The sequence below is a fragment of the Pseudomonas sp. R15(2017) genome (genome assembly GCF_002112685.1).
In the GTDB taxonomy this organism is placed as follows: Bacteria; Pseudomonadota; Gammaproteobacteria; order Pseudomonadales; family Pseudomonadaceae; genus Aquipseudomonas; species Aquipseudomonas glycinae.
Genome location: NZ_NEII01000013.1, coordinates 1 through 55,374 on the forward strand (window position 1 = coordinate 1; position 55,374 = coordinate 55,374).

Genomic DNA, 55,374 nt, shown 5'->3' on the forward strand with positions numbered 1-55,374 from the left:
GACCACCGCAGCGCCCTCGACCTCCAGCCGATGCGCCAGCGAGTGACTCCAGCCAAACCCCAGCCCGACATCGATCTCGACCGCACTGGTGCGATACAAACGGCTGAACTCAAACGACAGCAGCCCGTCGAGCACGCCATCGGTCAGCGTCAGCAGCTCTTCGCCGGTGACCATCGACACCGGACACCCGTTGGTGCAGGTTCGGGGTGCACAATCGGCGCTGTCACCGTTGGGATTTTTCGCCTGATCCGGGGTGTCGTCGTGGTGCTCGTCTTTTTTCAGGGAGGCATTGCGCCGGGCATCCCAGCGCAATTGCATGCGGCCCTTTTTCACCCCGGCGGCGATGCCCCGTGCGGCGACGGATTTGTACTGGTTCACGTAGCCGATGAAGGTGCTGACGATGCCGAACATCGCCTTCACCAGGCGCGTCACCGCCGACAGCAACTGAGCGCCACGATCCGCCAGACGCAAGGTCAGATACGCAATCCCCGCCCCGGCACCAACGAAGGTCAACACAACGCCGATCAACACATCGATCAGCAGTTGCACCACTACCATCGATACCGCCTCGGCGGTTTTCCCGGCAATTTCACTGGGTGGCAGCATCTCCAGCCAGAGGCTGGCAGTTCGCAGCAACAAACACAGCGCTGCTTCGTCACTGACCAGTAACTGAAGCTTCTCCATCATTTCAGGCGCGGTTTCTGCCAGCGCGATCAGCTGTGCTGCGCCACTGCCCAACCGCTCGGCAAACTTTCCGGGATCCTTGAGAATCTCCGACAGCAACCCGATGCTGTCCCACACCCCCTCGATCGCCGCCCAACTCCCGGCCAGCATGCCGTTCCCGGCTGCCGTGGCCACCGACTGCGACCACTGCGGCTTGAAACCCTGCCACTCGCTGCGCAGCCAGCCATCCAGCTGCCGAGTCAGGCCATCGTAGGATTCGAAAAGCGCATCAACCTGCTGCTCGCTGGCCTCGCCGTGCACCACCACCCGATAAAACTTGCCCGCCTCACCGGTGAACACCCCTTTGCCCTGAACATCCAGGGTGACGGACTCGACTGCACCGCCCTCCACCGCCACCACATCGACAACGATGTCGCCCAACGGAATGTCGTACGCCGACTCGAACTTGCTCTCGATCTCCATTCGCCCGGAATACGGGCATTGCACGACCGCAGAGGAGAAGCGGTTGTCGTCAATCGCAACCGCCGTGCTGTGCTCGCCGAAACGGATGATCCGCTCCATCCCCATCAGCGAAGGCAGATCAGCCGCATGACTGACGCCGTCTGCCGAGCGAGGGAGCCAGTACTTGAGCTGCTCGCGATAGAGATCAAGGGTGCGGGGAAAGCTGTCGAGTTCTTGCTCGATGCGGGTGACGGCATCCATCAGCGCATTTCCATGCGCATGGCGAAACGAAAAACCGGGTCAAACATGTGCGTTCCCTCGCGCAAAAATCAGGCGAGGGACTTTGCGGGGGATCAATCAGAAAAGAAGTCAGGCGAGTAGGCAGAGGATGTAGGAGAAGTCTGTAACTGCTTTTTTATCGAACTGCAGACGCAAAAACGGGGCGGGAGGTTTCCCTCGCGCCCCGTTCACGGAACAGATGACTTGCTTATCGAGAAGCGTCCCGGCCGGCCAGCTCTTTCAACTTGAGCTCGGCCAACGGATGCCCGGCCTTCGCGGCCATCGTCCACCAGCGAGCGGCTTCCGAAGGATCCGGCGCTTTGCTCGGTGTACCTGCGAGACTGATGACACCCACCTGATACGCCGCCTTGCCATCCCCGGCCAGCGCCGCCAGTCGCAGCAACCGGATACCTTCTTCACGTGCGCCCAGGCCAACCCCGCGAAATGTCAGGATGTGTCCGTAAAAACTCTGCGCGCCGACATCGCCCAGATTGGCCATGCGCGCAAACTGCCCTTCGAGCCAGCGCCAGCCGCGGGGCTGACGAACAAACCACGACCAGTGAAACAGCCTACGGGCCAGCCAGTAACTTGCCCGCGCCTTGAGTCGTAAAAACACTCAAGCCTCCGCCGATTCCGGGTACTCGTACTCAAAGACCCGCACCACTTCCGAAGCATGCCAGGAGGCGGCGGCAACACCGTCGGACGGCCCGGAAAAACGCCCCAGACGCTCGACACATTCAAAGAATCCGGTGCGTGGCAGGCGACTGGCGCCCTGGCTGATCACCAGCGAGCTGCGCAATGGTTGTTCGGCTTTCGCGTCCAGTGCCGCGAGGTGCTCCAGTGCAGCGGTCAATGTCTGCATCGCCGGCGTCGGCAGTTGCAGGCGTTCAAGCAACGCTCGATAAGTCAAAAGATGGCGCTGCCTGCGCGCCTGATCCAGCTCCCCCAGCAATCCGTCCCAATGTTGACGACTGATGCGTACGCTCACGATTGTTCCCTCCACCCTGGCACCGTCAACTCCCAGGCCAGGCTGCGGCGAATCGCGGCGTCGGGCAGACGCTCGCCACTTTCGATCATGGCCAGGTAAGACGGGCTGATGCCTACCGTGCGGGCCAGCGCCTCAATGGCGATGCCCTTCCCTTCGCGCAAACTGCGTAACTGATCCAGACCTGGAAGAATCGGGTCCGGGGTTGCCGCAAGCGGCGCTGGAGCCGGTTGCGACGGTGCTTCGTTGATGCCTGCTGCTTTCAGTAGAGCCTGATACTGAGCCCATGGCAAAACCGCATATTCGGGTTCGCCATCGCGTGCAATTATCTGAATATCCATGACTACCCCGTAGGACAACAACACTTAGCGAGTCGGCACTTTTCCCTAGAAGTGTAATCCTAACAGCGGGCAAGGTCGTGGGGGGTATCTATCTGTGTACGAGGCTGTCGCGATTCAGGACTTTTTCGGCCCCTGAAGCTGAAGTTGCTCGGGCGTATCGGGCAGACGCTCGAGCACTCTGAGCTTTTCCGGCGCCTGGCGCTGACGCCACAGGCGGAAGGCATTCAGTTCATCGTCGAGAGTTTTCATCAGCCAGGCGAGGACGGCGATGTCATCGAGCATGCCGAACATGGGAATGAAATCCGGGATCGCATCCACCGGACTGAGGAAGTACATCAGACCGGCCACTACCGAAACGATCGCCTTGGCGCTGATAGCACGGTACTCGCCGCGCCAGTACGCCAGACACAGTGCCTGCAACAGACGCAAATCATCCTTCAGCTTGCCGAGACGATTGCCTTGGGCGGCGCCTTTGCTGGCCACGGCGAACAACAAGGTCGGCAAGCGGCCTCGAGCCAGCAAGCGGCCGGCCAAAGGCAGGAATCGGGCGAAATTCCATGGCGCTTTCATTTATTTCTCCCGTTGAAATGTTATCCACACAAATTGTGGATAACCTTGTGAACAGAGCTGCATTTCAGCGCTGAGAGCCCCGTTTCACAAGGGCTGCGCTTAAATCGGGCGTTTTTTACTCACATAAAAAATCCCAATATTTCATTGACTTGGCGGTTCCAGACGTCTAGCGCTGACAACCTTAAAGTCTAGGACTGCCCTGGCTGGCATCGGTTCGGTCTGTTTACGCCGACCATCGTCCAGATGCAACAACGCCCCGCATAAGCGAGGCGTTGTTGGGGAAACCGGTGCCGAAGTTTATTGCTTGGCGGCAGCGGCGTCTTCTTTGGCTGGATCCTTGATGGCCAGCAGTTCCAGGTCGAAGACCAGAACCGAGTTGGCCGGAATTGCCGGGCTTGGCGATTGTGCGCCGTAAGCCAGATCGCTAGGGATGTACAGCTTGTACTTCTCGCCAACGTGCATCAGTTGCAGGCCTTCGACCCAACCCGGGATCACACCGCTGACCGGCAGATCGATCGGGCTGCCGCGCTCGACGGAGCTGTCGAAGACGGTGCCGTTGGTCAGCTTGCCGGTGTAGTGAACGGTCACGACATCGGTAGGCTTGGGCTGCGGGCCGTCGGCTTTCTTGACCACTTCGTACTGCAGACCGGAAGCGGTGGTGGTAACGCCAGCCTTCTTGCCGTTTTCTTCGAGGAATTTCTTGCCGGCGGCTGCCGACTCTTCGCTCATCTTGGCCATACGCTCTTCGGCACGCTTTTGCAGCGCGGCGAAGGCTTCGACCAGTTCTTCATCTTTCAGCTTCTGTTCTTTCTTGCCGACGGCATCTTCGATGCCCTGGGCTACCGCTTTGGAGTCCAGATCATCCATGCCTTCCTGAGCAAGGCTCTTGCCCATGTTCAGGCCGATACCGTAGGAAGCTTTTTGCGCCGGGGTTTTCAGCTCTACGCTGGTCTGCGAATCACAACCCGCGAGTACCAGGCTAACCAGGGCAACCGCCGCCGCCAACCGATGCTGTTTCATGCTATTTCCTTGTTCATGCGCCGAAAGGGCAATCGAGTAAAGCCGCGAGCTTATCAGGCCGCCACGACCAATGGCTACCGGCATGAGAGCAGGAATCTTCCGATAAGTTCAGGGATTAAAAAGCATTTGGCGAAAGGCACGATGAAGCTTCTGTCATCTTTCGCCGACAGTGATTGATGCCGCTTCCCACAACACTTGGCGTAATGGCCACTTGCCGCACACGACCTGGCTCAGGCATAACAGCGCAACAACTCGACAAGGATGTTTATCTTGCGCCTCTTATACCGTGTGTTGACGCTGATCGTGGTGCTGCTGGGACTGGCTCTGGCGGTGGTTGTTTACTATGTCGCCAATCCGAGATTGCCCTTCCCCGCACCTGCAAAACAGGTGCATTACCTGAACCAGTGGACTGAGCAAGAGCGCCAGACCTACTACTTCACCCCGCAGGGGACGCAGGTCAAAGGCCTGCGCTATGAATGGTTCCAGGCGCTGGAGCTGCCGTTCTCGCAGCAACGCTTTGCCTCCCCGGAATACCTCGCGCGCTTCGGCTTTCTGATCGATCCGCAACAGAAAGCCACGCCGGACAACCCGGGGAATCTGCCGGTGGGTTTCGCCCGGCACCAGAATCCCGGCAGCTCCGAGCAATATCTCGACATCACTTGCGCGGCCTGCCACACCGGGGAACTGCACTTCAATGGCCAGGCAGTGCGCATCGACGGCGGTTCGGCCCAGCATGTGTTGCCCTCCAGCGTTCCTACATTGCGCGGCGGCAGTTTCGGACAGGCATTGGTCGCCAGTCTCGCCTCGACCTACTACAACCCATGGAAACTCGAGCGCTTCGCCCGCCACGTGCTGGGCAATGACTACGAAGCACGCCACGAACAACTGCGCAAAGACTTCAAAAGCTCACTGAACACCTTCATCAAAGTGGCCTGGAACGACACTCACCTTGGCCTCTACCCCACCGAAGAAGGCCCGGGCCGCACCGATGCCTTCGGGCGTATCGCCAACGCGACCTTCGGCGATGCGATCTCCCCAAACAATTACCGCGTGGCCAATGCCCCGGTGGATTACCCACAGCTGTGGGACATGTGGACATTCGACTGGGTGCAGTGGAACGGCTCGGCGCAACAACCGATGGCGCGCAATATCGGCGAGGCTTTGGGCGTCGGCGCCACTCTGAATTTCTTCAACGCTAACGGCCAGCCGCTGCAAGGCGATGAGCGCTATGCCTCCAGCGTACGTGTGCGTGATCTGCACAAGATCGAAGAAACCCTGCAAAGACTGCGACCGCCGGCATGGCCTGAAGAGTTGCTCGGCGTCGTCGACAGACCCTTGGCAGCCAAGGGGCGAGCCCTGTTCGTCGAGAATTGCGCCGGATGCCACGTTCCGCGTCAGACCCAGGAAGGCGAGCGTTGGGTGCAACACCTGCACATGCTCCCGGTGGACGTCATCGGCACCGACCCGAATGCGGCCAACAACATTGCCAATCACCGCTTCGACCTAACCGCCCTGCAATGGAACCCGGCGGAACTCGAACAAATGGACGTGAAGTTGCACCCCAAACCCAAGGAGCCGCTGGACCTCAGCCAGTTGTCAGTGGCCAAAGGACTGGCTTACGTCACCGCCTTCGTGGAAAACCGTGCGTACCGTGAAGCGGGTGTCACCGCCGCCGAGAAACCACAGCTCGATGGCTTCGGCCTGCCGATCGGCGTTCGCGAAAAAGTCGCCTACAAGGCGCGTCCGCTTGCCGGCGTATGGGCCACGGCCCCGTTCCTGCACAACGGCTCGGTGCCGAACCTTTATCAGTTGCTGTCGCCTCAGGACGAGCGCGCCACCACGTTCTATAAAGGCACCTTCGAATACGACCCGCGCCATCTGGGCTATCGCACCGAAGCCTTCACCAACGGCTTCCTGTTTGACACCCGCATTACCGGCAACCACAACAGCGGTCACGAATTTCGCGCCGGCGAACGCGGCAACGGCGTCATCGGCCGACTGCTGCTGCCAGAAGAGCGCTGGGCGCTGCTCGAATACCTGAAAGTGCTGGGCGGCCCGCTGGAGGCGCAACTGCCATGATCTTCAATTCCTTCAAAAGACTTTCGCTGCTGGCGCGTTTCTGGCTCTGGCTGGGACGGATACTGGGCAAAACCCTGTTGATCCTGCTGGTGATCGGACTGATCGGCTGGGCCCTGACCACCGCCTGGTTCGCCTGGCAGCACCGTGGCCCGGTGTCGGCACTGGAACAGATTCCAGATGGCGAAGCCGCCATGACCCAGGACGTGATTCAGACCGCGGTGCGCATCGTCGATCAGCACCGCGAAAGCACCCGCTACCTGCGCGACGCCCATGCCAAGGCCCATGGCTGCGTGAAAGCCGATGTGCAGGTGTTGCCGGATCTGGCTCAGGAACTCCGCCAGGGCGTCTTCAGCGAACCGGGCAAGCTGTGGAAAGCGACGATGCGCCTGTCCAACGGCAACGCCTATCCGCAATTCGACAGCATCCGCGATGCCCGGGGCATGGCGCTCAAATTGCTCGATGTGCCGGGTAAATCCTTGCTGGCCGATCGTCAGGGGCTGCACGAGCAGGATTTCGTGATGTTCAGCCATCCGAATTTCTTCGTCAGCGATGTCGCCGAGTATCGTCAGAATGTGTCCGCGCAGGCTGACGGCAAGAAGGTCATGGCGTTTTTTCCGGGGTGGGATCCTCGCACCTGGCAAATCCGGCATCTGTTCATTGCGCTGGCGACCCTTTCGCCACCACCGGAAAGCCCGACCCGCACGACATATTTCTCGGTATCGCCCTACAAGTTCGGCGAGGCCAACGCCAAGTTCCGAGTGATGCCGGATCCGGAGCGCTGCCCCGCTTACACCCTGCCGAAACAGAACCAGGATCTGCCGAACTTCCTGCGCAACGCGTTGAATCAACAGCTGTCGACCGATCGAATTCCGGCGTGTTTTGTGTTGCAGATCCAGCGGCAGGACGCGAACAAGTACATGCCGATCGAAGACACCAGCATCGAATGGCGCGAGCAGGACAGCCCATTCCAGACAGTGGCCCGGATTACCCTGCCCCCGCAGGACTTCGACACCCCGGCGCTGAACCTGCAATGCGATAACCTGTCGTTCAATCCCTGGTTCGGTATCGATGCTCATCGCCCGATTGGCGGGATCAACCGCCTGCGCAAAGCGGTGTATGAAGCGGTCAGCGATTACCGCCACAGCCGCAATTCGGCGCAATAGCAGCGCCAGAAACGAAAAAAGCGACCATCAAAGGTCGCTTTCTCATGTTCAGGCCCGGCAAAAGCCAAATCCCGGACAGCAAAAAGCCCGCACTAGGCGGGCTTTCTGTGGTGATCTGGCGTTCAGTGTTCCAGATTACCGAATATGGCGCAGCGGACGGGACTCGAACCCGCGACCCCCGGCGTGACAGGCCGGTATTCTAACCGACTGAACTACCGCTGCGCGAAACGCTTGAAACGAATGGTGGGTGATGACGGGATCGAACCGCCGACATTCTGCTTGTAAGGCAGACGCTCTCCCAGCTGAGCTAATCACCCTTCGCTTCGTTACGGGGCGCATTATGCCACAGATTTTCGTAATGTGTTGATTTAATTGAAGTTTTTTTCAAATAAATCCGAAAACCGGTGAAATGACACATCCCGCAGGTACAACTCGAGGCAGAAAAAAACCCGCCTTGGCGGGTTTTTCCGTGGTGACCTGGCGTTCAGTGTTCCAGGTTACCGAATATGGCGCAGCGGACGGGACTCGAACCCGCGACCCCCGGCGTGACAGGCCGGTATTCTAACCGACTGAACTACCGCTGCGCTAAACACTTGAAACGAATGGTGGGTGATGACGGGATCGAACCGCCGACATTCTGCTTGTAAGGCAGACGCTCTCCCAGCTGAGCTAATCACCCTTCGCTTCGGTGTGGCGCGCATTCTACGGAGCGACCTAACCTCTGGCAAGCACTTTTTTAAATAATTTTCTTAGCCCTTCCAAAGGCTTAGAGAAGGGTTGGCCTATGACCCGGCGAAGACAATAATGCCCCCCTTTGTATAAAGGAGAGACTCACCCCATGTGGTTCAAAAACCTGCTTATCTATCGCCTGACCCAAGACCTGCCTGTCGATGCCGAGGCGCTGGAAACTGCACTGGCCACCAAACTGGCGCGTCCATGTGCAAGCCAGGAGTTGACCACCTACGGTTTCGTCGCGCCATTCGGCAAAGGCGAAGATGCTCCACTGGTGCACGTCAGCGGTGACTTCCTGCTGATCTCCGCCCGTAAAGAAGAACGCATTCTGCCGGGCAGCGTCGTGCGTGACGCGGTCAAGGAAAAGGTCGAAGAGATCGAAGCCGAGCAGATGCGCAAGGTCTATAAGAAGGAACGCGATCAGATCAAGGATGAAATCATCCAGGCTTTCCTGCCGCGCGCCTTTATCCGCCGCTCGTCGACCTTCGCCGCCATCGCGCCGAAACAGGGTCTGATCCTGGTCAACTCGGCCAGCCCGAAACGCGCCGAAGACCTGCTCTCCACCCTGCGTGAAGTGATCGGCACCCTGCCGGTTCGTCCGCTGACCGTGAAAACCGCGCCGACCGCCGTGATGACCGAATGGGTCACCACCCAGCAAGCCGCCCCGGACTTCTTCGTCCTGGACGAGTGCGAACTGCGCGACACCCACGAAGACGGCGGCATCGTGCGTTGCAAGCGTCAGGATCTGACCAGCGAAGAAATCCAGCTGCACCTGAGCACCGGCAAGGTGGTGACTCAACTGTCGCTGGCCTGGCAGGACAAACTGTCGTTCATGCTTGACGACAAGATGACCGTCAAGCGCCTGAAGTTCGAAGATCTGTTGCAGGATCAGGCGGAACAGGACGGCGGCGACGAAGCCCTCGGCCAACTGGACGCCAGCTTCACCCTGATGATGCTGACGTTCGGCGACTTCCTGCCGGCGCTGCTTGAAGCACTGGGCGGCGAAGAGACTCCGCAGGGGATCTAAGCGTAAAGCGGTTGCAACGGAAGAAACCGAATCAACTGTGGGAGCTGGCTTGCCAGCGATAGCGGTGTTACAGATAGCTCAAATGGCGTCTGACATGCCGCCATCGCTGGCAAGCCAGCTCCCACAATGTTTTGTGGTGTCATTAATAACAAGGAACAGGCCATGCGCGCACTGGCTGCACTGAGTCGTTTTGTCGGCAATACCTTCGCTTACTGGGTTCTGATTTTCGCGGTGATCGCGTTCCTCCAGCCGGCCTGGTTCCTCGGCCTCAAAGGCGCCATCGTGCCGCTGCTCGGGCTGGTGATGTTCGGCATGGGCCTGACCCTCAAACTCGACGACTTCGCCGCCGTCGCTCGCCATCCGTGGCGTGTGGCGCTGGGGGTCGTCGCGCATTTCGTGATCATGCCGGGGATGGCGTGGTTGCTGTGCCAGATATTTCATCTGCCGCCGGAAATCGCCGTCGGCGTGATTCTGGTCGGCTGCTGCCCAAGCGGCACCTCATCAAACGTCATGACCTGGCTGGCCCGTGGCGACCTGGCGCTGTCGGTGGCCATCGCCGCCGTCACCACCCTCCTCGCCCCGCTGTTGACCCCGGCGCTGATCTGGCTGTTGGCCTCGGCGTGGTTGCCGGTTTCGTTCATGGAACTGTTCTGGTCGATCCTGCAAGTGGTGCTGCTGCCGATCGTCCTCGGCGTGGTCGCGCAACGCATGCTCGGTGACAAGGTACGCCATGCGGTGGAAGTGTTGCCGCTGGTGTCGGTGATCAGCATCGTGATCATCGTCGCTGCCGTGGTTGCCGCCAGCCAGGCGAAAATCGCCGAATCCGGCCTGCTGATCATGGCCGTGGTGATGCTGCACAACAGCTTCGGCTATTTGCTGGGTTATTTCACCGGGCGCCTGTTCGGCCTGCCGCTGCCACAGCGCAAGTCCCTGGCACTGGAAGTCGGCATGCAGAACTCGGGGCTGGGGGCTGCGCTGGCCAGTGCGCATTTCTCGCCCCTGGCGGCGGTGCCGAGTGCGCTGTTCAGTGTTTGGCACAACATTTCCGGGGCACTGCTTTCGACGTACTTCCGGCGGATGAGCGAAAAACAAGACCGTGAAACGCTGGCGCAACAGACGGCCGACTGATTCCGGATCGCGGTGCGGCGCACATTTTTAGGTAGTATGTGCGCCACGCGGGGACGACCCTGCGGCTCAATCGAGTTTTCAATCTGGGGACGGCCCCGTCAATCGATGGAGGCTTTTCATGTCCTGGATCATTCTGTTTTTCGCCGGCCTGTTCGAAGTCGGCTGGGCCGTCGGCCTGAAATACACCGATGGCTTCAGCCGTCCGCTTCCGACCGTTCTCACCGTTGCCGCCATGGCAGTCAGCTTGGGCTTGCTGGGTCTGGCGATGAAGGAACTACCGCTGGGCACGGCTTATGCGATCTGGACCGGGGTCGGTGCCGTGGGCACGGTGATTGCCGGGATCATTTTGTTTGGCGAATCGATGGCGTTGATTCGCCTGGCCAGTGTCGCGTTGATCGTCACCGGACTGATCGGGCTCAAGGTCAGCGCTTAAGCCACTGGCCTCATCGCGGGGAAGCCCGCTCCCACAGGTTTTCGGTTGTGCACAAAGCTCATGTTCTCTGGAGAGCCTGTGGGAGCCGGGCTTGCCCGCGATGAGGCCGGCACGGCCAATGATTATCTGACAGTCCCGCGCAATTCCCCGACCAACACCTGCAGCTCCGCCGGTTGCGCTGCTTCAACGGCGACCGGTGCACCCGCCACCAGCGTCACCCGCGACCACAAGCGCCGGAACAGTCCTTTATTGGGATCGCGGCTGAAGAAACTCCCCCACAACCCCTGCAACGCCAGCGGAATCACCGGCACCGGCGTTTCTTCGAGAATCCGCGTCAGCCCGCCCTTGAACTCGTTGATCTCGCCATCGGCGGTCAACTTGCCTTCCGGGAAGATGCAGACCAGCTCACCCTCCTTCAGGTACTGGGCAATCCGGGTGAAGGCTTTTTCGTAGATCTGGATGTCTTCCTGGCGTCCGGCGATAGGAATCGTCCCCGCCGTGCGGAAGATAAAGTTCAACACCGGCAGGTTGTAGATCTTGTAGTACATGACAAAGCGAATCGGCCGACGCACCGCGCCGCCAATCAGCAAGGCATCGACGAACGACACGTGGTTGCATACCAGCAACGCCGCGCCCTCATCCGGAATCGCTTCAAGGTTGCGATGCTCGACGCGGTACATGGAATGGCTGAGCAGCCAGATCATGAAACGCATGCTGAACTCGGGGACGATCTTGAAGATGTAGGCGTTAACACCGATGTTCAGCAGCGACACCACCAGGAACAGCTGCGGAATCGACAGTTTCACCACACTCAACAACACGATGGTGACAATTGCCGAGACCACCATGAACAGAGCGTTGAGAATGTTGTTGGCCGCGATCACTCGCGCCCGCTCGTTCTCGGCGGTGCGTGACTGGATCAATGCGTACAACGGCACGATGTAAAAACCGCCAAAAATTCCGAGGCCCAACACATCGATCAACACCGCCCACGCATGGCCAAAACCGAGCACTTCGGTCCAGCTGTGGCCGACGGCGCTTTCCGGGATTCCACCGGAATGCCACCACAGCAACAAACCGAAAACCGTCAGCCCGAACGAGCCAAACGGCACCAGGCCGATCTCGACTTTGCGCCCGGACAGCTTCTCGCACAGCATCGAGCCCAGTGCAATGCCGACCGAAAACACCGTCAGAATCAGGGTAACGACGGTTTCGTCGCCGTGCATCCACTCCTTGGCATAAGCCGGGATCTGCGTCAGATAAATCGCCCCGACGAACCAGAACCACGAGTTGCCGACAATCGAACGCGACACCGCAGGCGTCTGTCCCAGGCCCAGTTTCAGGGTTGCCCAGGACTGACTGAAGATGTTCCAGTTCAGGCGCATTTCCGGGGTCGCCGCTGCTGCGCGCGGGATGCTGCGACTGGCCAGATAACCCAGCACCGCGATGCCGACAATCGCGGCGGACACCACCGGCGCGTAATTGGCCGACGACATCATCACCCCGGCCCCAATGGTCCCGGCCAGAATGGCCAGAAACGTACCCATCTCCACCAGCCCGTTGCCGCCGACCAGTTCGTCGTCGCGCAAGGCCTGTGGCAGGATCGAATATTTCACCGGCCCGAACAGCGCCGAGTGCGTGCCCATGGCGAATAGCGCCACCAGCATCAATGACAGGTGATCGAACAGGAAGCCGACGGATCCCACGGCCATGATGGCGATTTCCGCCAGTTTGATCAGACGGATCAACGCATCCTTGGCGAATTTTTCCCCGAACTGCCCGGCCAGCGCCGAGAACAGAAAGAACGGCAGAATAAACAGCAACGCACACAGGTTGACCCAGATCGAGCGGTCACCCTCGATGGTCAGCCGATAGAGAATGGCGAGGATCAGCGACTGCTTGAACACGTTGTCGTTGAACGCGCCCAGCGACTGGGTGATAAAAAACGGCAGGAAGCGCCGGGTACGCAGCAGGTTGAACTGTGAGGGGTGACTCATCTTCCGTGTGACCCTGTTGTTTTTGGAAAGAGAAGGTAGTCAGTGGCCTGGCTACGCTTATAAGAATCTCGAACCGCGATCCAGGCCACACATTACCTAATCTTCGCAGGTTATTTCTTCAAACCTGCAATGCACGGTGAAACAAACAGCTCGCCGCGCCACGCACCTTGCAGCGTGCGCTTACCGACGATCAGCCACATCACCGCCAGCAACGCCACCAGCACACAACCGGCCACACTGAAGAACGTCAGGTGCAAGGTGCTGCCCAGTTTCAGGGTTGCCAGCGAATACACGCCCAACGGGAAGGTGAAGCCCCACCAGCCAAGGTTGAACGGAATGCCGTCACGCAGGTAACGCACGGTGATCAGCAGCGCCATCAGCATCCACCACAGACCGAAGCCCCACAGCGTGATCCCGGCGACCAGGCCCAGGCCCGACGCCATTTCGCCGATGCCCGGCAGACCGTTGGCCGCGAAGATCGCCGGTGCATCACCACCCAGCAGCAACATGCCCAGGGCGCCGGTGCCGATTGGCCCCAAGGCCAGCCAGCTTGAGGCCGCCATGTTTTCGTGGGGCAGTTTGTGCAAGGCCATGCGCAACAAAAGAATGGTCAGAATGCTGAACGCCACGGGTAAGGAAAAAGCCCACAGCACGTAACTGGTCACCAGCACCACCAGTTGCGAGTGCGCATCAGCGAGATGCGGCACCAGCAGTCCACCGCTGGCCGCGGCCACTTCTGCTGCCACCACCGGCAGCAGCCAGACGGCGGTCATCTGATCGATGCTGTGTTCCTGACGGGTAAACATCATGTAGGGGATCAGCACACCGCAGGCCAGCGACATCCCCACGTCCAGCCACCACAACACTTCGGCCAGTTGAATGACCCCATCGCCCCAGCGCGGCAGACCGAACAGCAGAAAGCCGTTGATGATGGTCGCCAGGCCCATGGGAATGGTGCCGAAGAACATCGAAACCGTGGAGTGGCCGAAGATCCGCCGCGCCTCGTCGAAGAACAGAATCCAGCGGGCGGCGTAGGCAGCGGTAAACAGCACGAACAACAGAATGTTGAACAGCCACAGCCCTTCGGCCACGGCGCGCAGGCCGGGAATGGACACCGGCAATTGCGCCAGCGCCAACGCCAGCACGCCGGTGCCCATGGTGGCGGCGAACCAGTTCGGGGTGAATTGGCGGATCACTTCACGCGGGTGCTGAAGCTGGCTGAATGGCTTGATGCCGGGTTTGACGCTATTGGGGCAAATCATCATGAACTCCTGTCCTCAGGTGAGGTTGAGTCCATGGTAGAACTGAATCGAATATCTATATAACGGGTAATATCTCTAACTGTTATCTGCTTTGTAGATATGCGGTCAGACACTACCTTCGGTTTCGATCACCAGAATCCGCGCTGCGCCCTGAGGATGAGCGACGTGTTCAGTACCAATGGACGCGTAAAAGATGTCGCCAACGTCGAGCAAGGCCTGCTTCTCCTCACCTGCTTCGCGATAGTGCATGAGCACCTGACCGTCGAGCACCACAAACACTTCTTCACCGTCATTGACGTGCCATTTGTAAGGCTGATCGGTCCAGTGCAGGCGGGTGGTGATGCCGTTCATGTTGGCGATGTCGAGCGCGCCCCAGGCGCGCTCGGCGGTAAAGGTTTTGCTGCGGATAATCTTCATGCGTCGATCCGTGAGAAGAAGTGGGGCTGGCCAAGGCTAACCGAATCCGACGGGCTTATGGAGCGCTGCAGGTCTTCGCCGCTTGCGCCCGGAAACTCATCAACAGCGCACCGACCGCCAACACGATCAGCACTGCACCATACACATCGGTGGTGGCCAGCAGACCCACACTGTGGGTGAAGTGCCCGGCCAGCAACGCCGGCAGGCAGAACGCCAGGTAACTCAGCACATAAAATGCCGACATCAAACCCGCACGCTCATGAGGCAATGCCAACGGCACCAGACTGCGCACCGCTCCGAGAAAACCGGAGCCAAAGCCACAACCGGCCACCAGCGTGCCGAAGAAGAACAGCGACAGGCTGGCGCTGTGCACGCCCAACAGAATCAGCACGATACCGGCCGGCAGCAGACTCGCCCCGAGTTGCAGCGCGCGGGAGGCAGGACGATTGCGCAACGTGAAGATCATCAATGCACCGGTCACGGTCAGCGCCGCCACGGTCGCGCCGCCGATCAGATTGGAGGTGGAGCCGGTGGCCGTGCGCACCAGCGACGGCGCCAGCGAGGCATAAAATCCGCCGAGCGCCCAGGTCGCGGTGTTCAGCGGCAACACTCGCCACAGCGTCGAGCGGGCCTGAACCGGCACGTGCAGGGTCGGCCGTAACGAGGCCCACGCTCCGGCCTGCGGCGAGACGCTTTCCGGCAGGCGCCAGACATAAATGCCTTGCAACACAAACAGCGCGAGCAGCAACCAATAGGTCAACTGCAACGGCGCCGGGGCGAATTCCGCCAGCAAACCGCAGCCCATGCCGCCCAACGCCATGCCCAGCAAAGGCGCAACGCTGTTGATCAACGGCCCTTGCTGACGATCAGTGTCCAGCAGTGTCGCGCTCAACACGGCGGTGGCCATGCCGGTGGCGAAACCTTGCAGCACTCGCGCGCCGATCAGCCAACCCACGCTGTCGGCATAGATGAACAACAACATCGCCAGCGCATTAAGCGTCACGGCGGTGAAGATCACCGGTTTGCGTCCCAGGTGATCCGACAGCGACCCGACCGTCAGCAACGCGGCCAGCAGACTGAGGGCGTAGACGCCGAAAATCAGGGTCAGCACCGCTGCCGAAAAATGCAGCTGATCCTGATACAGGTGATACAACGGCGTCGGCGCAGTGGAAGCGGCGAGAAAACTCAGTAAGGTGATCGCCAGAAACCACAGGCTGGAACGGTTGGAAGCAAGGCTGGTCATGGGCACACTCCGCAAAAGCTAATTTTTTGCTTTTGCGGAGTGTGCTCTCGGCTTGCGCTTAAAGCAAATTCTTTGTGTTAAGGTCTGCCGCATGGCTATTAAAGAAGGTTTACGCCCGGGTGGTCGCAGTGCCCGGGTGCAAGAGTCGATTCATTCGGCAGTCCGCGCGCTTCTGCAAGAACAGGAGCGCTCAACGATGACCGTCCCGCAAATCGCGGCGCGCGCCGGGGTGACGCCGTCGACGATTTATCGGCGCTGGGGCGATCTGGCGACCTTGCTGGCCGACGTCGCCCTCGCCCGCATGCGTCCCGACAGCGAGCCGGCGGAAACCGGCAGCCTGCGCAGCGATATCCGCGCGTGGGCCGAACAATACCTCGATGAAATGAGCTCGGAACCCGGGCGCAACATGATGCGCGACGTGCAGGCGAGTGCAACGCCGGGCTACTGCGTGGCGATCATCCGCGCGCAGTTGCAGACCATCATCGAGCGCCACTCCAAGGAACCGGCGCCGAGCGTGGATCGGCTGATCAATCTGGTGGTGTCCCCGGTGGTGTTCCGCATTCTGTTTTCGGCAGCGCCGCTGGAAGTCGAAGAACTGCACCGCTTGATCGACATCGCGCTGAAACCGGACTGATCGCAGAACTGCCCGGTTCTGTTCCTGCGACACCCCGCCGCGTCACGACCTTGGTCGACACTGACTAACCGCCGCGCCCGTGCGAGACTGTCTGACCGGGCGCGAGTCCGGTCGTTTTCTGTCGGGAGTGTTCCATGTCGTTGTCCACCGGGCTGATCGCCGCCGTCGCCCTGGCCTATATGGCCATCATGTTCGCCATCGCCTTCTACGGCGACCGTCGCAGCACGCCGCTGCCGCCACGGGTGCGTGCCTGGGTGTACAGCCTGTCGCTGGCGGTCTATTGCACCAGCTGGACGTTTTTCGGCGCGGTCGGCCAGGCTGCCGAACAACTCTGGTCATTTCTGCCGATTTACCTGGGGCCGATCCTGCTGTTGCTCGGCGCGCCGTGGGTGCTGCAGAAAATGGTGATGATCAGCAAGCAGGAGAACATCACCTCCATCGCCGACTTCATCGCCGCCCGCTACGGTAAATCCCAATCGCTGGCAGTGGTGGTCGCGCTGATCTGTCTGGTCGGCGTCCTCCCTTATATAGCCTTGCAACTCAAAGGCATCGTCCTCGGTGTGAACCTGCTGATCGGGGCCGGCGCCGACGCCATGGGCACCCGTGCCCAGGACACGGCGCTGATCGTGTCGCTGGTGCTGGCGCTGTTCACCATCGTTTTCGGTACGCGCAACCTCGACGCCACCGAGCACCACCGGGGCATGGTGCTGGCGATTGCCTTTGAATCGCTGGTCAAACTGTTTGCCTTCCTCGCCGTCGGCGCTTTCGTCACCTATGGGCTGTATGACGGTTTCGACGACCTGTTCAATCAGGCGATGCTCGCCCCGCGTCTTGAGGAATACTGGAAAGAAACCATCAACTGGCCGTCGATGGTGGTGCAGACCGGCGTGGCGATGATGGCGATCATCTGCCTGCCCCGGCAGTTCCACGTGACAGTGGTCGAGAACATCGACCCGCAGGATCTGCGCCTGGCCAAATGGGTGTTCCCCGCCTACCTCGCATTGGCCGCGCTGTTTGTCGTCCCGATCGCCCTGGCCGGTCAGATGATGTTGCCCAGCTCGGTCATCCCCGACTCGTTCGTTATCAGCCTGCCACTGGCCCAGGCCCATCCGGCGCTGGCGATGCTGGCGTTTATCGGCGGTGCATCGGCGGCCACCGGTATGGTGATCGTGGCGAGTGTAGCGCTGTCGACCATGGTCTCCAACGACATGTTGTTGCCATGGTTGCTGCGCCGCAACAACGCCGAGCGCCCGTTCGAAGTGTTCCGTCAGTGGATGCTCTCGGTGCGTCGGGTCAGCATCGTGGTGATTCTGTTGCTGGCTTACGTCAGCTACCGTTTGCTCGGTTCCACTGCGAGCCTGGCAACCATCGGCCAGATCGCTTTCGCGGCGGTCACTCAACTGGCCCCGGCAATGCTCGGCGCGCTGTACTGGAAACAGGCCAACCGCCGCGGCGTGTTCGCCGGCCTCGCCGCCGGCACGTTCCTGTGGTTCTACACCCTGATTCTGCCGATCGCTGCGCGCAGCCTCGGCTGGTCGCTGGACAGTTTCCCCGGCCTCGCCTGGCTGCACAGCAACCCGCTGAACCTGCCAATCACCCCGCTGACCCAAGGCGTGGTGCTGTCGCTGGCGGGCAACTTCACCCTGTTCGCTTGGGTCTCGGTGCTGTCGCGCACCCGGGTGTCGGAGCACTGGCAGGCCGGGCGCTTCATCGGTCAGGAAATCAGCGCACGGCCAAGCGCACGCTCGATGCTGGCGGTACAGATCGACGACCTGCTGCAACTGGCGGCACGCTTTGTCGGTGAAGAACGCGCCCGGCAGAGTTTCATCCGCTTCGCCTACCGTCAGGGCAAAGGCTTCAACCCGAATCAGAACGCCGACGGCGAATGGATCGCCCATACCGAGCGACTGCTGGCGGGTGTCCTTGGCGCCTCTTCGACGCGAGCTGTAGTAAAAGCCGCCATCGAAGGTCGGGAAATGCAGCTGGAGGACGTGGTACGGATCGCCGACGAAGCGTCGGAAGTGCTGCAGTTCAACCGCGCGCTGCTGCAAGGCGCCATCGAAAACATTACCCAGGGCATCAGCGTGGTCGACCAGTCGCTCAAGCTGGTGGCCTGGAACCGCCGTTATCTGGAGCTGTTCAACTACCCGGACGGCTTGATCAGCGTTGGCCGGCCGATTGCCGACATCATTCGCCACAACGCCGAGCGTGGTTTGTGCGGCCCCGGTGAAGCGGAAGTTCACGTCGCCCGGCGCCTGCACTGGATGCGTCAGGGTCGTGCTCACACGTCCGAGCGTTTGTTCCCCAACGGCCGGGTGATCGAACTGATCGGCAACCCGATGCCGGGCGGCGGTTTCGTCATGAGTTTCACCGACATCACCGCGTTCCGCGAAGCCGAACAAGCGCTGACCGAAGCCAACGAAGGGCTGGAGCAACGGGTCAGCGAACGAACCCAGGAACTGTCGCAACTCAACGTTGCACTGACCGAAGCCAAGGGCAATGCCGAGGCGGCCAACCAGTCCAAGACCCGCTTCCTCGCCGCCGTCAGTCACGACCTGATGCAGCCATTGAATGCGGCGCGGCTGTTCTCCGCCGCCCTCTCCCATCAGGCGGACGGCTTGAGCGAGGAAGCGCAGAAACTGGTGCAGCATCTGGACAGTTCACTGCGTTCGGCCGAAGACCTGATCAGCGATCTGCTGGACATTTCCCGCCTGGAGAACGGCAAGATCAATCCGGATCGCAAGCCTTTCGCGGTCAATGAGCTGTTCGATATTCTCGGCGCGGAGTTCAAGGCACTGGCCCAGGAACAGGGCCTGAGTTTCCGGGTACGTGGCAGTCAGCTGCGCATCGACAGCGACATCAAGCTCCTGCGGCGCATTCTGCAGAATTTCCTCACCAACGCGTTCCGCTACGCAAAAGGTCCGGTGCTGCTGGGCGTGCGTCGGCGTAAAGGCGAAATCTGTCTGGAAGTGTGGGATCGCGGACCGGGGATTCCGGAGGACAAACAGCAAGTGATCTTCGAGGAGTTCAAACGCCTCGACAGTCACCAGACCCGCGCCGAAAAAGGTCTTGGCCTGGGCCTGGCGATCGCCGATGGCCTGTGCCGCGTGCTCGGCCATACCTTGCGCGTGCGCTCATGGCCGGGGCGCGGCAGCGTGTTCAGCGTTCGTGTGCCGTTGGCCAAAGCGCAGACCGTGCAGCCAACCGCGGCGGTGGAAATAAACGGTAAATTGCACAGCGGCGCGCAGGTGCTGTGCATCGACAACGAAGACAGCATTCTGATCGGCATGAACAGCCTGCTCACGCGCTGGGGCTGTCAGGTGTGGACGGCGCGCAACCGCGAAGAATGCGCCGCACTGCTCGACGAGGGCGTGCGACCACAGTTGGCACTGGTGGACTATCACCTGGATCACGGCGAAACCGGCACCGAGTTGATGGCGTGGTTGCGCACAAGGCTGGGCGAGCCGGTGCCGGGCGTGGTGATCAGCGCCGACGGGCATCCGGAAACCGTGGCCCAGGTGCACGCGGCGGGGCTGGATTACCTGGCCAAACCGGTGAAACCGGCGGCGTTGCGGGCGTTGTTGAGTCGCTACTTGCCGCTCTAGCAGAGCGGCTTATTCAGGCAGCTCGACCAGGCCGTCGGCGTCGGTCATCGCGCGTTCCAGCAGATCCGCCGGCAAGCTTTTGCTGGCTCGTGCGCCGAGCAACTTGAGCTGCTCGCTGCGGCTGACCAGGTTGCCGCGCCCTTCCGTCAGCTTGTTGCGCGCCGCGCTGTAGGCCTTGTCCAGTTGCTGCAAGCGATTGCCGACTTCGTCCAGATCCTGAATGAACAACACGAACTTGTCGTACAGCCAGCCGGCGCGCTCGGCGATTTCCCGGGCATTCTGGCTCTGGCGTTCCTGCTTCCACAGACTGTCGATGACCCGCAGCGTTGCCAGCAGTGTGGTCGGGCTGACAATCACGATGTTGCGGTCGAAAGCTTCCTGAAACAGCGCCGGCTCAGCCTGCAACGCAGCGGAAAACGCCGCTTCGATGGGCACGAACAGCAAGACGAAATCGAGGCTGTGCAAGCCTTCCAGACGTTTGTAATCCTTGCCGGCCAGGCCTTTGACGTGGCTGCGCAAGGACAGCACGTGCTGCTTCATGGCGATCTGGCCGATGGCATCGTCGTCCGCCGCCACGTATTGCTGATAGGCGGTGAGGCTGACCTTGGAGTCGACCACCACCTGCTTGTCGCCCGGCAGGTAAATGATCACATCCGGCTGGAAACGCTCGCCATCCGGCCCCTTGAGATTGACCTGGGTCTGGTACTCGCGCCCCTTCTCCAGCCCGGCATGCTCAAGCACGCGCTCGAGAATCAGCTCGCCCCAGTTGCCCTGGGTTTTCTGGCCCTTCAGAGCGCGGGTCAGGTTGGTCGCTTCATCGCTCAGGCGCAGGTTCAGTTGTTGCAAGCGTTCCAGTTCCTTGGCCAGCGAAAAACGCTCGCGGGCTTCGGCCTGGTAGCTTTCCTCGACGCGTTTTTCGAACGACTGGATGCGCTCCTTCAACGGGTCGAGCAATTGGCCGAGGCGTTGCTGGCTGGTTTCGGCGAAACGCTGTTCACGCTCATCGAAGATCTTGCCGGCCAGTTCGGCGAACTGCGCGCGCAGCTCGTCACGGGAACCTTGCAGGTCATCCAGGCGTTGTTGATGGCTTTCCTGTTGCTCGCGCAATTCGGCATTCAGCGAAGCGGCCTGGGCGTCCAGGCGGCGCAATTCTGCTTCCTTGTTGGCGCGCTCGAGGTTCCAGGCGTGGGCGGCGTCACGGGCGTCATCGCGCTCGATCTGCAGCAGCTCGACTTCCCGGCGCACGGCGGCGAGATCCGCCTGCTTGGCGGCATTGGCCTGGCCGAGGTCGGCGATTTCATCGCGGCAGGCTTCAAGTTGAGCATTGAGGCCATCCTGGGCCATCTGCGCCATGGCCAGCCGCTCTTCGAGCAACGCGACTTCAGACTGGTTCTGACTGGCCCGACGTTGCAGTTGCCAGGCCAGTGCCAGCAGCGGCACCGCCGCACCTGCCAGCCCCAGCAGGATGCTGGTCAAGTCCATCGCCATAGTGATTCCCGCCAATCCGATAAAGCCTGAAGGTTAACCAAGGCGTCTGGTCTTGGACAGCTCAGTCTTCGATCAGGCCGAGTTCCTGTTGCGCGCGTCGGTCACCGGCACGGGCGGCCTGGCGCAGCAGGTCCTGGCCGATCCGCCGATCCCGGGCATTGCCGCACTCGCGGCACATCAACTGGCCGAGGCGACTCTGCGCCGCGACCACCCCCTCCCGGGCCGGTTGCTTGAGCAGGCGGCCGGCGAGGTGCTTGGCATTCTGGCTGTCGCCCAGTCGCGGGCTGTCCAGCAGCCATTCGGCCACGCGCACGGAAAATCGCTTGGGAGCGGTAACACGAGGGGGTTGGGAGGTAACAGAGTCTGTAGCTGAACGAAACTTCATAAAGCACTGTGGGACAGATCGGAAGGCGCGCCACTCTACTCTTTTTTTCGCACAGGTAAAGTCGAAAAAAACCCGGCACGCCCGTGCTAGAGCAAGCGCTCGGGACAATCCACAGAAGCTGTGGATAACTCAGTGGACAACCGCCCCTGACTCGTCGCAAAGCCTTATGGAATGGGGCTCTCAGTCAAACTGACGATTTTTTCACCAGTAAAAAAAAGCGATGTTTTTCATTGACTTAAACTTTCGTTACAGGCAGCCACCAGGGTCAGGATCGTTATGACAGCGCCGTTACAGTCTGCGCAACTAATGTGCACAAGTACCTGTTACGCGGTTATATCGATGCGCCTTTTCGGGTCGTTTTGGCATTCGGCCTGGGGATAGGCCTCTGCGTCGAGCTTCCGCGCCTGCCAGGTTGTGGCGACAGACGGTCATGATCTGAACCGGATCGGGGCAAGTTTCAAGGCCTGGGCGATATCTCGGGATTTTTTTGTTCAGCGGGTTTGCCTTCTTTGGAGCGTTCGGTTAGTATCCGCGGCGTTAGTACCAAGCTGAAAGTCAATTCCGGTCGAATACACCCCCACGGTCAAGGTTCTCTCACAGAAGCCTTCACCGAAAAAAGCGGGATCGACCCCTCGATGGTTTCCAGGTAAATCTTGCGACGACACGGCCTTTGAAATGAATGCAAAGGGTGTTGCGAAGACCATTTACTCTGACCTAACCAACCTGCAAATTGATCAGGATCTTCACCAAGGGCCCAGAACCTCTGCCCTCGATGTGTTGCCTGTCCTCCTAAGTACCTACCTGCCAGCCCAAGCGCGCCAACTTTTATAGCGCTCGAACTGGCTGCCTTGTTCCAGTCGGGTTCTTCGTTCGACCAATGGTGGTTGACGTTACTGGAACGTTTTAACGTTGCACGGTTCTTATCCGTGTCATTTGTAGGAACACCTAATAACTATGTCGACTCAAATCCAGACTCAGGATGCCATTCGCACCCTAACCAACGCTTTTGCCCCAATGAACTGCCTGATCATGGCCGCTCGCAAAGGCTGCTTCAGCTTCACCGTGGTCAATGAACACGGGATCGCCCGCCACAGCGAGCGTCTGTACCCCGATCAATACTCCAGCGCCGAACCGCTGCAGGCCGTGATTGATCGCACCCGTCAGGCATTGATCGCCTGAGAGGCCTAAATGGCTGCAAAAGCAAAAGCCCCGCTGAAAATGCGGGGCTTTTTATTGCCCGATATTTCACCCTTACCTCTTTTCGCTTAAGCACCAACCGATATAACGGTTATAACGCCTCGCCGGAAATATTTTAAAAACAGGCCTTTACGTCGTGAATATGACACTACACTTCAACTCAAGCGGCGTGATCCGCTTCCGGCGAGCCTGAGTCGATCCACAGCTGCCAAGCTCCCCTTCAGGCTCGCCGCCCGATAACAAGATCCGAGGGATTTATGGGTATCGCTGCCAGCGAACTGTGCCGCTATGTGATCCGTCCTACGCTGATCTACCTGGGACGTCACTGCGCAACCGCCGAATCCCTGCTGCTGGGTATTGCCGCCAGCCAGTCCGCCCTCGGTTCAGCCCTGCATGACCGCCGTGGCCACGGCCTGTACCGGATAGCCGAGCATCGTCACCAAGCCCTTTGGGACCATTACCTGGCGCTGGATCCGGAACGCGCCAGCCTGGTTCGCGGCCTCGCCAGCCAGCATGCTTTCCTCAGCGGCCCGCACCTCGAACTGACCGTCAATTTGCGTTATGCCACAGCCATCGCCTGGCTGCTGGTCGAAGAACAAAACCCTACCCTCCCCGAGCCGGACGATCTTCTGGGCATGGCGCGTATCTGGCGTCAGACCTTCCAGCCTCAAGGTCGTCTGCGCGACTTCACCTGCGCCTGGCAAACCTGTGTTTCACCGTTGAATCAGGTCGCTTGCTGACCCAGCGGTTTCGCAACATCGCCCAACACGCAGCGAATTTGGTCGGATTGTCCTACAAAACCGCTCTAACTCAAGGCATACGGACTATAGCGCCGGGACGAAAATGTTGGTAATTTTCGCCCCGGTGATCACCAGGAGTTCTAATAATGAAAAAAGTCATGCTCAAAACCACCCTTAGCCTTGCCGTAACCGTGGCATCCACCCAGATCTTCGCGGCTGGCTTTGCCATCAACGAACACAGCATCAGCGGGATGGGGACTGGGTACGCCGGGCGATCTTCTTCTGCCGACGACGCAAGCACTGTTTACGGCAACCCTGCCGGCATGTCGCGCATCACGCGCGAACAAGTCACCGGTGGCGTTGCATTCCTCGATGCAAAAACCGATATCAGCGACGCCAGCTCCAGCCCGAACGGCGGCAGCAACAAAGGCGACATGGTGCCCTTCACCTCCGTACCTATGGGCTACTACGTCAAGCCGATCGACGAGCATTGGGCATTCGGTCTGGGTGTGTACGTACCCTTCGGCCTGATCACCGACTATGAAAACGGCTTCGCCGGCCGTTACTTCGGCAGCAAGTCCGAAGTCAAGATCATCACCTTCCAGCCAACCGTCAGCTACAAGTTCAACGACGTGGTGTCGATCGGTTTCGGCCCGACCATCAACCGTATCGACGGCTCGCTGGAATCCAACCTGTCGATCACTCAGGCTGCGCCGGACGGCAAGGTCAAGATCAAGGGCGACGACACTGCACTGGGCTACAACATCGGGGTGCTGGTTCAGGCTACCGACAGCACTCGCCTGGGTCTGACCTACCACTCGAAAGTCGACTACAAGCTCGAAGGCAACACCAAGGTCAACTACGGTGTGCTGGGCGCGATCGGCCTGGGTGCGAACCAGAAGTACGACGCTTCGCTGAAGATCACCACGCCTGAATCCGTGGACCTCTCGGTCACCCAGGCGATCAACGATCGCTGGAACGTCTACGCCGGTACCACCTGGACCCGCTGGAGCCAGCTGGAAAAGATCACCGTCAAGAACTCCGGCGTACAGCCTCTGCTGGCTGGCCAGTTCGGCGAAATCACCGAAGAACAGAACTGGCATGACACCTGGGCTTACGCCATCGGTACGTCCTACCAGTTGAACAAGGAATGGGTACTGCGTACCGGTCTGACGTTCGACCAGTCGCCAACCAACAACGTCGACCGTTCGCCACGCATCCCGACCGGCGACCGGACCATCTTCAGTATCGGTGCCGGCTGGAGCCCGACCGAAGACCTGACCATCGACGTTGCCTACTCGTACCTGAAGGAAGAGAAGGTCAACATTCGCAACACAAACGATCGTGGCCAGAGCTACAACTCGCAGTATGAAAACTCGGCAAACGGCTTTGGTGTCGGCGCAACCTACCGCTTCTGATGCTGCACGGCGAGGCTAATGCCTCGCCCACTAAAAAGCCCCGCTCTCTTCACAGAGGCGGGGCTTTTTGATGGGTGTCGATCAGGGTTTCAGCGGCTGGGAGGCAATGGCTTTCTCGATGGCTGCGAGAAATTCCGGATCATCCGGTTTGGTCAGGCTGGAGAAGTTGGCGATCACCTTGCCCTGGCGGTCGACGACGTATTTGTAGAAATTCCACTTCGGTGCACTGCTCTGCCTGGCCAGCACCTGGAACAAGTGAGTCGCATCGTCACCCCGCACCTTCTGCGGTTCGGTCATGGTGAACGTTACGCCGTAGTTGGCGTAGCAGACCTTGGCGGTCTCGGCGCTGTCCTTGGACTCCTGCTTGAAGTCATTGGAAGGCACGCCGAGCATTTCCAGGCCCTGGGCCTTGTAGCGCTGATTGAGCGCTTCGAGCCCCTCGAACTGCGGCGCAAAACCACAGAAGCTGGCCGTGTTGATCACCACCAGCGGTTTGTCGGCGTAGCGCTGACACAGGTCGATGGATTCCTTGGCCCGCAACTTGGGCAACGAACCTTGCAACAGATCCGGACAATCCGCGGCCTGGGCCAGTCCGGTCAACGCCATCAGCAACGCGGGAACAGCACACCAGCGCTTGAGCATGTCGGGCATCCTTGAGCAATCGTCAGACCTCGACGTTACTCGCCCTCCCGCCGATCTAGCAAGCACCCATGCCCAACTGCATCAGCGCCAGCCCGCCCTGATGCCAGCCCCACCACACCAGCGCCAGCAACGCGGCGCCGAGTGCGGTGACGACGATCTGCGGCCAGAAACGGTTCATGCAACGCTCGCACGCGGTTGCAGGCGCTCGACCGGACGCTCGCGCACCGGCCAGTTCAGCGCTGCCGCCAACAGGCTCAAGAGAATCGCCACTTGCCAGATCAAGTCATAACTCCCGGTCCGGTCATACACCACCCCGCCCAGCCAGCCGCCGAGGAACGAACCCAACTGATGGAACAGAAACACGATGCCGCCGAGCATGGACAGGTTTCGCACGCCGAACAAAGTCGCTACCGTACCGTTGGTCAACGGCACCGTCGACAGCCACAGGAAGCCCATCGCCATGCCGAACAGATAGGCCGAAGTCGTCGTCACCGGCAGCCACAGGAACAACACGATCACCACGGCGCGCAATAGATAGAGCCCGGTCAGCAGACGCGGCTTGGACATCCGCCCACCGAGCCAACCGGCGGTGTACGTGCCGAAGATGTTAAACAGGCCGATCAACGCCAGCACGGTGGTGCCGACGGTGGCCGGCAGATGCTGATCAACCAGATACGCCGGCAAATGCACGCCGATGAACACCACCTGAAAACCACAGACGAAAAAGCCGAAGGCCAGCAACCAGAACCCGGAATTCGAGCAGGCCTCGCGCAAGGCTTCGGACAGGGTTTGTTCATGGCCGAGTACCGGCAGCGGCTTGTCCTTGAGCATGCTCACCAGCGGCACGATCAGCGCCACCAGCAGGCCCAGCACCAGCAACGCCGCCGACCAGCCGAGCCAGCCAATCAATCCGAGAGTACCCGGCAGCATGGCGAACTGGCCGAAAGACCCGGCGGCGCTGGCAATGCCCATGCCCATACTGCGTTTTTCCGGCGGCACCGCGCGGCCGACCACACCGAGAATGACCGAAAACGAGGTGCCGGACAGACCGATACCGATCAGCAGGCCAGCGCTCAGGGACAGGCCCAACGCGGTTTCCGACAGGCCCATGAACACCAGGCCCAAGGCGTAGAGCACCCCGCCGATCAGCACCACTTTCGCAGCGCCAAAGCGGTCGGCCAGCGCGCCGGTAAACGGTTGCGCCAGGCCCCAGATCAGGTTCTGCAAGGCGATGGCAAAGGCGAACACTTCACGGCCCCAGCCGAACTGGGCGCTCATCGGCGACAGGAACAGTCCGAAGCCGTGCCGCACGCCCAATGACAACGCCAGAATCAGCGCACTCCCCAGCAACACCCAACCGCACGTACGCCACATCGAACTCATTATTATTCTCCAGTCGCGGGTATATACCCGCTTAGATTCGGAAAAAACCGGCCCTCAGGCCAGTTCATCCAATAGCCGCAGCAAGGTTTCACGCTTCTCGGCACCCAGTCGGTCGATCAACCGCTGTTGCGCCGCTTCCCAGGCTGGCAGTGCCGCTGCCAGGCGTTGCGCACCGGTTTCGGTGAGCCGGACGATGCGGTTGCGCATGTCTTCGCCTTCAGCCAGCGCCACCAGCCCCTCGCCTTCCAGTACCCGCAGATTGCGCCCGAGGGTGCTGCGATCCAGGCCCATCGCCTCGGCCAGTTCGGAAATGCTCGGTTGATCCAGCCGCTGCAGATTGCACAGCAAAGAATACTGGGCAACGTTGATCCCGAAGCCGTCGAGAGCGCCGTCGTAATGCCTGCTGACGCCACGCGCGGCGCGTCGCAGGTTGGTGCACAAACACTGAGATGGAAGCATGATGCGTGTATATACCCGCGACTGTGTTAAATCAAGTTACAGATCAAAGTTACTTATCAAAACAAGGCCAGCCCGACCAGCACTGACATCTCCAGCAATTCCAGCAACGCGCCGGCTGTATCACCGGTGGTTCCACCCAGTCGTCGCACCATCAAATGCCGCAGCCAGATGAACACGATGACCGCCAGCAGCAACGCCACGACAGCGTTGAACCCGGCGATCACCACACACGCCGTCGCACTCACCGCCAGCACCTGCCAACCTGTCTTGCGTGGCAGATGATCGGCCAGCGCCTGCCCCAACCCGCCGGCCCGCACATAGCTCGTGGTGAGAAACAGTCCGAGCAACGCCGCACGCCCGATCAGCGGCACGATGATCAACGCTATCCCCTGCTGCTGCTCGATCAACGCCAGCAACGCGGCAAACTTGAGCAACAAGACGAGCACCAGCGTCACCACCGCGATCGGCCCGCTACGCGGATCCTTCATGATCGTCAGCGTACGCTCGCGATCACCGAAGCCGCCGAGCCATGCATCGGCGCTATCCGCCAAACCATCAAGGTGCAACGCCCCGCTGAGCAGCACCCACACCGCCAGTAACAAAGCGGTATGCAACAGTAAAGGTGCGCCGGCCAGAGCAATGTTAAGCGCCCAGAGAATCACACCGAACAGCAAGCCCACCAGCGGATAAAACAGCAGCGAGCGCCCGAGCTGTTCAGGTGCCGGCATGCCCGGAAGACGAATCGGCAGACTGCTGAGAAATTGCAGGGCGATCCACAGAGGCAACATGTCAGAGTACTTCCTTGAGGGAACCGTCTGCTTCGACGATCAGCGAAAACAGCGCGCCGTGAGCGACTTCGACATTCAGCAACTGCTCACGGGGCAAACCACGGGCCCGCGCCAGCAACAGACGCATCACGCCGCCGTGGCTGACCAGCAACACCCGCTCACCCGCGTGCGCCGCGTGCAGGCGCATCACCGCCGCCAGCACCCGCGCAGAGAAATCGCTGACCGGCTCACCCTGCGGCGGAGTAAAGCCATAGGGATCGGCCCAGAACAGCCCCAGCGCTTCGGCATCGGTTTCCATCAGCGCCGCCGCGCTCTGCCCTTCCCAGGCACCGAAATGCAGCTCCTGCAGATTCTTGTCCAGAGATACCGGCAGATCCCGCTGCGCGCTCAACTCTTCAGCAAACCGCGCGCAACGCTGCAATGGTGAACTGACCAGCCGATCCCACGACCCCTGCCCGCTCACCGCCTCGCGCATCTGCGCCCAGCCTTTTTCGGTCAACGCATCGTCGAGGCTGCCGCGCAGGCCGCCGCCGAGTTCGGTTTCACCGTGGCGCAACAGATCCAGACGCAAGGTCATGCCGGGCGATCCGCCACCGCGGCTTCGGCGAAGGTCGCCATCTGCCCGTGCAGGTCGCAGGCCAGACGCAGCAACGGCACCGCCAGCGCCGCACCACTGCCCTCGCCCAGACGCAGACCCAGTTCCAAAAGCGGTTCAGCGCCAAGGGTTTCCAGCACATGACGATGACCCGGCTCGGCACCGCGATGACCGAACAGCAGCCATTCACGGCAGGCTGGATTCAGGCGTACCGCCACCAGTGCGGCAACCGTGCAGATGAAACCGTCCACCAGCACCGCCACACCTTCCTGAGCACAGGCCAGATACGCGCCGACCAAAGCCGCAATCTCAAAACCACCGAGATTGAACAGGGTCTGCAACGCGTCGCCACGCTGCGCCGCATGCAGCGCCAGCGCCCGCTCGATCACCTGCGCCTTGTGGCTGACGCCTTCGGCATTCAACCCCGTGCCGGGGCCGGTCAGGTGCGCCACCGGGCAGTCGAGCAAAGCACAGGCCAGCGCACTGGCGGCGGTGGTGTTGCCGATGCCCATTTCGCCGCCGATGAACAATTGCGCGCCTGCCGCTTTCGCCCGCAGCGCGCTATCGCGACCGCCCTGCAAGGCGAGTTCGCCCTGGGCCTGAGTCATCGCCGCGCCCTTGGCGAAATTCGCCGTGCCCAAGCCGATGTTCAAATGGCGCACACCCGGCAGGTCCAGCGACGGAGTCACGGTGCCCAGATCCACCACTTCCAGCTGCGCGCCAAGTTGTCGCGCCAGCACGCTGATCGCCGCGCCGCCGCTGACGAAATTCAGCAGCATCTGCCCGGTGACTTCCTGCGGAAACGCGGAAACCCCTTCGGCGACAACACCGTGGTCACCGGCAAAAATCGCAATCCAGACCTGATCCAGTGTCGGTTTGACCTGGCCCTGCAATCCGGCCAGTTGCACCGCCACCGATTCGAGCTGCCCGAGCGAGCCCGCGGGTTTGGTCAATTGCTGCTGACGCGCCGCGGCGTTTTCAACGGCGTCCGTATCCACCGGTTTGCACGGGTTCAGCCACCAGGCTTGGGTCATAACGCAGGTCCTTTCAAAGTCAGGGGCAGGCCGGCGACCGTCAGGACGACTCGCTGACAACGCTCGGCCAGAGCTTGATGCAGCCAACCGGCTTCATCGACGTAGCGGCGAGTCAATTCGCCCAGCGGCACGACACCCATTCCGGTCTCGTTGCTGACAAAAATGATTTCACCCGGCAGCGACGCCAGGCACTCGAGCAGGGCTTCGCGTTCGGCGGCGAGGCGTTCGGCGTCGTCGAGCATCAGCAGATTGGTCAGCCACAGCGTCAGGCAATCCACCAGCAGGCAGCGCTCGGGGCCGGCGTTTTCGCGCAGCACACGGGCCAGTTCCAACGGTTCTTCGATCAACGCCCATTCGGCAGGACGACGAGCGCGATGATGGGCGACGCGCTCATTCATCTCGCCGTCCAGTGGCTGGCTGGTGGCGATATAAGTAACGGCCAGCGCGCTGTCAGTGGCGAGTTTTTCGGCCAGGCGACTTTTGCCGGAGCGGGCGCCGCCGAGGATCAACTGGAGCATGGAGGCATCCTGAAAAAAATTCGTTGAGACAACTGGCCTCTTCGCGGGCAAGCCCGCTCCCACAATGGATTTAGGCCAAACATGGCATTTGAGTACACCTCAGCAACCTGTGGGAGCGGGCTTGCCCGCGAGGAGGCCATCACATCCAGCCTGGATGCCACAGAGCTCACACAACAGATCAGTATCGAGATGCTTCTCCACCAGATCCGCCAGCCGCTCGATATCGCGTTCGCGCAGGCCGTGGTAATCCACCTCCTGCACATCGTTCAGACCGGCCCAGCGCAACAACGCGGCACTGGCTGTGGGAGATTCGAACAGACCGTGCAGGTAAGTGCCGAAAATCTGTCCATCGAGACTTTGCGCGCCGTCGCAACGGCCGTCGTCCAGATGCACAGCGGCGTTTTCCAGCGCCGCTCCCGTGGTCACGCCGGCATGAATTTCATAACCGCTGACCTCGGCATCTTCCAGCGCCAGACGCCCGCGCACATTGCGCAATTGCTTTTCGGCTTCGAGCTGCGTTTCAAACGCCAACAAACCCAGACCGGCGCTGGAACCCGGCGCGCCTTCAAGACCCAGCGGATCGTGCACCTGCTCGCCGAGCATTTGCAGACCGCCGCAGATCCCCAGCAATTTGCCGCCGTAACGCAGGTGACGGCGGATAGCCGATTCCCAGCCATTGGCGCGCAGGTACGCCAGGTCACTGCGCACGCTTTTCGAGCCTGGGAGAATGATCAGATCGGCCGGCGGAATCGCCTGCCCCGGCCCGATGAATTGCAGATCCACCTGCGGATGCAGGCGCAGTGGATCGAAATCGGTGTGATTGCTGATGCGCGGCAGCACCGGCACCACCACTTTCAGGACTTGCTCAGCCTTGTCGGTCTGGCGCTGGTCGATGCCGTCCTCGGCCTCCAGATGCAGGTCCATCACGTACGGCAGCACGCCCACCACCGGTTTGCCGGTGCGCTGTTCCAGCCAGTCGAGACCCGGTTGCAACAAAGCGATGTCGCCACGAAAACGATTGATGATGAAGCCTTTGACCCGTGCCTGCTCGCTCGGCGACAGCAATTCCAGCGTGCCCACCAGATGGGCAAACACCCCGCCACGATTGATGTCGGCGATCAGCAGCACCGGGCAATCCACCGCTTCGGCGAAGCCCATGTTGGCGATATCGCCGGCGCGCAGATTGATCTCTGCCGGCGAACCCGCGCCTTCGACCATTACCAGCGGATAGACGGCACTCAAACGTTCGTGGGAAGCGAGCACGGCCTGCATGGCGATCGCTTTGTAGTCGTGATAAGCGACGGCGTTCATGCTGGTGACCGCGCGACCGTGGATGATCACCTGGGCGCCAGTGTCGCTGTTGGGCTTGAGCAGCACTGGGTTCATGTCGGTGTGCGGTTCGAGGAACGCCGCTTGGGCCTGCACCGCTTGCGCGCGGCCAATTTCGCCGCCGTCGGCCGTCACCGCGCTGTTGAGCGCCATGTTCTGCGGTTTGAATGGCACCACCGCAACGCCCTGACGGGTGGCCCAACGGCAGAGCGCCGTCACCAGCGTGCTTTTGCCGGCGTCGGAGGTGGTGCCCTGCACCATTAATGTGGTCATGCTGGTTTTTCCATGGAGCAATGCTTGGCGAATGCTTGCAGGGCTTGCTCAAGGCGCGCCTCGTCGGCGGCATCGGCGGGCAGCCCGAATCGCAGGCTGCTGTTGTGCGCGAACAGACGCAGAAGAATGCCGCGTCGGGCCATGAATTCGTGCAACGCAGCGGCTTGTTCGGTGATCAGCCACTGAAACAGCGCGCAGCCGCCCTGCGGTTTGAAGCCGTGGCGCTCGAGCAGCGCAGCCAGCCGTTCGCTGGCCTCGTCGCTGCGAATCCGCTGACGCGTGTGGCCTTCGGTGTCGCGCAAACAGGCCTGACCCAGCACGCGGGTCGGTCCGCTGACCGCCCAAGGGCCGACCTGTTCGGCCAGCAACCTGAGCAACTTGCGCTCGGCCAGCACGAACCCCAGCCGCACACCGGCCAGACCGAAAAACTTGCCGAATGAGCGCAACACGATCAACCCCACTTGATGCGCATGCGGGGCAAGGCTCAACTGCGGCGTGTTGTCCATGAACGCTTCGTCGACCACCAGCCAGCCGCCGCGCTGGGCCAGCCGTGCGTGCCAGTCGAGCAGGCGCGCCGGGGTCAGGTTCAGGCCTGTTGGATTGTTCGGATTGACCACCACCAGCACGTCGAGGCTGTCGAGAAAGAAGTCGACTTCCTGCTCCAGCACTTCACGCACGACATAACCACTGCGCCGCCAGGCTTCGGCATGCTCGGCGTAACACGGCGACAGCACGCCGACCTTGCCGGCCCGGCGCAATCGCGGCAGCAACTGGATGGCCATCTGCGAACCGGCCACCGGCAGCACCTGGCTGGCACCGTAGTAATCGCAGGCCGCCTGCTCCAGGCCGTCATCGTTTTCCGGCAAACGCGCCCAGGCCCGCAGCGGGATCTCCGGGACCGGAAACGGCCACGGCGCCAGGCCCGTAGACAGGTCGAGCCAGTCTTCTTCCGCGATGCCGTATTCGAGCGCCGCCCTGCGCAACCGGCCACCGTGTTCAAGCATAGAATTCAGCCCCCACGCAGAGAATCAGCAGCCATAACCATACCCCGCGCTGGACCAATTGCCAGCCGCGATCAATGGAATCGGCATCCGCCGGCGCGCCCTCGCCCAGTTGCGGACGCTCGTGCAGCTCGCCGTGGTAAATCGCCGGGCCGCCCAGCTCGACGCCCAAGGCACCCGCGCCGGCGGCCATCACCGGGCCGGCGTTCGGGCTGTCCCATTTCGGCGCCTGGGTGCGCCAGCATTTCAACGCCAGTCGGGTTTTGCCGAGCAAGGCGTAGGTCAACGCCACCAGCCGCGCAGGAATGTAGTTGAGGACGTCGTCGATTTTTGCCGCTGCCCAGCCGAAACGCTCGAAGCGTTCGTTGCGATAGCCCCACATCGCGTCGAGCGTATTGCTCAGACGATAGAGCACCACGCCCGGCGCACCGGCCACGGCAAACCAGAACAGCGCGGCGAACACTGCATCGCTGCCGTTTTCCAGCACCGACTCGGTGGCGGCGCGGGCGACGGCGGTGCTGTCCAGCTCATCGGTCTGACGGCTGACCAGATAACCCACACGCTTGCGCGCCTCCTCCAGATCATCGGCGCGCAAAGCCTTGGCCACCGGCTCGACGTGCTCACCCAGGCTGCGCATGCCGAGGGCGCAATACAGCGCAAGAATCTCGACGACCCAGCCCACATACGGCGCCCAGGAAAACGCCGTGGCCAGCAGGGTCAGCGGCAACACCGCGATCACCCACGCGGTGACACCATGGCTGCGCCAACCACGACCAGCGCTATTGAAACGTTGCTCGATGCGCCCGGCGAAATTGCCGAACGCCACCAGCGGATGCCAGCGTTTCGGTTCACCCAGCAGCGCATCCAGCGCAACCGCGGCGACACTCAACAACGCCACACTCATTGACTCACTCCCCAAAAATTTTCATATAGCAGCTCATTCAGCGGACGCGCCTGCGCCCACCCTTCGAGTACCAGCATCGGCGCCGGATAGAATGCCTTGACCGGCCCCAGGCAAAGCACCGCCAGCGGCTTGGCCCCGGCCGGTAGTTTAAGCAGATCGGCCAGCGCCTGCGGTTCGAACAGCGATACCCAGCCCATGCCCAGGCCTTCGGCACGCGCGGCGAGCCACAGGTTCTGGATCGCGCAGGACAATGAGGCCATGTCCATTTCCGGCAGCGTGCGACGGCCGAAAATATGCCGCTCGCGATCATCCATCAACGCGGCGACCAACACTTCGGCGCAGTCGTTGATGCCCTCGACCTTGAGTTTCATGAATTCGTCGCTGCGCTCGCCGAGGGCTTCGGCAGTGCGCACGCGTTCTTCTTCAACCAGGTTCTGGATCTGGCCACGCAACGCGCGGTCGCTGATACGGATGAAGCGCCACGGCTGCATCAGGCCGACACTCGGTGCCTGATGCGCGGCCTCAAGCAAGCGGCGCAGCAGTTCAGGCTCGACCTTGCCACCGCTGAAGTGGCGCATGTCGCGGCGTTCGGCGATGGCGCGGTAGACCGCTTCGCGCTCGGCGTCAGTGAAGGCGTTGTCGGTCATGGCCCCATCGCTGGCAAGCCAGCTCCCACAGTGGGCGGTGTGATGTCTGAAGAAACGCAATCCCTTGTGGGAGCTGGCTTGCCAGCGATGGGAGCCTTATGGTCCGGCGCAAATAACGTTGCGATAGCTGCAGGATTCGACGGGAAATAGAAATGCACGTACGAGGCCGTCATCCGCCCTTGCCGGTACACCGCTTCTGCGCCGCGCCCACCGTTGGGGCTGTGGCCACGGGCAATCGGCGTCAGTTCGGTGGTGGTCAAGGAATGGTGATAGGTGTGGCCGCGCAGCAGGCCTTCCGGCAGGTCGACCTCTTGCAGCGCCAGTGCGGCGAGGCGCTTTTGCATCACGGCGTCGCCACTCAACAAGCCGACCAAATCAGCGCGGGTGCCTTCGACATCGGTCAGCGAGTCGAGCAGGTAGAGCATGCCGCCACATTCGGCGAGCAGCGGTTTGCCGGCCGCATGATGCGCGCGGATCGCTTTGAGCATGTCGGCGTTCTGCGACAAGGCAACGTGGTGCAATTCCGGATAACCGCCCGGCAGATACAAGCTGTCAGCTACTGGCAATTGCGTATCGCGGATCGGCGAGAAGAAACTCAACTCGGCGCCCATCGCCCACAACAGGTCAAGACTGGCGCCGTAGGTAAAGGCGAAAGCTTCGTCGCGGGCAACGGCGATGCGCACGCCTTCGAGCAGCTTTTCGGTCTTGACGATTTCAGGCGCGGCGAACTCCACGGCCGGTGGCAGCGCTACCTCGCAAGTGCCGGCCAGCGCTTCGGCGGCGGCGTCGAGGCGCACATCGAGGTCATTCAGTTCGCTGGCCTGCACCAGACCGAGGTGGCGGCTCGGCAGTTCGATCCCGGTTTCCCGGGACAACGCGCCGTACCAGCGCAGGCCTTCAGTGAGGCTACCTTCCAGCAACTGCGCATGACGCACGGTGCCGACACGGTTGGCCAGCACGCCGGCGAACGGCAGATCCGGCTGATAACGCGCCAGGCCCAGGGCCAGTGCGCCAAAGGTCTGCGCCATGGCCGTGCCGTCAATCACGCCAAGTACCGGCACACCGAAATGCCGCGCCAGATCGGCGCTCGACGGCGTACCGTCAAACAAACCCATCACGCCTTCGATCAGGATCAGATCGGCTTCGGCGGCGGCTTCCCACAACAGGCGACGACTTTCCTGCTCGCCGACCATCCACATGTCCAATTGATAGACCGGCGCACCGCTGGCGCGCTCGAGGATCATCGGGTCGAGAAAGTCCGGGCCGCACTTGAATACGCGGACTTTGCGCCCCTGATTGCGATGCAGACGGGCAAGCGCGGCGGTGACGGTGGTCTTGCCCTGACCGGAAGCCGGTGCGGCGATCAGTACCGCCGGGCAGTGACGTGGTTGATTCAAAGTTCGACGCCTTTCTGCGCTTTGATGCCGGCCTGGAAGGCATGCTTGATCATGCCCATTTCGGTGACGGTGTCGCCCATCTCGAGCATTTCCGGCTTGGCGGCGCGGCCGGTGACGATCACGTGCTGCATCGGCGGACGCGCTTGCAGATCGCTGAGTACCTGATCCAGATCGAGGTAACCGTGCTTGAGCGCGATGTTCAGTTCATCGAGCACCACCAGACCGATCGACGGATCGCGCAGCAGCTCGCGGGAGACTTCCCAGGCCGCTTCGGCGGCGGCGATGTCGCGCTGGCGGTCCTGGGTTTCCCAGGTGAAGCCCTCGCCCATCACATGAAAACGTACCTGCTCGGGGAAGCGACGGAAGAACAGCTCTTCACCGGTGCTGTTGCGGCCCTTGATGAACTGCACCACGCCGCACTGCATGCCGTGGCCCATGGCGCGGGCGAGCATGCCGAACGCCGAGCTGCTTTTGCCTTTGCCATTGCCGGTCAGCACCAGCACCAAGCCGCACTCGTCTGGCGAATTGGCGATGCGCTCGTCGATCACGGCTTTTTTGCGCTGCATGCGCGCCAGGTGGCGCTCGTCGCGTTCGGGGGAATCAGTCATGGGGGAGCTCTCCGTTGAGGCTGGATAACGGCGGGCAGGCACAAGAATAGACGGCAACTAGCCTGGCATCGCCCACCGTGATGCCGCTGGATGGATCAGGCCGGTCTCCGGGCTCATGAGCGGCTGGTGCCTGGCTGCGCGCCTTCCCGCTGTTAAGCAGTGGCATCAGGCGCAGCTTTTACTCATTTACCGTTGCGGGGGCAGCGCCGGGATCGTGAGGGTTCTTCGCTCGAAGACCCGCCTCACCGGCTTCCCTGTTTCACTCTGTCGACATGCGCCACAGAGCACCTGAAACAAGCCGCGAAGGTTAGAGGGTTGGGGGTGGAGCGTCAATTGAAGAGGGGCTTGTGCGGTGAATAACTGCCGTCGATCAATTAACTGACGCCAATCTTGTGCCACACTGCCATGAGTGATATCAAAGAGCCATGCTTTTTGACTGCAGAGAGCACATCACAATAATAAGGGAGAGCACCATGCAAGGCATGATCATCAGCAATCCGCGGCTGGAATTCCTGCGCCCGGTGCTGGAACGCTGGTTTGACTGTATCGACCGCTACAACGCCGTGCGCGGCGACAATGACACACCTTATTGGCACGACGAAAAAGCCAACCTCGGCCTGCTGTCGGCCGCTGCATGGATGGCCGAACTGGTCACCCTGCGCGACACTGCCACCCGCAAACAGAATGAAGAAGGCGAGCGCAACGCCCGCGCCGATTTGTTTATTGCTGGCGCCGAGGATCGTGCCTACATTCAGGCGACTCAACGCTGGCCGCGCGTCACCAGCCTGAATCTGACCCAGGCCCTGGCGGATATCACCAGCGACGCCAAGCGCATCAGCTACGCCAGCGACCTGAAACTCGGCTGCCTGTTCGTCGCCCCGCAAAAAGCCCAGCACAGCGCCAGCCCGGAAGAGTTGCAGGACATGGTCGACGACCTGCAAAAGGAACACACCTGCGCCGTCGCTTGGTACTTCCCCTACGCCTACCGCAAATTGCGCAGCGAAGCCGGCAACTATCATCCCGGCATTGCCGTGCTGTTCAAGGAAGCCCGCGGCTGAGGGTTGAACCATCGGGCTTGTGCGCTTCTCTATGATTAGGAATGCATTCATAGGGAAGATCAGCAATGCGCAAGCCCCAGTTCGTTTTCGTCATCATGATCGCCGGAGGGCTCGCCGCCTGTGGTGAATCCTCCAGCCTGCAAGTCTCCGACGGCACCGGTCCGTCACCCAAACTGCCCGAACCGAACAAGACCCTGATCCCGACGGTGAACATCGCCCCGGCCATTGGCTGGCCGGCCGGCGCGAAGCCGACGGCAGCGGCAGGCACTCAGGTGGCGGCTTTCGCCGAAAATCTCGATCATCCGCGCTGGCTTTACGTACTGCCAAACGGCGATGTACTCGTGGCAGAAACCAACGCCCCGCCAAAACCGGACGACAGCAAGGGCATTCGTGGCTGGGTGATGAAAAAAGTCATGGGGCGTGCCGGTGCCGGCGTGCCCAGTCCGAACCGCATCACCCTGCTACGCGATGCCGATCATGACGGCATGGCCGAAACCCGCACGGTGTTCCTGCAGAACCTCAACTCGCCGTTCGGCATGACCCTGGTCGGCAATGATCTGTACGTGGCCGATACCGATCGCCTGCTGCGCTTTAACTACGAGCCCGGCGCGACCGAAATCAAGAGCCAGCCGATCAAGGTCGTGGATCTGCCGGGCGGCACGCTCAATCATCACTGGACCAAGAACGTCATCGCCAGCAAAGACGGCAGTAAGCTGTACGTCACCGTTGGCTCGAACAGCAACGTCGGCGAAAACGGTCTCGATCAGGAAGAAGGCCGCGCGGCGATCTGGGAGGTGGACCGCGCCACCGGCAATCACCGGATCTTCGCCTCGGGCATCCGCAACCCCAATGGCTTGGCCTGGGAGCCGCAAACCGGCGCACTGTGGACCGCCGTGAACGAGCGCGACGAAATAGGCAGCGATCTGGTGCCGGACTACATCACTTCGGTCAAGGACGGTGCCTTCTATGGCTGGCCGTTCAGCTACTACGGCCAACACATCGATGTGCGCGTGGAACCACAGCGCCCGGACATGGTGGCCAAGGCCATCGCTCCGGACTACGCCGTCGGCCCGCACACCGCATCACTGGGCCTGACCTTCGCCGAGGGCAACCGCCTGCCGGCACAGTTCAAGGAAGGCGCATTCATCGGCCAGCACGGCTCGTGGAACCGCAAACCGCATAGCGGTTACAAGGTGATCTTTGTGCCGTTTGCCGCCGGCAAGCCGAGCGGAACGCCAGTGGACGTGCTGACCGGTTTCCTCGACAAGGACGAGAACGCTTTGGGTCGCCCGGTCGGCGTGGTGATCGACCAGCAAGGTGGATTGCTGGTAGCCGATGATGTGGGGAACAAGGTGTGGCGGGTGTCAGCGACCCGCTAGCGTGTTGCAGGCATAAAAAAACCCGTGGGAGCCATTCAGCTCCCACGGGTTTTTATGTATCTGGACTACGGGTTATGCGCCAGATGCTCTGGCTGCAGAACGCGCTTGGCGCTCAGATAGGCTTTCTGCCAATAGGCTTTCGACAGGCTGTCCAGCTTCACCGTGCCGCCAGTGGCCGGCGCGTGAACGAAGCGCCCTTCCCCGACATAGATCCCCGCATGGCTGACCTGAGAGCCGCCGTTGGTGGCGAAGAAGATCAGGTCGCCGGTTTGCAAGCCTTCCTTGCCGACGTTCGGCGCCTGCATGACGATCATCTCGCGGGTCGAGCGCGGCAGGCTGATCCCTGCGGCATCGCGGTAGACAAAGCCGATCAGACCGCTGCAATCGAAGCCCGAATCCGGCGTATTACCGCCCCAACGATAAGGCGTGCCCACCAGCCCGAGCGCGCGAAACAGCACGTCTTCGGCAGCGGGCGAAAAGGCTTGGGAGGATCCGAACACGATCGGAGCGCGAACCACCGGCGCGGGCGGCGGAGTGCGGCTGGCGCAGGCGCTGAGCAGCGCTGCGAAGAACATCAGGGCAAAGCGGGCCGACATCGTCATTTGCAGAACATCCTGATCTGGCTGCGGCTTTGACTGCCGATTCGATAGAAAACAAAACCGCCTGCGTTGGAACGCAGGCGGTTTGCCATCAATATAGATCAGGATTCTAGCGGCTACGCGGCAAACTTCAAGTAAGACTTTAACTTCACCTTGTAAAGTTTAGGTCTATTGCCCCTGAAGTACCGCTTGTCGCCACTAGCGTGACGACAAAGGCGTGATTACTTGCGAGCGGTAACCACGGTTGGAGCGTTCGCCAAAGCGCGTTTGGCTTCGATGAAAGTCTTGCTCCAGTAGCTGTCGCCCAGGCTGTCGATGCGAACACCGCCGCTGCGGCGAGAGCTGGAATGGATGAACTGGTTGTCGCCCAGGTAGATCCCGGCGTGGCTTACACGACCGCGACGACCATTGGTGGCGAAGAACAGCAGGTCGCCCGGCTCGAGGTTGCTGCGCGAAACCAGCGGCGCATCAACGTTGATCATTTCGCGGGTGGAGCGCGGCAGGTTCATGCCGGCTTCTTCGCGGAACAGGTAGCCGATGAAACCGCTGCAATCGAAACCGGCTTCAGAGGTACCGCCGAAACGGTAACGGGTACCGATCAGGGACATGCCGCGTTCGAGGATGCTGTCAGCCAGAACCGGAAGCTGGTAAGGCTTCTTGCCGTTGAAGTCGGCGAGTTCTTTTTCGGTGTCCAGCTCTTCCTGATAAATAACGGAAGACTGGGCGGTGGCAGAATTTTTAGCCTGTTGTTGCTGCTCTTGATTAACAGGTGAATGAGCAGCGCAACCGAACAACAGGGTGACGAGTGCGAGAGGCACGAGGGGTGCGAAGCGCTTTAGCATGGGCACGACCGTGGCTGATAGTTGTAAAGAAGCCGAGACTATGCCCGCTATCAGCCTCATTTGCAAATTCAATCGATCTTTTTGTGACTTCCCGGTTTCTCGTTAACATCTAAGCGCTTAAGCCTATTTGAATCGAGACGCGGCCTGTGCAACCCACAGGAAAGCGGGTTTTCTGGCGCCTGAAATATGCCAAAACCGGCTGAAAGCCCCGGTTTTACCAGCCCAGGGTTTCTTTCAGGAAGGGAATGGTCAGCTTGCGCTGAGCCTGCAAAGAGGCCTGGTCGAGCTGCTCCAGCAGATCGAAAAGCGCGCTCATGCTGCGGGTACCGCGAGTCAAAATAAAATGCCCGACTTCGTCGGTCAGATGCAGACCACGACGGGATGCGCGCAATTGCAAGGCACGCAATTTGTCTTCGTCGGAGAGAGGACGCATCTGGAAGATCAGCGCCAGGGTCAGCCGTGATTTCAGGTCAGCCAGTTTGATCGGCAGTTCACGCGGCGAAGTGGACGCCGCAATCAGCAGACGCCGACCGCTGTCACGCAGACGGTTGAACAGATGAAACATCGCCTCTTCCCAGTCCGCCTTGCCGGCAATCACCTGCAAGTCGTCCAGACAGACCAGTTCGTACTGTTCGAGGTTGTCGAGAATTTCGATGCCGCGATCCATCAACTCGGCCAGCGGCAGGTACACCGCCGGTTCCCCCATCTGTTCGAAGCGCAGGCACGCGGCCTGCAACAGATGCGTACGCCCTACCCCGTGCTTGCCCCACAGATAGATCAGGCTTTCGGTCCAGCCGGCGTCGGCTTCGCATAGACGCTCGACATAGCCGAGTGCAGCGGCATTGGCGCCTGGGTAGTAGTTGATGAAGGTGGCGTCGTCACGCAGACGCACACCTAGGGGCAGCTGAATCGGTTTCATGCTGACTGAACAGTTCCCAAGGAACCGTTAGTGGCCTCTGTGTAAAGTGAGCGAAGTTTATACCCGTGAAGCGGAGCGCACAATGCGACAGACCCCAAGCAAAATCAAAGGTTTGCGTTAACGTGCTGGTTTTATGACAGTTTCTTTGGCGCCATGACCTGCAGGAGACGGGCCAACCCGGTGATCCACCGGACGGCCCGCGCTTCACGATTACAACTCCGGCTCATCCACCCCGCTATAAATCTCGGAATCCTTGTACAGATCGTGGACATGCCGCACCAGCACCATGATCACCGCCGCCACCGGCAATGCCAGTAGCACACCGGTAAAACCGAACAGCTCGCCACCGGCCAGAATCGCGAAGATCACCGCCACCGGATGCAGACCGATCCGGTCCCCCACCAGCAAAGGCGTCAGCACCATACCTTCCAGCGCCTGACCGACCATGAACACCGCGACGATTCCGATCATCGGATACAGATCGCCACCGAACTGGAATAACCCGGCAATCAGCGCGGCGCCAATACCGATCACGAACCCCATGTACGGAACGATCGCCGCCAGCCCTGCAATCAGACCGATCAACAGGCCCAGCTCCAGGCCGACAATCATCAGGCCGGCCGCATAGATCACGCCCAGCGCCAGCATCACCAGCAACTGCCCGCGCACGAACGCGCCCAGCACCTCATGGCATTCACCCGCCAGCGCCACCACCCGCTCTTCGCGATCACGGGGCAACAGGCCGCGGATCTTGGCCATCATCACGTCCCAGTCGCGCAGCAGGTAAAAGCTCACCACCGGGATCAGCACCAGATTCGCCAACCAGCCGATCAGCGCCAGGCTCGAGGCCGTCGCCTGACTCAGCACCACACCGACGATGTCGGTGGTCTGGCCCATGTGCTCGCTGATGGCGGCCTTGACCTTGTCGAACTTCCAGAAACCGTCAGACAGGCCGAGCTTCGATTGCGCCCATGGCACAGCGGTGTGTTGCAACCAGTCGAGCATTTGCGGCGCCAGTTCATAGAGCCGCAGCAATTGCTTGGCGAGCATCGGCACCAGTACCAGCAACAGCGCAGTGACGATCAGGGTGAACAAGGCGAACACCGCAATCACACCCCAGGTACGGGACAAACCCAGACGCTCCAGACGATCAACGAGCGGATCGAACAGGTACGCGAGCAGCAGCGCCACCAGAAACGGCGTGAGGATCGGATGCAGCAACCAGACAAACGCGCAAAGCAGGAGCACCCCACCGAGCCAGAACCAACGCCGCGTATCGGCCATGTAACACTCCATTGCTTATATATAAGAAAGAAAACCTACCAACGGAACCGCAAGGACGGTGCTGCCGGTGTCGGTGTCGGCGCAACGACAGGCGCCGCGCCGGCGACAGCAGGTTGCGGCGGCACCACCGGAGCAGGCGCCTCGGCCGGCAGCTCCTGCAGCTTCGCCAGCGATAATTGCGCCCGCAACTGATCGGCACTGCCGTTGACCCGATACAGAATGCGATCGGCATCGACACTCTGCAGACGCACGCCAAACGGTTCGAGTAACCGCAGCAGCGCCGCGTAGTGCTCCAGATTCATGCCCTGGACTTCCAGGGTCTGCTGGCCGGACGCGCCCGGCTTGGCAACAAAGCGAGGTGCCAGACGCTCAGCGACCGCCAGCATCACCGCATCGGTCACGGCAGCCTGATCCGCGCCCTGCACGTTGCCCGCCTCTTTTTTATCGCCCAGCCACAGTTGCCATTTAGCCTGCCATTGTCCGCCTTCTTCGCGGGCATGCACGGCGAGCAAGGCATCGGCGTTGTAGCGTTCAGAGGCATCGCGCAATGGCGCCGGGTCGGCGCCTTCAAGCGCCGGTGCCGTTGCGACCAATTGCTCGCTCAAGTCCGCCAACGGCAGGCGCAACGGCAAGCCACGGTGCTGGGCCGCACGGCGCAACGGCGCGGCACTGGCCTGACCGTCGCCCACCAGGCTCGAACCTTCGCTCGAATCGTTCAGCCACCAGCTCAGGATCGAGGGCCGATTGGCGCCCCACAGTGCCAGCCCGGCGCGGCGCAACGCCTGTTCGGTGGTTCCCGGGTCGAAATCGACTTTCAGCACTTCCGGCGGCCCGGCATCGAAACCGAACTGACTGATAATCTGCTGCGGATCCTTGCGAACCGGCGCCAGCCCCGGGTTCTGCGGGGCTTTCGGGTCGCCGGTCAGGCGCAACACCAGCGTATCCAGTGCGGCCTGGGTCGCGCGATCACGCTCCTCTGGCGACTGGCCAGTGACCGGTTCGCGCACCTGATAGAGACCTTTGAGATTTTCGGCCTGACTCGCCAGGCTGATCAGAGACAAACCACCCACTAACAGCAATTTACACAAACCCATGGAGAATTCCCGTCGACAAGAGCGGCTGGAACAGGCCGCGTGTACCGTTCTGCAAGCCTGTGACCACAGGCCGTCGCAAAACATTCACACGCGGTCGGTAAGTTTTTGCACAGTCCTAACGATAGACGGTTCCTTATACAGGCACCCGCGATGTCGCCCACAGCGTCAATTGCAAAATTTTTCCACCGATATGCCCCTGCCCGTCGGCGTGAGGATGGCCGCTGCCCCTCAAGCCTGATAAAATCGCGCGCCTTCGCAGACCGGCAACAGCCGGGCACCCCGAACTTCGCGTGAGGCAATCGCCCCTGTCGGATTCGGCGTTCCCGCTGAACTCGGTCGTTACCCCTGAATCCCCTCCCCTAAAGGCCTGGATCATGAGCAAGCAACCCTCCCTGAGCTACAAGGACGCCGGTGTAGACATCGACGCCGGTGAAGCATTGGTCGAACGCATCAAGAGCGTCGCCAAGCGCACTGCGCGCCCGGAAGTCATGGGCGGCCTGGGCGGTTTCGGCGCCCTCTGCGAGATCCCGGCCGGTTACAAACAGCCGGTACTGGTTTCCGGTACTGACGGCGTCGGCACCAAACTGCGCCTGGCGCTGAACCTGAACAAGCACGACAGCATCGGCCAGGACCTGGTCGCCATGTGCGTCAACGATCTGGTGGTGTGCGGCGCCGAGCCGCTGTTTTTCCTCGACTACTACGCCACCGGCAAGCTGAACGTCGACGTAGCTGCCACCGTGGTTACCGGTATCGGTGCAGGCTGCGAACTGGCTGGCTGCTCGCTGGTCGGCGGCGAAACCGCTGAAATGCCTGGCATGTACGAAGGCGAAGACTACGACCTGGCCGGTTTCTGCGTCGGCGTCGTGGAAAAAGCCGAAATCATCGACGGCTCGAAAGTCGCCACTGGTGACGCCCTGATCGCCCTGCCATCGTCCGGTCCGCACTCCAACGGCTACTCGCTGATCCGCAAGATCATCGAAGTGTCCGGTGCCGACATCGAAACCGTTCAGCTCGACGGCAAGCCGCTGACCGAACTGCTGATGGCCCCGACCCGCATCTACGTGAAGCCGCTGCTCAAGCTGATCAAGGACACCGGCGCGGTCAAGGCCATGGCCCACATCACCGGTGGCGGCTTGCTCGACAACATCCCGCGCGTTCTGCCAAAAGGCGCTCAGGCCGTGGTTGACGTGGCCAGCTGGAACCGTCCGGCCGTCTTCGACTGGCTGCAAGAGAAAGGCAACGTCGACGAAACCGAAATGCACCGCGTGCTGAACTGCGGCGTGGGCATGGTGATCTGCGTGGCTCAGGAGCACGTTGAAGTTGCCCTGAACACCCTGCGTGACGCCGGCGAGCAGCCTTGGGTCATCGGTCAGATCGCTGTCGCTGCCGAAGGCGCGGCTCAGGTCGAACTGAAGAACCTCAAGGCTCACTGATGTCCCAGACCTGTGATGTCGTGGTGCTGTTGTCCGGCACCGGCAGTAACTTGCAGGCCCTGATCGACAGCACGCGGACCGGCGACAGCCCGGTCCGCATCGCTGCGGTGATTTCCAACCGCGCCGACGCCTACGGCCTGCAACGCGCCAGTGACGCGGGTATCGCCACCCGATCGCTGGATCACAAGGGATTCGAGGGCCGCGAGGCCTTCGATACCGCTCTGATCGAACTGATCGACGAATTCAACCCCAAACTCGTGGTACTGGCCGGCTTCATGCGCATCCTCAGCGCTGACTTCGTCCGTCACTACCAGGGTCGCCTGCTCAACATCCACCCGTCGCTGCTACCCAAATACAAAGGGTTACACACTCACCAGCGCGCTCTGGAGGCCGGCGACGCCGAACACGGCTGCTCCGTGCACTTCGTCACCGAGGAACTCGATGGCGGACCACTGGTCGTACAGGCAGTAATACCGGTAGAGTTGCACGATTCGCCGCAAAGTCTGGCGCACCGGGTTCACGCTCAGGAACACCTGATCTACCCGATGGCCGTACGCTGGTTCGCCGAAGGACGGCTGAGCCTCGGCGAGCAAGGTGCTTTACTGGATGGCCAGCCATTGCCGGCCAGCGGTCACTTGATTCGAAACTAGGAGATATTATGCGTCGCGCCCTGCTCTTCGCTTGCGCTCTGCTCGCCCTGCCCTTCGCGCAGGCGGCAGACCTTCAACCGTTCTCCGCCAGCTACACCGCCGACTGGAAACAGCTGCCCATGAGCGGCACTGCCGAGCGCAGCCTGACCAAACAGGCCAACGGCGTCTGGAAGCTCAGCTTCAAAGCCTCGATGATGATTGCCAGCCTGTCCGAGGAAAGCACCCTGACCCTGGACAAGGACACCCTGCTGCCACAGTCCTACCACTTCGAACGCGGTGGACTGGGCAAGGCGAAAAAGGCTGACCTGGACTTCGACTGGGCCAACAAGCTGGTGACCGGCACCGACCGCGGCGACGCGGTGAAAATCCCGCTCAACCGCGGCATGGTCGACAAATCCACCTATCAACTGGCGCTGCAGCATGACGTGGCCGCCGGCAAGAAAAGCATGAGCTATCAGGTGGTCGATGATGGCGAAGTCGATACCTACGACTTCCGCGTGCTGGGTTCGGAGAAAGTCGAAACCAAGGCCGGCCAGATCGATGCGATCAAGGTCGAGCGCGTCCGCGATCCGACACAAAGCAAGCGCATCACCGTCCTGTGGTTCGCCAAGGATTGGGATTACCTGCTGGTACGCCTGCAACAGGTCGAAACCGACGGCAAGGAGTACAACATCATGCTCCTCGACGGCACGGTCAACGGCAAGACGGTCAAAGGCAGCTGATCCGACGCAAAATCAAAAAGCCCCGCAAATGCGGGGCTTTTTTTCGCCTGTCGAACGCTGATCAGACCGAGAACCTGGCGACCATGCTGTTCAGGTCCACCGCCAGCCGCGACAACTCCTGACTCGCGGCGCTGGTCTGATTGGCCCCTGCAGACGTCTGCATCGCCAGGTCACGGATGTTCATCAGGTTGCGATCAACTTCCCGCGCCACGGCCGCCTGCTCTTCCGACGCACTGGCAATCACCAGATTGCGCTCGTTGATCAAGGTAAACGCCGAAGCGATTTCCTCCAGCGCAACGCCGGCGGCCTTCGCCAGCTCCAGCGTCGAGCGCGCCCGAACGTTGCTCTGCTGCATCGAGCTGACCGCCGAATCGGTGCCCTGCTGGATGCCGCCGATCATCTGTTCGATTTCCTGCGTCGACTGCTGAGTGCGATGGGCCAGCGCCCGCACTTCGTCCGCCACCACCGCAAAACCCCGCCCGGCATCCCCCGCCCGCGCGGCCTCGATCGCCGCGTTCAATGCCAGCAGGTTGGTTTGTTCGGCAATCGAGCGGATCACATCCAGCACCTTGCTAATGCTGTAGACCTTCTGCGCCAGATCTTCCACCTGCGTGGCATTCGCCGTGACATCGTCCGCCAGCAGCTCGATGGACGACACGGTTTGCTGGACCTGCTCGCGACCATGCTGGGCAATTCGATCTGATTCACGGGAGGCCTCGGAAGTCGCGACGGCATTGCTCGCCACCTCTTCCACGGCAGCGGTCATCTGATTGACCGCCGTGGCCGCCTGTTCAATTTCCAGACTCTGCTGGTGCAGCCCCCGCGTGGCGTCTTCGGTAACACAGCTCAATTCTTCCGAAGCCGAGGCCAGTTGACTGGAGGACTCCGAGATCTGGCGGATAGTGTCGCGCAGGTTGTGCTGCATGCTCTTGAGCGCATGCAGCAGCCGCGCCGGTTCGTCCTTGCCGGAAATGCTGATATCCCCGGTCAGGTCGCCACCGGCCACCACTTCCGCAACACTGAGTGATTGCGACAGCGGCAGCACGATGCTGCGGGTCAGCAACAACGCCAGGGCGATGGTAATCAGCGCGGTGATGCCGATCATCACCCCGACCCACACCCGCGAGTTAGTGAACACCAAACGTGCGGCCTCAGTGGCCAGATTGGCGTTGTGCTTGTTCAACTCGACCAGTTCACGCAGGGTCACTGCAATTTCATCCGCCAGCGGGCTCATCTGCCCATTGAGAATGGCGGCCGCCTCTTCCACTCGTCCCTGAGCAGACAAGGTCATCACCTGCGCTTGAAACTCCAGATACTTGTGTTCGGCGACCTTGAAGCGGTCGAACAGCGCGCGCTCTTCGGGCAATGCGATCAGGCTGTCGTAACGTTGCTGGGCTTCACTCAGCACACCGCGCAAATCATTGAGCTTGGCCACGTTCTGATCCAGCGCCTGCGGATCGCGATTGAGCAACAGGCGCATGGTCAACGCGCGCAGGCGCAGCATGTCCTGGCTCATCTCGCCCACCGCCATCACGCTGGGCAACCAGTTGTTGTCGACCTCGTCGGACTGCGCGCGCATGTTCGACATCTGCAACAGTGCGAACGCCCCAAGGGCAAACACCATCAGCGCCAGCACGCCAAAACCCAGCCCGGCCCGGGGTGCAATATTGAGACTACGGATACTCATTGCTCTGGTTCCTTCCAAAAGCGCTGCATCAACCCTGCAGCTGGTTGCTCTAGAAGGTATCGGCCCTTTTAAAAAATGCGTAAGACCAAAACGCGATATCAAAAGGCCTTGATCCTACGAACCGTCGGCATTAACGATTCAGCGCAGGTTGACCGGACTTGAGCGCTGTTCGCGGCAAGATCGCCAGGAAGTTGTCCCGTGCGACTTTTTTCGCGACTGCCTCAGGCAAGGCGTCGAGAAACGGCTTGAAGCTATGAATTTCCTTACCGAGTTTGTTGAATCGCCCGACCACGTCCGAACCAATCATGAAGCGATCCGGATAGCGCTCCACCAGTTGCACCCACTCCGCTCGCGGCTGTTCCTTTTCATCCAGCAGATAAGGCGTCAGCAGGCTCCACGACAGATCAATGAACAGGTTCGGGTATGTCTCCAGCATTCGCGTCAGGGTCGGCAGCAGAAAATCCAGCTTTGTCTGATGACGATGGATCTCGGCACTGGTGCCGGCATGGGCCCAAATGAACCGGGTGTGCGGATGATTACGCAGCGGCTCTTCGATTTCCTTCAGGTACAGCGGATTCTTCTCACGCTTGGAGGTGATGTTGGAATGCAGCATCACCGGCAGATCGTTTTCGGCGGCCAGGTGATAGATGCGGGTCATGGCTTCATTATTGGCGCGTGGCGTGTCGCCGGAGGTGAGTGCCGTGAGATCGTCATGACGGGTGAAGACCTCGCCGATACCCTGCCACAAGCCGGGATACAGATCGAGCATGCGCTGGATGTGCGCGGCGGAGTTCTTGTCGTTGGGGTTGAAGCCTGAAAGAAACGGGTGAAAGGACTGGCGCTGCTCCGGCGTGAGCTTCTGCACCGCGTCGGCGACGATCACGTCCGTCGCGCTGTACCAATAGGCATCGGCATCATCGCCAGCGTAATAACGCGGGCGCTTCGGCTCGTCTTCGTGCCATTTCTTCGCCACGGGAATGCCGGAAATCATCACATGCTCAATGGAGTTTTCCTTCATGGCCGTGAGCAATTTCGGCATGCCGGCAGTTTCCTGGAAAAAATCCACGTAATGCAGGTGCGCGTCACTGTAGGTGTATTCCCGGGCGCTGGCGGCGCCGGTGAAAACCATCAGGACGGCAAGACTCAAACGAAACACGGACACAAGCATTCTCCGGCAGACAGGCATAGCCTAGACCCTCGCCGGGCAACGAGGGTTCACCCGGCAAGAAAGTGGAACGCGCCTGTGTGGGAAATGCTCTATACCTGCAAGGTCTTTTTTGATCGAATCCCTTTTCCTACTGCTTGCGAGGTTCACATGACCGTTACCGTCAATACCGTGTCAGCCGAGGGTTTTCGCCACACCGTTCAGATCGATGAGCATGAGCTGTTTGCCGATGTCCCGACGACTGCCGGCGGTGAAGGCTCGGCTCCCGAGCCGCACGATTACTTCGACGCCGCCCTCGGTGCCTGCAAGGCTCTGACCCTGAAGCTGTACGCGAAGAAAAAGGACATCCCGCTGACCGGCGTCGGCGTTGAGGTCAAACGCGACAACAGCCAGGAACAGAAAGGCAAATACGCCCTGCACGTGACCCTTACCCTGAAGGGCGTGCTCACCGATGCCCAGCGCGAAGAACTGCTGCGCGTTGCCGATCGCTGCCCGATCCACAAGCTGATGACCACCAGCGAAGTCACCATCGAAACCCACGCACCCGTCGGCTTCGACAGCCAGTAATCACCCCGACGACACCGGCGGGTTATGCTCCACGCATCACCCGCCCAGCCTGGAATGAACCATGGACACCCAACCCCTGATCATCCGCCCGCGCGCCGAAGACGTCGAAGGCCAGCCGATCTTGCGCCCGCTGCCGTCAGCCAAATGCCGCAGCGTCGGGCCTTTCGTGTTTTTCGATCACATGCTCGAAACGGTTTATCCGGCGGGCAAAGGCATGAACATCCGACAGCATCCGCACATCGGTCTGTCGACCCTTACGTATTTGTTCGACGGGCAGATCCAGCACAAGGACAGCCTGGGTTCGGATCAGGTGGTCAGCGCCGGCGATGTCAGCTGGATGACCGCCGGCACGGCGATCGCTCACGTCGAGCGCACGCCCGAACCGCTGTGGGAACAAAGCTTCAAGATGCACGGCCTGCAAATCTGGCTCGCCTCGCCCAAGGATCACGAACAAGGCCCGGGGCATTACAGCCACCACCCGGCCTCGACCTTGCCGGTCAGCGATAACCTCGGCGTGCAGATCCGCATGATCGCCGGGTCAGGCTTTTGCCTGGAATCGCCGGTGCCGGTGCTTTCTCCTACGCTGTATGCCGAATTGAAGATGCAAACCGCGACCACACTGCTGATCCCGACCGAGCATGAAGAGCGGGCGCTGTACGTGTTGAGTGGTGATGTGCAGCTCAATGGCGAAGCGGTCGAACCCCATGCACTGGTGGTGTTGCCGACCGGGGAAGAGATGAGCCTGTTCGCCGAAAGCGACAGCCACGCGGTGCTGTTCGGCGGTGCGCCACTGGACGGTCCACGGCGGATCAACTGGAATTTTGTCGCGAGCGATCCGGCGGCGATCGATGAGGCGCGGCGCAAGTGGGCGGCCGGGGACTGGCCGACGGTGCCGGGGGAAGTCGAGCGGATCGAGCTGCCTAAATCGCGCAGCGAGCCGACACCGCTGTAAAGCAACACTCCCACGCCAGGCGTGGGAGTGTGTCAGCCGATTCAGCCCTTGAACACTTCTTCCAGCAAATCATGCATCGACTTGAACGCACGCGCTGCGGTCTTCGCGTCGTACATCATCTTGCCCGGCACATTGGCGTGCGGATCGGTGAACGAGTGCACCGCGCCGCCGTAGCTCAGCAACTGCCAGTCCACACCAGCAGCGTTCATCTCGTCTTCGAATGCCGGCAACTGCTCTTTCGGCACCAGCGGATCGGAAGCGCCGTGCAGCACCAGCACCGAGCCCTTGATGTTCTTGGCGTCCGCCGGATTCGGCGAATCCAGGGTGCCGTGGAACGACACCGCCGCTTTCACCGAGGCACCGGTGCGAGCCAGATCCAGCGCACAGCAGCCGCCGAAGCAGAAACCGAACACCGCCAGTTTCGAGGTATCGACCGACGCTTCGCCCTGCTTCTGCAATTGTTCGAATGCGGCCTGCATACGCTTGCGCAGCAGCGCACGATCATTCTTCAGTGGCATCATCGCCGCACCGGCCTCATCAGCGTTCTGCGGACGCACGGCCTGGCCGTATACGTCAGCGATCAGCACCACATAACCCTTGGCCGCCACCGATTTGGCGATCTCTTCAGCGCCAGCGCTGACACCCATCCAGTTCGGCGCCATCAGCAGGCCCGGACGCGCGCCCTTGTGCTCGGCGTCAAATGCCAGGCGACCTTCATAAGGCTGGCCGTCAATCTGATAGACCACGGAACGTACAGTGACTTGGCTCATTTCTGACTCCAGATTGGTTGAATTCCAGAATGAAAAAACCCGCCGAAGCGGGTTTTTCTACAGCTTGATCAGGCCGACAGCTCAACCAGCAGCTTGTTCAGACGGCTCACGTAAGCGGCCGGGTCTTTCAAGCTGTCGCCCGCCGCCAGGGCGGCCTGGTCGAAGAGGATGTGCGACAGGTCGCTGAAGCGATCTTCGCTGGCCTCGTTGTCGAGCTTCTCGATCAGCGGGTGGCTCGGGTTGAATTCGAAGATCGGCTTCGAATCCGGCACCTTCTGCCCACTGGCCTCGAGGATCTGACGCATTTGCAGACCCAGGTCCTGCTCGCCAATCGCCAGGATTGCCGGCGAATCGGTCAGGCGATGGGAAACCCGGACTTCGGCAACGGAGTCGCCCAGTGCGGTTTTCAGACGCTCAACCAGACCTTCCTTCGACTTGGCGACTTCTTCTGCGGCCTTCTTGTCCTCTTCCGAGTCCAGACTGCCCAGGTCCAGGTCACCGCGTGCCACGTCAACAAAGCCCTTGCCGTCGAAATCGCTGAGGTAGCTCATCAGCCACTCGTCGATACGGTCGGTCAGCAGCAGCACTTCGATGCCTTTCTTGCGGAAGACTTCCAGGTGCGGGCTGTTCTTGACCTGCGCGTAGGTTTCGCCGGTGAGGTAGTAGATCTTGTCCTGACCTTCCTTGGCGCGCGCCAGGTACTCGGCCAGACCGACGATCTGCTCGCCATCGGTGCCGTTGGTCGATGCGAAACGCAGCAGACCGGCAATTTTTTCCTTGTTGGCGAAATCTTCTGCCGGGCCTTCTTTCATGACCTGACCGAAGTTTTTCCAGAAGCCCTTGTATTGCTCAGGCTCGTTCTTCGCCAGTTTTTCCAGCATGTCCAGAACACGCTTGGTCAGCGCCGACTTCATCGAGTCGATGATCGGGTCTTTCTGCAGGATTTCCCGCGACACGTTCAGCGACAGGTCGTTGGAGTCGACCACGCCCTTGATGAAGCGCAGGTACAGCGGCAGGAAGGACTCGGCCTGATCCATCACGAACACGCGCTGCACGTACAGCTTCAGGCCTTTCGGCGCTTCACGCTGGTACAGATCGAACGGTGCGCGGGCCGGCACATACAGCAGCGAGCTGTACTCGAGCTTGCCTTCAACCTTGTTGTGACTCCACGACAGCGGGTTTTCGAAGTCGTGGGCGATGTGTTTGTAGAACTCCTGATATTCCTCGTCCTTCACTTCGGTGCGAGGACGGGTCCACAGGGCGCTGGCGCGGTTGACGGTTTCCCATTCAACTTCAGGCTTCTCTTCACCTTCGGCCGCGGCCACTTCTTTCGGCAGCTCGATCGGCAGCGCGATGTGGTCGGAGTACTTCTTGATGATGTTGCGCAGGCGCCAGCCATCGGCAAACTCGTCTTCGCCGGATTTCAGGTGCAGGACGATGCGGGTGCCGCGGTCCGGTTTGTCGATGGTGGCGACTTCGAATTCGCCCTCGCCTTTCGACGACCAGTGCACGCCTTCGCTGGCGGCGGTGCCGGCGCGACGGCTGTACACGTCAACTTTGTCAGCAACGATAAAGGCCGAGTAGAAACCCACGCCGAACTGACCGATCAGGTGCGAATCCTTTTTCTGATCGCCGGACAGGTTTTTCATGAAATCGGCGGTGCCGGATTTGGCGATGGTACCCAGGTGGGTGATCACATCGTCACGGTTCATGCCGATGCCGTTGTCTTCGAGGGTGACGGTCTTGGCGTCCTTGTCGAAGCTCACACGGATTTTCAGTTCATCGCCACCTTCGAGCAACTCAGGCTTTGCCAGGGCTTCGAAGCGCAATTTGTCGACGGCGTCAGAGGCGTTCGAGATCAATTCGCGAAGGAAGATTTCCTTGTTGGAATACAGCGAATGGATCATGAGGTGCAGCAGTTGCTTCACCTCGGTCTGGAAGCCCAGGGTTTCCTTTTGAGTTTCCACACTCATGGTCATCAAACTCCAATCAGATGGCATTGGCCGCGACCTTGCCGGTCGGCGGCGGGTTGTTCTGTGAGTTGGGGGCGTGCTTCAGGATTTCAAGGGCTCATCGATTTTGAAATGCGCGCGGGCGGTCGCGATCGGTTCACTTTCGGTGCTTTGCCAGGCCGTGACCGCGACGTTGGCCACCCGCCGGCCCTGGCGGCAGACCTGACACCGGGCCCAGGTGTCGCGAAATTGCCCGGCCCGCAGGTAATCGAGGGAGAAATCGATAATCTTCGGCACACCGGGCGCACCGGTGAAAATCAGCAGGTGCAGAGCGGCGGACAGTTCCATGAACCCGGCAATCACCCCGCCATGAATCGCCGGCAATAAAGGGTTACCAATGTTGTCCTTGTTCGCGGGCAGTTTGAACAGCAAGTCATCACCGACCCGCGAACACTCGACACCAATCAGCCCGGCATAGGGAATCAGCTTCAGCAGCGGCGCATAGTCACCCTTTGCGTGTGCCTCTTGCAGTTGCTGCTTGAAATCGTCGCTCATGAGCTTTCTCCCTTGATTGCGCCACCAAAGCCTTTCGTGCCTTTAAGGCCTTTGCCCATGCGCATGAAGGTGCCGACGACATGGGCAATCGGCTGCTCGGGATCATCCTGATAGGCAAAGCCGCGAGCGAAGATCACATCGGTGGTGACCCGATAACATTGGGCGAAGCCAAACACGTCTTTATGTGGCTCGGCGGCGTGCATGTAGTCGATGCGCAGATCGAGGGTCGGGCAGACTTCGAATTCCGGCAGCACGCACAGGGTCGACATGCCGCATGCAGTGTCCATCAGCGAAGTGATCGCCCCGCCGTGGACCACGCCGGTCAGCGGGTTGCCGACGATCTGCGCACTGTACGGCAGCACCACCGTCAGGCCTTCGTGGCTGGCGCTGTGCACTTTCAATCCCAGTACCTGACAGTGACGCAGGGCCGAGAGAAACCGTGTCGCACGCTCAAAAACGGGGTTTTCGGCCATTTGATAATTACTCTTGTTAGTCGCTGTTCCCGGTAGTGGAAAGAACAGCAAAAGTTCCATTGCAAAACAAACTTATATATCTGAAACAAATGAGGAACTTAACCCTTGGGCGCGAGTTCTTAAGGCCAGTAGTTATTTTCCATAAGGAGAAACACCCCATGCGTAAGACTTTAGCTATTGCCTTGATGTTGACCGCTTCCCTCGGTCTCGCTGCCTGCGATAAAAAATCCGAGGACAAAGCTCAAGATGCCAACCAACATGCTGAACAAGCTCAGCAGAAAATGAACGAAGCTCAGGATAAAGTGAACGACGCGGCGAAAGAAAATGCCGAAGCCGCCAAAGATCAGGCCGAATCGAACGCTGCAGCGCAAGAAGAAGCTGCCAAGAAGCAATAAGCCGCTTCTCGCTGGCCAAAAAGAAAACCCGC

At 60.8% G+C, this 55,374-nt stretch carries 55 protein-coding genes, 4 tRNA genes and 1 riboswitch; of the genes, 18 read left to right on the forward strand and 41 right to left on the reverse strand.

Features of this window, described 5'->3' with window-relative positions:
- The 6 genes from CAF77_RS23715 to CAF77_RS23740 all read right to left on the reverse strand — a co-directional run.
- Nucleotides 1-1,386 (reverse strand): DUF6531 domain-containing protein (locus CAF77_RS23715; protein WP_256577993.1); only part of this gene is annotated, 1,386 nt, incomplete at its 3' end.
- Between the two features lie 226 nt (nt 1,387-1,612).
- Entirely contained in the window at nt 1,613-2,020 is a 408-nt protein-coding gene (locus tag CAF77_RS23720; RefSeq protein ID WP_085655490.1) for an SEL1-like repeat protein, read from the reverse strand.
- The gene (locus tag CAF77_RS23725; protein ID WP_003223109.1) at nt 2,021-2,392 is read right to left on the reverse strand and encodes a hypothetical protein; all 372 of its coding nucleotides are present in this window, start codon (nt 2,390-2,392) and stop codon (nt 2,021-2,023) included.
- Nucleotides 2,389-2,730, reverse strand: a complete 342-nt coding sequence (locus CAF77_RS23730) for a helix-turn-helix transcriptional regulator (RefSeq protein WP_007950435.1) — start codon at nt 2,728-2,730, stop codon at nt 2,389-2,391. Before CAF77_RS23730 ends, CAF77_RS23725 begins: the two co-directional genes overlap by 4 nt.
- A gap of 114 nt (nt 2,731-2,844) precedes the next feature.
- A complete protein-coding gene (locus tag CAF77_RS23735) occupies nt 2,845-3,300 on the reverse strand; it encodes a YkvA family protein (RefSeq protein WP_085655489.1) in 456 nt (151 codons plus the stop codon).
- 297 nt (nt 3,301-3,597) lie between these two features.
- Entirely contained in the window at nt 3,598-4,320 is a 723-nt protein-coding gene (locus CAF77_RS23740) for an FKBP-type peptidyl-prolyl cis-trans isomerase (protein ID WP_011333164.1), read from the reverse strand.
- Nucleotides 4,321-4,590: 270 nt separating this feature from the next.
- On the opposite strand from CAF77_RS23740, the gene CAF77_RS23745 reads away from it, so the two are divergent.
- Together CAF77_RS23745 and CAF77_RS23750 are read left to right on the forward strand one after the other, a co-directional pair.
- Nucleotides 4,591-6,399 (forward strand): di-heme-cytochrome C peroxidase, encoded by a 1,809-nt coding sequence (locus CAF77_RS23745; protein ID WP_085655488.1) that lies wholly within the window; start codon nt 4,591-4,593, stop codon nt 6,397-6,399.
- A gap of 26 nt (nt 6,400-6,425) precedes the next feature.
- On the forward strand, nt 6,426-7,562 hold the full coding sequence (locus CAF77_RS23750; protein ID WP_371915549.1) for a catalase family protein: 1,137 nt from the start codon (nt 6,426-6,428) through the stop codon (nt 7,560-7,562).
- A gap of 145 nt (nt 7,563-7,707) precedes the next feature.
- Here the strand turns inward: CAF77_RS23750 and CAF77_RS23755 are convergent.
- From CAF77_RS23755 to CAF77_RS23770, 4 genes are all read right to left on the reverse strand, one after another.
- Nucleotides 7,708-7,784, reverse strand: a tRNA-Asp gene (locus CAF77_RS23755).
- A 19-nt stretch (nt 7,785-7,803) separates the two neighbouring features.
- A tRNA-Val gene (locus CAF77_RS23760) sits at nt 7,804-7,879 on the reverse strand.
- Nucleotides 7,880-8,069: 190 nt separating this feature from the next.
- A tRNA-Asp gene (locus tag CAF77_RS23765) sits at nt 8,070-8,146 on the reverse strand.
- A 19-nt stretch (nt 8,147-8,165) separates the two neighbouring features.
- Nucleotides 8,166-8,241, reverse strand: a tRNA-Val gene (locus CAF77_RS23770).
- A 159-nt stretch (nt 8,242-8,400) separates the two neighbouring features.
- On the opposite strand from CAF77_RS23770, the gene rdgC reads away from it, so the two are divergent.
- The 3 genes from rdgC (at nt 8,401) to sugE (ending at nt 10,882) form a co-directional block, all read left to right on the forward strand.
- Entirely contained in the window at nt 8,401-9,321 is a 921-nt protein-coding gene (gene rdgC, locus CAF77_RS23775; protein ID WP_085655486.1) for a recombination-associated protein RdgC, read from the forward strand.
- A 162-nt stretch (nt 9,322-9,483) separates the two neighbouring features.
- On the forward strand, nt 9,484-10,449 hold the full coding sequence (locus CAF77_RS23780) for a bile acid:sodium symporter family protein (RefSeq protein WP_085655485.1): 966 nt from the start codon (nt 9,484-9,486) through the stop codon (nt 10,447-10,449).
- Between the two features lie 118 nt (nt 10,450-10,567).
- Nucleotides 10,568-10,882, forward strand: coding sequence for a quaternary ammonium compound efflux SMR transporter SugE (gene sugE / locus CAF77_RS23785; RefSeq protein ID WP_064378689.1), 315 nt, complete (start codon nt 10,568-10,570; stop codon nt 10,880-10,882).
- A gap of 122 nt (nt 10,883-11,004) precedes the next feature.
- On the opposite strand, the gene CAF77_RS23790 is transcribed toward sugE, so the two are convergent.
- The 4 genes from CAF77_RS23790 to CAF77_RS23805 all read right to left on the reverse strand — a co-directional run bounded on the left by CAF77_RS23790 (nt 11,005) and on the right by CAF77_RS23805 (nt 15,801).
- Nucleotides 11,005-12,879 carry an MFS transporter gene (locus tag CAF77_RS23790; protein WP_085655484.1) on the reverse strand — a complete coding sequence of 625 codons (1,875 nt, stop codon included), beginning with the start codon at nt 12,877-12,879 and terminating at the stop codon, nt 11,005-11,007.
- A gap of 110 nt (nt 12,880-12,989) precedes the next feature.
- Nucleotides 12,990-14,141: a TDT family transporter gene (locus tag CAF77_RS23795; protein WP_085655483.1), complete on the reverse strand. Its 1,152-nt coding sequence runs from the start codon at nt 14,139-14,141 to the stop codon at nt 12,990-12,992.
- 105 nt (nt 14,142-14,246) lie between these two features.
- Nucleotides 14,247-14,558, reverse strand: coding sequence for a cupin (locus tag CAF77_RS23800; RefSeq protein ID WP_085655482.1), 312 nt, complete (start codon nt 14,556-14,558; stop codon nt 14,247-14,249).
- Between the two features lie 55 nt (nt 14,559-14,613).
- Nucleotides 14,614-15,801, reverse strand: a complete 1,188-nt coding sequence (locus CAF77_RS23805) for an MFS transporter (protein ID WP_085655481.1) — start codon at nt 15,799-15,801, stop codon at nt 14,614-14,616.
- Between the two features lie 91 nt (nt 15,802-15,892).
- Between CAF77_RS23805 and CAF77_RS23810 the strand changes: the two genes are divergently transcribed.
- Nucleotides 15,893-16,435 (forward strand): TetR/AcrR family transcriptional regulator, encoded by a 543-nt coding sequence (locus tag CAF77_RS23810; protein ID WP_085655480.1) that lies wholly within the window; start codon nt 15,893-15,895, stop codon nt 16,433-16,435.
- A gap of 134 nt (nt 16,436-16,569) precedes the next feature.
- The gene (locus CAF77_RS23815; protein ID WP_085655479.1) at nt 16,570-20,040 is read left to right on the forward strand and encodes a hybrid sensor histidine kinase/response regulator; all 3,471 of its coding nucleotides are present in this window, start codon (nt 16,570-16,572) and stop codon (nt 20,038-20,040) included.
- A 9-nt stretch (nt 20,041-20,049) separates the two neighbouring features.
- Here the strand turns inward: CAF77_RS23815 and rmuC are convergent, their stop codons facing one another.
- Nucleotides 20,050-21,414: a DNA recombination protein RmuC gene (gene rmuC / locus CAF77_RS23820; RefSeq protein WP_170928990.1), complete on the reverse strand. Its 1,365-nt coding sequence runs from the start codon at nt 21,412-21,414 to the stop codon at nt 20,050-20,052.
- A 175-nt stretch (nt 21,415-21,589) separates the two neighbouring features.
- Entirely contained in the window at nt 21,590-21,913 is a 324-nt protein-coding gene (locus CAF77_RS23825; protein WP_011333152.1) for a hypothetical protein, read from the reverse strand.
- 954 nt (nt 21,914-22,867) lie between these two features.
- On the opposite strand from CAF77_RS23825, the gene CAF77_RS23835 reads away from it, so the two are divergent.
- The 3 genes from CAF77_RS23835 (at nt 22,868) to CAF77_RS23845 (ending at nt 25,268) form a co-directional block, all read left to right on the forward strand.
- A complete protein-coding gene (locus CAF77_RS23835) occupies nt 22,868-23,092 on the forward strand; it encodes a hypothetical protein (RefSeq protein ID WP_007950419.1) in 225 nt (74 codons plus the stop codon).
- 275 nt (nt 23,093-23,367) lie between these two features.
- Nucleotides 23,368-23,850, forward strand: a complete 483-nt coding sequence (locus tag CAF77_RS23840) for a hypothetical protein (RefSeq protein WP_064378682.1) — start codon at nt 23,368-23,370, stop codon at nt 23,848-23,850.
- Nucleotides 23,851-23,996: 146 nt separating this feature from the next.
- The gene (locus CAF77_RS23845; RefSeq protein ID WP_011333150.1) at nt 23,997-25,268 is read left to right on the forward strand and encodes an OmpP1/FadL family transporter; all 1,272 of its coding nucleotides are present in this window, start codon (nt 23,997-23,999) and stop codon (nt 25,266-25,268) included.
- Between the two features lie 81 nt (nt 25,269-25,349).
- On the opposite strand, the gene CAF77_RS23850 is transcribed toward CAF77_RS23845, so the two are convergent.
- From CAF77_RS23850 to cobO, 14 genes are all read right to left on the reverse strand, one after another.
- Complete coding sequence (locus CAF77_RS23850; protein ID WP_064378681.1) at nt 25,350-25,910, reverse strand: glutathione peroxidase; 561 nt, start codon at nt 25,908-25,910, stop codon at nt 25,350-25,352.
- A 55-nt stretch (nt 25,911-25,965) separates the two neighbouring features.
- Nucleotides 25,966-26,088: a hypothetical protein gene (locus tag CAF77_RS29600; RefSeq protein ID WP_007950415.1), complete on the reverse strand. Its 123-nt coding sequence runs from the start codon at nt 26,086-26,088 to the stop codon at nt 25,966-25,968.
- Nucleotides 26,085-27,293: an MFS transporter gene (locus CAF77_RS23855; protein WP_064378680.1), complete on the reverse strand. Its 1,209-nt coding sequence runs from the start codon at nt 27,291-27,293 to the stop codon at nt 26,085-26,087. Before CAF77_RS23855 ends, CAF77_RS29600 begins: the two co-directional genes overlap by 4 nt.
- Nucleotides 27,294-27,347: 54 nt before the next feature.
- On the reverse strand, nt 27,348-27,752 hold the full coding sequence (locus tag CAF77_RS23860; RefSeq protein ID WP_007950413.1) for a MarR family winged helix-turn-helix transcriptional regulator: 405 nt from the start codon (nt 27,750-27,752) through the stop codon (nt 27,348-27,350).
- Nucleotides 27,753-27,808: 56 nt separating this feature from the next.
- Nucleotides 27,809-28,540 (reverse strand): adenosylcobinamide-GDP ribazoletransferase, encoded by a 732-nt coding sequence (locus CAF77_RS23865; protein WP_085655478.1) that lies wholly within the window; start codon nt 28,538-28,540, stop codon nt 27,809-27,811.
- A gap of 1 nt (nt 28,541) precedes the next feature.
- The gene (cobC, locus tag CAF77_RS23870) at nt 28,542-29,117 is read right to left on the reverse strand and encodes an alpha-ribazole phosphatase family protein (RefSeq protein WP_085655477.1); all 576 of its coding nucleotides are present in this window, start codon (nt 29,115-29,117) and stop codon (nt 28,542-28,544) included.
- Nucleotides 29,114-30,169, reverse strand: coding sequence for a nicotinate-nucleotide--dimethylbenzimidazole phosphoribosyltransferase (gene cobT, locus CAF77_RS23875; RefSeq protein WP_085655476.1), 1,056 nt, complete (start codon nt 30,167-30,169; stop codon nt 29,114-29,116). The genes cobC and cobT overlap by 4 nt, the downstream gene beginning before the upstream one ends.
- Nucleotides 30,166-30,687: a bifunctional adenosylcobinamide kinase/adenosylcobinamide-phosphate guanylyltransferase gene (cobU, locus tag CAF77_RS23880; protein ID WP_085655475.1), complete on the reverse strand. Its 522-nt coding sequence runs from the start codon at nt 30,685-30,687 to the stop codon at nt 30,166-30,168. Before cobU ends, cobT begins: the two co-directional genes overlap by 4 nt.
- Before the next feature lie 99 nt (nt 30,688-30,786).
- The gene (locus tag CAF77_RS23885) at nt 30,787-32,289 is read right to left on the reverse strand and encodes a cobyric acid synthase (RefSeq protein ID WP_085655474.1); all 1,503 of its coding nucleotides are present in this window, start codon (nt 32,287-32,289) and stop codon (nt 30,787-30,789) included.
- Nucleotides 32,286-33,293 carry a threonine-phosphate decarboxylase CobD gene (gene cobD / locus CAF77_RS23890; RefSeq protein ID WP_085655473.1) on the reverse strand — a complete coding sequence of 336 codons (1,008 nt, stop codon included), beginning with the start codon at nt 33,291-33,293 and terminating at the stop codon, nt 32,286-32,288. The genes CAF77_RS23885 and cobD overlap by 4 nt, the downstream gene beginning before the upstream one ends.
- The gene (cbiB, locus tag CAF77_RS23895; RefSeq protein ID WP_064378672.1) at nt 33,286-34,194 is read right to left on the reverse strand and encodes an adenosylcobinamide-phosphate synthase CbiB; all 909 of its coding nucleotides are present in this window, start codon (nt 34,192-34,194) and stop codon (nt 33,286-33,288) included. The genes cobD and cbiB overlap by 8 nt, the downstream gene beginning before the upstream one ends.
- Complete coding sequence (gene bluB, locus CAF77_RS23900) at nt 34,191-34,841, reverse strand: 5,6-dimethylbenzimidazole synthase (protein ID WP_085655472.1); 651 nt, start codon at nt 34,839-34,841, stop codon at nt 34,191-34,193. Before bluB ends, cbiB begins: the two co-directional genes overlap by 4 nt.
- On the reverse strand, nt 34,838-36,238 hold the full coding sequence (locus CAF77_RS23905; protein WP_085655471.1) for a cobyrinate a,c-diamide synthase: 1,401 nt from the start codon (nt 36,236-36,238) through the stop codon (nt 34,838-34,840). The genes bluB and CAF77_RS23905 overlap by 4 nt, the downstream gene beginning before the upstream one ends.
- Nucleotides 36,235-36,846, reverse strand: a complete 612-nt coding sequence (cobO, locus tag CAF77_RS23910) for a cob(I)yrinic acid a,c-diamide adenosyltransferase (RefSeq protein ID WP_064378669.1) — start codon at nt 36,844-36,846, stop codon at nt 36,235-36,237. The genes CAF77_RS23905 and cobO overlap by 4 nt, the downstream gene beginning before the upstream one ends.
- Before the next feature lie 80 nt (nt 36,847-36,926).
- Nucleotides 36,927-37,153: riboswitch (cobalamin riboswitch) on the reverse strand.
- 166 nt (nt 37,154-37,319) lie between these two features.
- Here cobO and CAF77_RS23915 point away from each other — a divergent pair.
- The gene (locus CAF77_RS23915) at nt 37,320-37,904 is read left to right on the forward strand and encodes a hypothetical protein (RefSeq protein ID WP_064378668.1); all 585 of its coding nucleotides are present in this window, start codon (nt 37,320-37,322) and stop codon (nt 37,902-37,904) included.
- Between the two features lie 65 nt (nt 37,905-37,969).
- Nucleotides 37,970-39,283, forward strand: coding sequence for a sorbosone dehydrogenase family protein (locus tag CAF77_RS23920; protein ID WP_064378667.1), 1,314 nt, complete (start codon nt 37,970-37,972; stop codon nt 39,281-39,283).
- A 65-nt stretch (nt 39,284-39,348) separates the two neighbouring features.
- Here CAF77_RS23920 and CAF77_RS23925 read toward each other — a convergent pair whose 3' ends face one another.
- From CAF77_RS23925 to CAF77_RS23945, 5 genes are all read right to left on the reverse strand, one after another.
- On the reverse strand, nt 39,349-39,885 hold the full coding sequence (locus CAF77_RS23925; protein ID WP_011333136.1) for a C40 family peptidase: 537 nt from the start codon (nt 39,883-39,885) through the stop codon (nt 39,349-39,351).
- Nucleotides 39,886-40,103: 218 nt separating this feature from the next.
- Entirely contained in the window at nt 40,104-40,724 is a 621-nt protein-coding gene (locus CAF77_RS23930) for a C40 family peptidase (RefSeq protein WP_007950397.1), read from the reverse strand.
- 214 nt (nt 40,725-40,938) lie between these two features.
- Nucleotides 40,939-41,643 (reverse strand): DnaA regulatory inactivator Hda, encoded by a 705-nt coding sequence (gene hda, locus CAF77_RS23935; protein WP_007950396.1) that lies wholly within the window; start codon nt 41,641-41,643, stop codon nt 40,939-40,941.
- A 210-nt stretch (nt 41,644-41,853) separates the two neighbouring features.
- Entirely contained in the window at nt 41,854-42,927 is a 1,074-nt protein-coding gene (locus CAF77_RS23940; RefSeq protein ID WP_064378666.1) for an AI-2E family transporter, read from the reverse strand.
- A 35-nt stretch (nt 42,928-42,962) separates the two neighbouring features.
- Nucleotides 42,963-44,021, reverse strand: a complete 1,059-nt coding sequence (locus CAF77_RS23945; RefSeq protein WP_085655470.1) for a DUF2066 domain-containing protein — start codon at nt 44,019-44,021, stop codon at nt 42,963-42,965.
- Nucleotides 44,022-44,395: 374 nt separating this feature from the next.
- On the opposite strand from CAF77_RS23945, the gene purM reads away from it, so the two are divergent.
- Genes purM through CAF77_RS23960 form a run of 3 tightly spaced genes read left to right on the forward strand, consistent with a single transcriptional unit; the run spans nt 44,396 to nt 46,826 of the window.
- Entirely contained in the window at nt 44,396-45,454 is a 1,059-nt protein-coding gene (purM, locus tag CAF77_RS23950) for a phosphoribosylformylglycinamidine cyclo-ligase (protein WP_007950393.1), read from the forward strand.
- Nucleotides 45,454-46,104, forward strand: coding sequence for a phosphoribosylglycinamide formyltransferase (gene purN / locus CAF77_RS23955; protein ID WP_085655469.1), 651 nt, complete (start codon nt 45,454-45,456; stop codon nt 46,102-46,104). Before purM ends, purN begins: the two co-directional genes overlap by 1 nt.
- 8 nt (nt 46,105-46,112) lie before the next feature.
- Nucleotides 46,113-46,826, forward strand: coding sequence for a DUF3108 domain-containing protein (locus CAF77_RS23960; protein ID WP_007950391.1), 714 nt, complete (start codon nt 46,113-46,115; stop codon nt 46,824-46,826).
- A gap of 61 nt (nt 46,827-46,887) precedes the next feature.
- Here the strand turns inward: CAF77_RS23960 and CAF77_RS23965 are convergent, their stop codons facing one another.
- A complete protein-coding gene (locus CAF77_RS23965) occupies nt 46,888-48,513 on the reverse strand; it encodes a methyl-accepting chemotaxis protein (protein WP_085655468.1) in 1,626 nt (541 codons plus the stop codon).
- 130 nt (nt 48,514-48,643) lie between these two features.
- Nucleotides 48,644-49,681 (reverse strand): amidohydrolase family protein, encoded by a 1,038-nt coding sequence (locus CAF77_RS23970; protein WP_371915548.1) that lies wholly within the window; start codon nt 49,679-49,681, stop codon nt 48,644-48,646.
- Between the two features lie 147 nt (nt 49,682-49,828).
- On the opposite strand from CAF77_RS23970, the gene CAF77_RS23975 reads away from it, so the two are divergent.
- Nucleotides 49,829-50,245, forward strand: a complete 417-nt coding sequence (locus tag CAF77_RS23975) for an OsmC family protein (protein ID WP_007959010.1) — start codon at nt 49,829-49,831, stop codon at nt 50,243-50,245.
- A 61-nt stretch (nt 50,246-50,306) separates the two neighbouring features.
- Nucleotides 50,307-51,197 carry a pirin family protein gene (locus CAF77_RS23980; protein WP_085608850.1) on the forward strand — a complete coding sequence of 297 codons (891 nt, stop codon included), beginning with the start codon at nt 50,307-50,309 and terminating at the stop codon, nt 51,195-51,197.
- Between the two features lie 41 nt (nt 51,198-51,238).
- On the opposite strand, the gene CAF77_RS23985 is transcribed toward CAF77_RS23980, so the two are convergent.
- From CAF77_RS23985 to CAF77_RS24000, 4 genes are all read right to left on the reverse strand, one after another.
- Nucleotides 51,239-51,967, reverse strand: coding sequence for a dienelactone hydrolase family protein (locus CAF77_RS23985; RefSeq protein ID WP_085655467.1), 729 nt, complete (start codon nt 51,965-51,967; stop codon nt 51,239-51,241).
- 68 nt (nt 51,968-52,035) lie between these two features.
- Entirely contained in the window at nt 52,036-53,940 is a 1,905-nt protein-coding gene (htpG, locus tag CAF77_RS23990) for a molecular chaperone HtpG (RefSeq protein ID WP_085655492.1), read from the reverse strand.
- Between the two features lie 81 nt (nt 53,941-54,021).
- Nucleotides 54,022-54,474 carry a PaaI family thioesterase gene (locus CAF77_RS23995; protein ID WP_011333125.1) on the reverse strand — a complete coding sequence of 151 codons (453 nt, stop codon included), beginning with the start codon at nt 54,472-54,474 and terminating at the stop codon, nt 54,022-54,024.
- Nucleotides 54,471-54,947 carry a PaaI family thioesterase gene (locus tag CAF77_RS24000; RefSeq protein WP_085655466.1) on the reverse strand — a complete coding sequence of 159 codons (477 nt, stop codon included), beginning with the start codon at nt 54,945-54,947 and terminating at the stop codon, nt 54,471-54,473. Before CAF77_RS24000 ends, CAF77_RS23995 begins: the two co-directional genes overlap by 4 nt.
- A 158-nt stretch (nt 54,948-55,105) precedes the next feature.
- On the opposite strand from CAF77_RS24000, the gene CAF77_RS24005 reads away from it, so the two are divergent.
- Nucleotides 55,106-55,342, forward strand: coding sequence for a hypothetical protein (locus CAF77_RS24005; protein ID WP_011333123.1), 237 nt, complete (start codon nt 55,106-55,108; stop codon nt 55,340-55,342).
- The last annotated feature ends 32 nt before the right edge of the window (nt 55,343-55,374 follow it).

What these genes read in the sequence shown, in the direction of transcription:
- CAF77_RS23730 (WP_007950435.1), bottom strand. Translation starts at nt 2,730, where the DNA reads ATGGATATTCAGATAATTGCACGCGATGGCGAACCCGAATATGCGGTT.
- CAF77_RS23735 (WP_085655489.1), bottom strand. Translation starts at nt 3,300, where the DNA reads ATGAAAGCGCCATGGAATTTCGCCCGATTCCTGCCTTTGGCCGGCCGC.
- CAF77_RS23740 (WP_011333164.1), bottom strand. Translation starts at nt 4,320, where the DNA reads ATGAAACAGCATCGGTTGGCGGCGGCGGTTGCCCTGGTTAGCCTGGTA.
- rdgC (WP_085655486.1), top strand. Translation starts at nt 8,401, where the DNA reads ATGTGGTTCAAAAACCTGCTTATCTATCGCCTGACCCAAGACCTGCCT.
- CAF77_RS23780 (WP_085655485.1), top strand. Translation starts at nt 9,484, where the DNA reads ATGCGCGCACTGGCTGCACTGAGTCGTTTTGTCGGCAATACCTTCGCT.
- sugE (WP_064378689.1), top strand. Translation starts at nt 10,568, where the DNA reads ATGTCCTGGATCATTCTGTTTTTCGCCGGCCTGTTCGAAGTCGGCTGG.
- CAF77_RS23790 (WP_085655484.1), bottom strand. Translation starts at nt 12,879, where the DNA reads ATGAGTCACCCCTCACAGTTCAACCTGCTGCGTACCCGGCGCTTCCTG.
- CAF77_RS23795 (WP_085655483.1), bottom strand. Translation starts at nt 14,141, where the DNA reads ATGATTTGCCCCAATAGCGTCAAACCCGGCATCAAGCCATTCAGCCAG.
- CAF77_RS23800 (WP_085655482.1), bottom strand. Translation starts at nt 14,558, where the DNA reads ATGAAGATTATCCGCAGCAAAACCTTTACCGCCGAGCGCGCCTGGGGC.
- CAF77_RS23805 (WP_085655481.1), bottom strand. Translation starts at nt 15,801, where the DNA reads ATGACCAGCCTTGCTTCCAACCGTTCCAGCCTGTGGTTTCTGGCGATC.
- CAF77_RS23810 (WP_085655480.1), top strand. Translation starts at nt 15,893, where the DNA reads ATGGCTATTAAAGAAGGTTTACGCCCGGGTGGTCGCAGTGCCCGGGTG.
- CAF77_RS23815 (WP_085655479.1), top strand. Translation starts at nt 16,570, where the DNA reads ATGTCGTTGTCCACCGGGCTGATCGCCGCCGTCGCCCTGGCCTATATG.
- CAF77_RS23825 (WP_011333152.1), bottom strand. Translation starts at nt 21,913, where the DNA reads ATGAAGTTTCGTTCAGCTACAGACTCTGTTACCTCCCAACCCCCTCGT.
- CAF77_RS23835 (WP_007950419.1), top strand. Translation starts at nt 22,868, where the DNA reads ATGTCGACTCAAATCCAGACTCAGGATGCCATTCGCACCCTAACCAAC.
- CAF77_RS23840 (WP_064378682.1), top strand. Translation starts at nt 23,368, where the DNA reads ATGGGTATCGCTGCCAGCGAACTGTGCCGCTATGTGATCCGTCCTACG.
- CAF77_RS23845 (WP_011333150.1), top strand. Translation starts at nt 23,997, where the DNA reads ATGAAAAAAGTCATGCTCAAAACCACCCTTAGCCTTGCCGTAACCGTG.
- CAF77_RS23850 (WP_064378681.1), bottom strand. Translation starts at nt 25,910, where the DNA reads ATGCTCAAGCGCTGGTGTGCTGTTCCCGCGTTGCTGATGGCGTTGACC.
- CAF77_RS29600 (WP_007950415.1), bottom strand. Translation starts at nt 26,088, where the DNA reads ATGAACCGTTTCTGGCCGCAGATCGTCGTCACCGCACTCGGCGCCGCG.
- CAF77_RS23855 (WP_064378680.1), bottom strand. Translation starts at nt 27,293, where the DNA reads ATGAGTTCGATGTGGCGTACGTGCGGTTGGGTGTTGCTGGGGAGTGCG.
- CAF77_RS23860 (WP_007950413.1), bottom strand. Translation starts at nt 27,752, where the DNA reads ATGCTTCCATCTCAGTGTTTGTGCACCAACCTGCGACGCGCCGCGCGT.
- CAF77_RS23865 (WP_085655478.1), bottom strand. Translation starts at nt 28,540, where the DNA reads ATGTTGCCTCTGTGGATCGCCCTGCAATTTCTCAGCAGTCTGCCGATT.
- cobC (WP_085655477.1), bottom strand. Translation starts at nt 29,117, where the DNA reads ATGACCTTGCGTCTGGATCTGTTGCGCCACGGTGAAACCGAACTCGGC.
- cobT (WP_085655476.1), bottom strand. Translation starts at nt 30,169, where the DNA reads ATGACCCAAGCCTGGTGGCTGAACCCGTGCAAACCGGTGGATACGGAC.
- cobU (WP_085655475.1), bottom strand. Translation starts at nt 30,687, where the DNA reads ATGCTCCAGTTGATCCTCGGCGGCGCCCGCTCCGGCAAAAGTCGCCTG.
- CAF77_RS23885 (WP_085655474.1), bottom strand. Translation starts at nt 32,289, where the DNA reads ATGACCACATTAATGGTGCAGGGCACCACCTCCGACGCCGGCAAAAGC.
- cobD (WP_085655473.1), bottom strand. Translation starts at nt 33,293, where the DNA reads ATGCTTGAACACGGTGGCCGGTTGCGCAGGGCGGCGCTCGAATACGGC.
- cbiB (WP_064378672.1), bottom strand. Translation starts at nt 34,194, where the DNA reads ATGAGTGTGGCGTTGTTGAGTGTCGCCGCGGTTGCGCTGGATGCGCTG.
- bluB (WP_085655472.1), bottom strand. Translation starts at nt 34,841, where the DNA reads ATGACCGACAACGCCTTCACTGACGCCGAGCGCGAAGCGGTCTACCGC.
- cobO (WP_064378669.1), bottom strand. Translation starts at nt 36,846, where the DNA reads ATGACTGATTCCCCCGAACGCGACGAGCGCCACCTGGCGCGCATGCAG.
- CAF77_RS23915 (WP_064378668.1), top strand. Translation starts at nt 37,320, where the DNA reads ATGCAAGGCATGATCATCAGCAATCCGCGGCTGGAATTCCTGCGCCCG.
- CAF77_RS23920 (WP_064378667.1), top strand. Translation starts at nt 37,970, where the DNA reads ATGCGCAAGCCCCAGTTCGTTTTCGTCATCATGATCGCCGGAGGGCTC.
- CAF77_RS23925 (WP_011333136.1), bottom strand. Translation starts at nt 39,885, where the DNA reads ATGACGATGTCGGCCCGCTTTGCCCTGATGTTCTTCGCAGCGCTGCTC.
- CAF77_RS23930 (WP_007950397.1), bottom strand. Translation starts at nt 40,724, where the DNA reads ATGCTAAAGCGCTTCGCACCCCTCGTGCCTCTCGCACTCGTCACCCTG.
- hda (WP_007950396.1), bottom strand. Translation starts at nt 41,643, where the DNA reads ATGAAACCGATTCAGCTGCCCCTAGGTGTGCGTCTGCGTGACGACGCC.
- CAF77_RS23940 (WP_064378666.1), bottom strand. Translation starts at nt 42,927, where the DNA reads ATGGCCGATACGCGGCGTTGGTTCTGGCTCGGTGGGGTGCTCCTGCTT.
- CAF77_RS23945 (WP_085655470.1), bottom strand. Translation starts at nt 44,021, where the DNA reads ATGGGTTTGTGTAAATTGCTGTTAGTGGGTGGTTTGTCTCTGATCAGC.
- purM (WP_007950393.1), top strand. Translation starts at nt 44,396, where the DNA reads ATGAGCAAGCAACCCTCCCTGAGCTACAAGGACGCCGGTGTAGACATC.
- purN (WP_085655469.1), top strand. Translation starts at nt 45,454, where the DNA reads ATGTCCCAGACCTGTGATGTCGTGGTGCTGTTGTCCGGCACCGGCAGT.
- CAF77_RS23960 (WP_007950391.1), top strand. Translation starts at nt 46,113, where the DNA reads ATGCGTCGCGCCCTGCTCTTCGCTTGCGCTCTGCTCGCCCTGCCCTTC.
- CAF77_RS23965 (WP_085655468.1), bottom strand. Translation starts at nt 48,513, where the DNA reads ATGAGTATCCGTAGTCTCAATATTGCACCCCGGGCCGGGCTGGGTTTT.
- CAF77_RS23970 (WP_371915548.1), bottom strand. Translation starts at nt 49,681, where the DNA reads ATGCTTGTGTCCGTGTTTCGTTTGAGTCTTGCCGTCCTGATGGTTTTC.
- CAF77_RS23975 (WP_007959010.1), top strand. Translation starts at nt 49,829, where the DNA reads ATGACCGTTACCGTCAATACCGTGTCAGCCGAGGGTTTTCGCCACACC.
- CAF77_RS23980 (WP_085608850.1), top strand. Translation starts at nt 50,307, where the DNA reads ATGGACACCCAACCCCTGATCATCCGCCCGCGCGCCGAAGACGTCGAA.
- CAF77_RS23985 (WP_085655467.1), bottom strand. Translation starts at nt 51,967, where the DNA reads ATGAGCCAAGTCACTGTACGTTCCGTGGTCTATCAGATTGACGGCCAG.
- htpG (WP_085655492.1), bottom strand. Translation starts at nt 53,940, where the DNA reads ATGAGTGTGGAAACTCAAAAGGAAACCCTGGGCTTCCAGACCGAGGTG.
- CAF77_RS23995 (WP_011333125.1), bottom strand. Translation starts at nt 54,474, where the DNA reads ATGAGCGACGATTTCAAGCAGCAACTGCAAGAGGCACACGCAAAGGGT.
- CAF77_RS24000 (WP_085655466.1), bottom strand. Translation starts at nt 54,947, where the DNA reads ATGGCCGAAAACCCCGTTTTTGAGCGTGCGACACGGTTTCTCTCGGCC.
- CAF77_RS24005 (WP_011333123.1), top strand. Translation starts at nt 55,106, where the DNA reads ATGCGTAAGACTTTAGCTATTGCCTTGATGTTGACCGCTTCCCTCGGT.